Source organism: Prevotella sp. TF12-30, from assembly GCF_003436715.1.
In the GTDB taxonomy this organism is placed as follows: Bacteria; Bacteroidota; Bacteroidia; order Bacteroidales; family Bacteroidaceae; genus Prevotella; species Prevotella copri_A.
The window spans coordinates 1-56,652 of sequence record NZ_QSQJ01000006.1 but is presented as its reverse complement, the minus strand read 5'-3'; the positions used below and the strand labels follow the sequence as shown (position 1 = coordinate 56,652).

Here is a 56,652-nt window from a genome sequence, read left to right as displayed (position 1 = left end):
CGATTGCAGCACCGCCAAGGAAGCCAAAGATAATACACGCTATATTCACCATTGCAAGTTCTTTGCCAGTGAAAAGAGGAGACAGACCACCGACAGCAACGCTTCCGTACATCATTTTCGAGCAGTCGTACAGATACCCAGCCAAGAGTTTTCTTCTGTCCGTCTCCCTATCGTTTGTTGTTTTTTGACTAACCATACTTTTTCCTTTTGCAAAGTTACTAAATTATTTTTGTCCCACAATGGCAAGCAGCGTTTCAACTTGCTTTCGAAGAAAGGAATTTTCATTTTCGAGTCTTTCAACTTTTGCCATTAAAACCGATTCTAGTACAGTTGAAGGCTTTTGTTCTTCTGAAGGCTCAGGTTGCTCTAAAGGGAAGTTGGTGTCAATCCCTATCTCCTCTTTGTACTTTTGAATTACATCCTCAACCTTTTGGGCAAAATCAAGTTTGACACTTTTTGCTCCTAGCCTTCCGCTTAGATTTTGAGGGCTAGTCCCCAAAGCTGCGGCTATATAATTTAGAGGTATTCCGTATGATTTGATACGTCTTTTCAGTCCCTCACCAGTTACGCAATAATGCATCTTTTCATCAATCATTACTTGCTTTATTTTGCCAGGTATTGGAGGAGCACATTTTGAAACCGCATTTTTGACCCTTTCGACAAAATCGGCACTAACTCTTTCCTTTATCATCTTTGAACGAATATTTTGTGGACTGGTATCCAATTCCCTTGCTACATCGCTCATTGTAAGCCCAGAGTATTCAACATACCTTCTTAGCTCTAAACCAGTCATACGCTACCACTTATTTTTGTTGATAATTGCGCACGAAGGAACTTGATTTCCTCGTCCTTATCTGAAACCATCTTTCTAAGCAGTTCTAACTCCCTAGCCAAGGCATCGGTTGAGCTGATAGTCTGCGTGAACCCTTTACTATTCGAAGCATCAATGTTCGAGCCGATAATTCCTGCACCAACTTCGGATGGACTTGCAACCGTTGGAGAGAACATCGGTTCGATACCTTTTTCCAGCCAGTCAACCGAGACGTGCAGTGCACTGGCGATTTTGTAAATTACACGGTCGGAAAAACTTGCTTTTCCATTTATGGAGCGAGATAGATTTCCTGTGTCAATACCAGCCATTGTCGCCATTTTATTGATGGACATTCCACTTCTTTTGCGAAGAAGTTCAACTCGCTTTGCTATTTCCGTATTATTGTATTCTTTTGTAGTCATACATAATTATGTTTTAAATAATTGTAAACAACATTAAAAATACATTAAAACATTATGTATATCTTTGTATATTACAAAATGTTTTTGTATTTTTGCAACCGAATTACATAACGAGTTTAAAAACTCTTTGGCAAAGATAAACAAAATAATTTAAAATACAAAGGAAAATGGGAGAAAATTTCAATTATGATTTTCGAACACCGCTGCAGAAGCAGCAGGACGAACGAAAGAAGAACATCATTGCGATGTTTGCAGATTTCCGGGCAAAGGCACCTGCCGAGACTTCGGACAGCAGAATAATGCTTGCAGTATCGCAGCACGTAGGCTGCACCCAGCAGAACGTGCGTGTCTGTCTCATCAAGGCTGGAGTGATTACACCAAAGAAGAGACGTGCAGCCGTGCGCAAGTAAGTAGAACCATTTAAACATTCAGAGCGTATGAAGAAGTTTATCGAGTTTGTGACAAGTGACGAGTTCTTATCATTGGCATTTGCTGCCATAGTATCAATTTTAATCTTTTGGAGGGCATAATATGACGAACATAGAACCAAAGGTAGCGGATGCAGGCAGATACACAATGACAGAAACCTGCAAGGCATTGGGCATCCATCGCAACACCCTGCGCAGATGGTTGCAGGCTGGAAAGATGAAGGTCAAGTTCCGCAGAATCGACAACCGCAAGGTTATCGAGGGCGCAGAAATCAAGAGAGCGTGGAGGGTTGCCCTATGAGCAAGTTATCAATCAATATGCGCAGGATGATCGTGAAGTACAAAGACATCTGCTGGCTTATCACTAACTGGAAGGCGAACCGCAAGACCAGAAAGTGCTGCGAACTGAACAACAAGTGCTATCTGGAGGCAGAGCGAAGAATCCAGTACAGAGAGTTTCAAGGCAACCTATGCGTGGCACTGGATAACATACCGCTCATACCGCTGGACGGAACGGACAACGAGGTATTGAAGTCGTGCCGTGAGACCTTCCAAAGTTACATATTCAATCAGAGAGGAGGTAACGAATGAGGAAGATAATCGAGGAGTGCAGGAAGAAGATGTACGAAGCCATCTGGCTGGAGATAGACCGAGACCCACAGCGACCAGCGGTTGCAAGGGTGGACATCAAGACCAAGGCAGGAGGCATCTGCGTATGGTGCGACAGCGTGGGCAACATTGCTGTCGTGACGCACAAGAGCAACAATAACGACAGCGAGCGGCTGGAGGAAGCCATCGAGGGCTGCGTCAACTACAAGGACGTGATGGACGACTGGCTGGAGGAGAACAGCCAGCACGCAGACCAAGACCCGATGGACGCTTTCAGCGAAAGCAGGCTCGACAGCCTTATGGCTCAACTGGTTTAAGCTTTAAATTATTATAACAGTTATTTGACAATCCCAACAGCGGTTGGCAAAGGGCGCACGCAAAGATTCATATTGGTTAGAATGGTTAATGTTTTTTCGTTGTTAGTGTTTACTGCAAATATGCGGAAACTGACAGCGTGCGCCCTACAACGGAAGGGCATCCATCTGCAGCAGGCAAGGGTGGGGTAAGTTTTGGCAGTCAACTGGGGTTCGAATCCCCAGCCTTCCACTAGAGTTAATTAAAAAATTATGTTGAACTAGAAATTGAACGAATTATGGAAAATGAGATTATTCAAGTAAGCGGTGGCGAAATGCTGGAAGCCATCAACCGCTCGGAGATTGACGGACAGATTGCCACAGCGCACAAGTTCCCGAGAGACATTGCACAGTGCAAGCAGAATATGGTAGCACTGGCAGCGATGGACGATGATGTGGCATACAACTGCTTCTACCACCTGGAGCGCAAGGGCAAGGACGGACAGATTTCAATTATCGAGGGTCCGAGCGTGAGATTCACCGAGATTATATCAGCCTGCTGGAAGAACCTCCGCATCGCAGGTCGCATCATCGCCAACGATGGAAAGACCATCACGGCACAAGGCATCTGCCACGACCTCGAGAGCAATGTTGCCTACTCCTTGGAAGTGAAGCGCAGCATTCTGACCTCGAAGGGCTACACCTTCTCGCAGGATATGCAGGTGGTAGTCGGCAATGCTGCGGTTGCAATCGCCCAGCGTAACGCAATCTGCAAGGTCGTGCCGCAGGTATTGATTTCAAGCGTAGTCAAGGAGGTGCAGGCGAAGGCTCTCGAGCACATCAAGCAGACTGGCGTGCAGAGCCAGTGGAAGAGCTGCGTTGCCTGCTTCCAGGTGTACCAAGTGACTGACCTTATGCTGCTGGAATACCTGGGCAGGAAATCAGCCGAGGAAGTCACGGCAGAGGACATTCAGAAGCTGGGCGGTGTGTACAATGCCATCAAGGAAGGCACGACCACCGTAGAGGATACCTTCAAGAAGCCGAAGCAGCAGGAAGCAATCGCACAGCAGGCGCAGGCAGCAGCCGATGATGCCAAGAATAAGGCGCAGCAGGCAATGAGCCGCAGCCAGGGAAAGACTGGCAAGGCAGAGAAGAAATAAGCCATTTTATTAATAGCCCGAACCGCCACGGTTCAACCTATGGGGTGGGTTCCCATCACGAATAAGGGAAGCCGTGGCAACTTTTTAAACATTCAGTAAATCAAATGAAGAAACAGAACGAAACAGACAATCAGAGACGAGAGAGCACCATCGACAAGTACTTCGATAGAACCGCAGATGGTTACAAGGTATGGGTCGAGGGGAACGAGGAAGACAGAAACTTTTTGCAGATAGCTGCTGAGACAACTGGAGATACGGACGAAGAAGGAAACCAGGGTTACGATTTCCATATTGCTTACTCCGGCAAGAGCAGTGTCCTCGCAGATGGAATTTTCCAAGATATGAAAAGGGATGAATTCATTCGCTCGCTTATTCTTACGGCAGCTAGAAAATTCTTAATGGATAAATAAAAACATTCAGACAATGAAGCAGATTATAAAGTACAAGAACAGAGAGGAGTGGTTGCAGAACCGCTCGAACGGAATAGGTGCATCAGAGGCAGGCACGGTGCTGGGGCTGAATCCGTGGGAAACGCCATACCAGTTGTGGAGACGCAAGAAGGGCATCGACCCACCAAAGGTTGAGAACTTTGCGATGGTTGCAGGACACCTGCTGGAGGATGCAGTGGCGCAGTTCTTCCAGCGAGAGAGCCACTGCCACATCATCAAGGCGAGCACGGACGACTACACCATCACGAACACCGATGCGCCATATCTGAGAGTAAGCCCAGACCGCACATTCTGGAGAGCCGGGGCAACGCACAACGAAGCGAGCAAGAGCATCCTAGAGTGCAAGACCACGCAGATGCAGATAGATGCAGACGACCTTCCGAAACACTGGTTCTGCCAGTTACAAATGAACCTCGGAGTGGGAGAATACAAGGACGGAGCACTAGCTTGGCTTACGGCAGGCAGGGAGTTCGGCTACCGTGACATCGACTTCGACCCCGAGTTCTTCGGATGGATGAGGGATGAAATCACCAAGTTTTGGCTGGACTACATCGTGGGCAACCAAGAGCCACCAGCCTACAGCGCACAAGACGTTCTTCTGAAGTCCCCACTGCACAAGGCAGGAAAGGAGATTGAAGCCACAGCCGAAGTCGGGGATATGCTCATCGAGCTGAAAGACATCAAGGAGAAGGGCAAGGCACTGGAGAACCGACAGAAGGAAATCGAGGACAACTTGAAGCTGTTCTTCGGTGACGCAGAGAGCATCGTGGACGGAAACGGCAAGACGCTGGCAACGTGGAAAGCACCGAAGGCAAGTGAGAAGTTCGATGCCAAGGCTTTTCAGACAGACCATCCCGAGGAATGCGCTGCCTACATCAAGCAGGTGCAGGGAGCACGAAGATTACTCATCAAGTAAATTTTCAAGCTTATGATGCACCAAGTATCGACAACAGACATCAAGGCGATTGTGGGCTACCTGGAAGCCTACATCGCCAAGATGAAGACAGAGCCACGACTTCTCAGTACAAGGGAAGTCAACCAGACTCGCAGGGCTACCGTGCTCAAGCGGAAGCTTGAAAAGAAACTATCATTATCAGAATAAAATTATGAACGATTCATTTATCTTATACACATCATACTACGCTCTTATCGAGGGACTGACCGATGAACAACTCGGACAACTTACGAGAGCGATATTTCTCTACGCAAGGGATGGGGAGATTATCAGTCTCGAACCAGTCGTGCGTATGGCTTTCGCCTTTATCAAGGACAATATCGAGCGCAATCAAGACAAGTATCAAGCCAAGTGTGAGAAAAATAGACAGATTGCACTTGAAAGAGAAAGAAAAAAGCGAGAGGCAAGAGAAAAAGCAGGTAACACGAACGTGCACGAACGTTCACGAACGTGCGAAAATAACACGAACGTGCACGAACGTTCACCTTATGATAATGATAATGAATATGATAATGATAATGATGTTTCTAACGAAACAGATATATTAGAACCTTCTAAAGAAGCTTCTATGCAAAGTTTTTCCGAGAAAAACGTTTGCGCTGCAGAAGAGCCGCAAAAAAGTTCTGAGAAGAAGAAATCCAAGAAAGGCGAAATCGACTACGCAGCCATCAAGGACTACTGGAACGATCAGCACGACAAGACCAACAGCGCAATGCGAAGGCTTACGCTGATGACGGACAACCGCAAGGAGGCAATCAGAGGAAGGCTCAAGGACTGCAAGGGAGATATTTCCAAGATTTACCTAGCCATCGACAAGGCTATGGCTAGCGACTATCTGAACGCAGGGCATTCCTGGGCATCATACGACTGGGTAATGACAAGGAAGTATTTTCCGAAGGTGCTGGAGGGCAACTACGACAACACCAAGCCAGCCGCAAGCCAGCAGCCGCAATCGGCAGAAGCCAGGGCGCAGGATCCAGCGGCAACGGCAAGACCGAGCATCGGGGAACGCTACGAGCAAGCCAAGCACCGACAGCCAGCACCCCAGCAGAGCCAGGACGACAAGTTCCGATGGGTAATCCAGCAGAACCTTGCCGACTTGAAGAAGAACCCACGGAACAAGCCAGCCAAGGATTCACTGGCGAGATTCTACGAGAAGGGAGTTCTGCAGCGACTGGGCATCGACTGGAAGCCCGAAAAATAACGAATGAGGGCAAAATAAGCCGCTCTGAGCCGTTTTCTCGGTTCGGGCGGTAAATTATAAGGCAAACAGATTTTAAACGCTTAAAACGAAAGAATTATGGGAAAAGAAGTAATTGTAATTAATGAACCGAACGAAATAGCCAAGGATTTCGAGGAAGGTACGCTTCTGAATGTAGAAGGCAAGGTTCTCAAAGTTGAGAATGATACTTGTAATGAAAGTGGCTGCAATGTGTGTGCCCTTGATGCCGAGGAACTGGGCGAGTATTGTGCTTGCGCATTTTGCGGAGATTGTCACTTTATAGAGATTGAGCAATGAATGAGTTGTTTTTCCACGAATGCCGTGCCGCTGGGCTTGTGTTCAAGACCTCGGACGACTGGTTCAAGTGGTTGACCGATAACGGCTACGACATCAAGAAGCCGGTCGCAGAGCACGAAGGCTTCAAGTACACCATCAAGGATTTCTGCATCAATCCGCACGTAATCGAGTATTCCGTAGAGGGTGCAGATAACTGGGGATGGAAGGTAACGACCGCCAAGACGCAGTTCGGATGGATATGGGGGTTCAGTATTCAGAACGGAAAGACCGGGTATGAAAGCCATGTCGGCTACCCGAGCAGATATGATACCATCAGCATCTTCTATGGCAGTGAGGCAGAAGCGGTTCAGGATGCACTGACCTACATCATCGGCTACCTTTCGGAGAAGGCTGGAACCAAGAACGTCAGCCTTCTCATCTGGGCAGCAAAGAAGAAGCGGGCAGACATCGTTCATCCACAGATGGAACTTTTCGAATAGTTATCATATAAACCGTATTGGTTATGAACAGAGTTGAGAATATAATACTTGTCCGTGAGTGTGGTCTTCATCATCTGTCAGTTGACGACAGAGACATCTGGCTGGCAGATGATGAAATCAAGGCACTCGAATGTATCCTAAAGGATTACAATGCGGACACAGACAATTTTAAACGTAGTTGAAAATGAAGAAGATAGAAATCATCACGGACAGTCACCGTCATCACGTATACGTTGGCAACACCGATTTCTGGCTCGATACCATGGAGCTGATTGAACTGTACAAGAAACTGGGACGCACCAAGCTTTAACAGACAAAAGAAACAAGAGTAACAAACAATAAAAAACATTCAGATTATGGAACAGAAAGATTTTGATATTTACGAGATTTTGAAGGGTGTGCCTGTTGGCACTAAGTTATATACGCCAATGTGCGGAAATGTTGGATTCGCTTATCTTGCAACCAACAAGGAAGCAGGGGAAGCAATCTGGACTACGGACAAGAACGGAGAGTACACCTACAACAAGAACGGCAGATGGATGGAGGGAGGCGAAGTAATGCTTTTCCCATCCGATAGAATGAGAGACTGGAGCAAGTTTGCCTGGAAGAAGGGAGACGTGCTTATTACCGAAGATGGTAATGCGCATATTATCTTCGAGAAGTTTACGGATGATACTTACACAATTTTTGCTGGTAAGTATTATTATTGCAAAAATGGCAAGAAAGGATATACTTACCTCAGAGAATGCGATAACGCCATAACAGAAGAATTCACTCTAGAAACCGAGGATGCAGCCAAGACCTACATCGGATTCATCGAGAAGCGATTGGGCGGAAAGCTGAACCGTGAGACCCTGGAGATTGAGAAGCCAGCGTTCGAAATCGGAAAACTCTACGTTTTCAATGAACAAGACGAGGACGGAGAGCTGACAATCATCGGCAAGCTCATCGGCAAGGACGAGAGCTATGACACGCTGACATTCGGCTACCAGTACGAAATCGAGAATGAGAAGTTCGTGACCGACCAGACCTTCGACCTGCGTATCAGCGTACACGAGGAACTGCGAGAAGCAACAGAGGGCGAAGCCATCACGTTCCAAGAGGCTTGTACCCTCTGGGAGAAGAGCAAGGAGCAGGGCAAGGAGCAGCCACCATTCAAGCCTTTCGACAAGGTGCTGGTGAGGATCGGAGGGAGATGCAAGTGGATACCAGCGTTCTTTGTCCGTGACCGTGGAGAGGACTTTGCGTGGAGATACAACGTATTGCCTTTACATGGAGGAAAGCAAGCAGACTTCGCCGCCTGCATCTCATACGAGGGCAATGAGCACCTTGCCTTCACTGACTGCGACACCGAGAACCTATCATTCTAGGGAGTATGGCGAGCGAACTGTGCAAGGCTTGCGAGGATGGGCGGAACTGCATCAACGGCAGGTACTGCCCACCTCGCAGGCGATATGTTGAACACCAAGACATCAAGGAATGCAATGGGAAGAAAGAAGAAGTACACTGACGAGGAACTCAGAGAGCACAATCGTGAGAGAGCACGCAGATACTACGCCCTGCACCGTGACGAGATGATGAGGAGAAACCGGGAATGGAGAAGGGCGAACCCCGACAGAATCAGAGAGTACGGAAAAAGGCAGCGTAAAAGGCGCAACGTCTCTCAGTACAACTCGGAGTATTACCGCAAGAACCGACAGAGATTGATTGAGCTTGCGAGCGACTGGAGAAAGGCGAACCCCGAAAAGGTCAAGGGCTACAACGACAAGCAGAAGAAGCTGCGGAGAATTGAAGCCGAAAGAAAGAAGCTGGATAGGGCAAGCCTGGAAGCGCAGGCTTCCATTTTCCGTGATCCGCAGGCGGCAGAGCACTTCAAGTGGCTTGCAGAGCGTGTAAGGAGAAAGAAGAAGCAATCCTTGCTCCAAGCAGCAAGATAAGTACTTAACCAGCGAATGAATGCCGCAAACGGCAAACAACATAAAGTATAACACATTTGAGACTGTATCTTTGCGCTCAATGAAATCACTTAAATTATTAATCTGGCAACTCGGAAAGACGAGAGTCGTCCGGCATTCATTCCGATTAAAAAGAAAGCGAGGTGGAACACGAAGAAATGAAATAACAGAAGACAGATTGTAGTGCAGGAATCCCGAAACAAGGAACATCGGGAACTTCCTGCAACCCAAAGGGGGAGTGTTTGTAGGATAAACTCATTCGGTACGATATATTCTTTATTTTGCAAATCGCCAGGCACTCCCTCGATTTTTCCGTTTCAAGCCTGCAAGACGATGAAAGGAGAAGGGACTATAGGGTAGAGGATAGAAATAGTAGGGAGCTAGCGCACAAGCGCACACACGCACGTAGCATTCCGCAACCCGAACAACTACCCACAGACACAGAGATAGCGGCTTAGAACGAAAATTTCAAGAAAATAACAGAAAAAGAAAATCAAAAGTAAAACAAAAGAAAACGAAATGGAAAAAGGAACAGTTATAATCGGCATCGACCCCGACAACCAGGAAAGCGGTGTCGGAGCAGTATTTGACGACAAGAAGTTTCTCGCCTATAAAATGAACTTTCCAGCTTTGATAGATTACCTCAAGGCAATGAACGAGAGCTGCAAAAAGGTTAAGGTCGTCATTGAAGGCGGCTGGCTTAACAAGAGCAACTGGCACGTGCTAAACAGATTTATGACGGCAGTCAAGGCAGCAGCCATCGGACGCTCAACCGGGATGAACCATCAGACCGGAATCCTTATCGTAGAATGCTGCGAGCACTACAATATCCCCTACGAGATAATCAAGCCGCTGAAGAAGTGCTGGAAAGGCAAGGACGGAAAAATAACACAAGACGAAATCGCCTACTTCATCAGCTCAGACGGAAAGCTCCCGAGAATGAACCAAGACCAGAGAGACGCACTACTCCTCGCCTGGGTGTGTGCCGGATACCCGGTCAAGGTTAAGCCAAAGGCACAGACAACCCTGCAGAAGACCATCAGAGCCTTTGATGGATGGAATGTTGATAAAAGTTAAAAGTGCACGAAGAACGAACAACTAAAGCGAAAAAGTCGTATCTTTGCATCAATGTTTATCAAATAAGCAGTTTTTCGAACTTAAAACAAGAAGAAAATGAAAACAGAAGAAATCGCACTTTCGAGGGTCAGCGAGAACGAAGCGAACCCTAGAGAGATAAGCCAAGCGAACTTTCAGAAGCTTGTGCAGAGCATCATCGTATTCCCACGAATGCTGACCCTTCGCCCGATAGTCGTGGATGAGACCTTCCACGCACTGGGTGGCAATATGAGACTGAAAGCCTTGCAGCACATTGTCACGATGGACGAAGCAAGTATTCAGATGAAGCTTGATGCAGAGCAGCGTCTATCCGATGAGGAGCAATCCGCATTGATGGAGTACTGGCAGGGATGGCAGCAACAGCCTACAGTTACCGTGGTGAGTGCATCAGACTTGACGGAAGCACAGAAGCAGGAGTTTATGATTAAAGACAATCTATCCTTCGGTAACTGGGACTTCAACGACCTGGCGAACCGATGGGACAGCGCACAGCTTCAGAACTGGGGTATGCCAGTCTGGAACCCAGCACCAGCGGAAGCAAGCAGCACCAGCAAGTGCAAGAAGAAAGACAAGGACGACCAAGAGGGCGACCCATTCGCAGGGGAACTACCGCCAGAAATCGAAGGGCAGGACTTGACTCCTGACGACTTGCCAACGATAATGGGCGATGGCGTTCTGCCACGTGAGAACGTAATCATTCACTACAAGCCAGCCGATGAGCCATTCCTTGCCAAGTTGCTGGGAGTTGATCATATCGACCGCATAGTATGGAACTTTGACGAACTGAAACCGAGACAAGAAGAAGGAAAGGAGGAAGACCATGGAGAAGAATAGAATCGAGAACATCAACCTGCACGACCTGGTGGAGAACCAAGACAACCCACGCAGCATTGAGCCACAGCAGATGCAGAAACTCGTTGAGAGTATTCTGACGTTTCCGAAGATGTTGCAGATGAGACCAATCGTCTGCAATGAGAACCGAGTTATTCTCGGAGGTAATATGCGCTTCCGTGCCCTGCTCAACATCGAGCAGATGGAAGACGAAGCAATCAAGGGAGCGATTGAAGCCGTAGCCGTGAAACTGACCGATGGAGAGAAGCAGCAGCTTTGCATACACTGGAAGGAGTGGAAGGCAGAACCGCAAGTCGAGGTCGTTATGGCTGACAGCCTATCCGATGAAGAGACGGACGAGTTCATCATCAAGGATAACGTCTATTTTGGCAGCTGGGATGAAGAGAAGCTAAAGGGAGCGTTTGACGTGGACGATATGCAGCGATGGGGATTGAACCCCTGGGAAATCCAGCAGGAAACCACGACCTACGAGCCGGAAGAGGACGAAGAGCAGCGCATCATCATCGTATATCGAAGCGAGGACGCAAAAGCCGTGGCAGATATGCTGGGACTTGACGCAATCGAGAAGCGCAACTTTGACGTGGAAGAACTCAAAGAAAAACCCGAATAGTCGGAATTTTCGCGTTTAAGTCGGAGAAACGCTTGAAATGGATAAACTATCCGCTCGGAACAATTCAATCCGGCAGAGACGAAATTTAATAAAAATAACTCGAATATGAGAAAGACTTGTGTTTTCATAATCGGAACCAACGCCAGCGGAAAGAGCACCGTTGCCCGAAAGCTGATAGAAAGCTTTGGTGGCGTTGAAAGCTACAAGGACGGAATAAGCAGCACCAGGGATGGAGTTGCATTTGCAGGGCGATACGATGTTAAGTACGGAGGTGTTGACAATCTGAACGGTACGACCATACTTCGGGACATCGTGAAGAAGGCACTGGAAAGCACCGACTGCATCATTTGCGAAGGGATGAGACTTAAATGCTGGGGTCAGAACTTGACGCACGCAATGTTCAATGCGGACAGACAGATTGTAATCTTCTTATACGCACCACTGCAAGAAATCCAGAAAAGGCTCGCAGAACGTTCGAACGGAACGTTGAGCAAGGATATTATCCGGGGACAGCGAGAATCGGCACACTCGGCAAAGAAATGGCAAACTGCGGGGTGTGACGTTGTAGCGATAGACACCACGAAGCAGACACCCGACCAAATCGCAGACTTTATCATCAATAAAATAAATTTATGAGGATATGGCAGAACATTATTGCAACACGCCAAGAATAACATACGAGTTTCCCGATTGCTCAATGCCAATGGCTTTTGATACTTACAATAATTGCAGCTTTGGCTGTATGTATTGTTTTGCTCAGAACCAGCGAGGTATTGGCAGTAAGAAGAAGGAATACCTGCACAAGGAGGTTAAGGACGTGAGCGTTGAGCGCATCAAGCGAATGTTTATTGACCCCGACAAGCACGGTGGAGACTTTGCGCCATACATCAAGGCTCGCAAGGTTATGCAGTGGGGAAGTATGAGCGACCAGTTCGACAACTTCGAACGGAAGTACGGAACGACACTGGAGCTTTTGCGTTTCTTCAAGGATATAGACTATCCGCTTTGCTTCTCGACCAAGGGAGCGTGGTTCACCAAAGATGAGCGATATATGGACTTGATCAGAGGGCAGAAGAACTGGAACTTCAAGTTCTCAATCATCACCAGCGATGCAGAGAAGGCTAGAGTAATAGAGCGAGGGGTGGAAAGTCCACAAGCACGACTGGAAGCCATCGAGCGCATCGCCAATGCAGGGGCAGGAGGGGCAACGCTGAGACTGAGACCCTTCATCATCGGAGTGAGCACGCCAACGTACCTCGACCTTATCAAGGAAGCATTCAACAGAGGGGCTACAGCCTTGAGCACCGAGTTCTTTTGCCTGGAGACGAGAAGCCCGACACTGAGGGATTTGTTGCCTACCATCAGCAAGATGGCAGGTTTCGACATTCTCGCATTCTACAAGAAGTACAGCGTACAATCCGGCTATCTTAGACTTAACCGCAAGGTTAAAGAACCGTTCTTCAGGAATATGAAGGAACTGTGCGACCAGCTGGGAATGCGCTTTTATGTATCGGACGCACACTTCAAGGAACTTTGCCACAACGGAAGTTGCTGTGGATTGCCGCCAACGTGGAACTACAGCAGGGGGCAGATGTGCGAAGCACTGAACATTTGCAAGCGCAAGGGATACGTGAGGTGGAGCGACATCAAGCTTGATGCAGAGAACCTTTTGAGGGCGAGACTGGAGAAGGCGATGAACCTGGGAACACGTGAGAAATACTCGAAGTATTACACGATGAGCGCAGCCGACTATATGAAGTGGTGCTGGAACAATCCGCAGGCAGCGCACTCGCCATACAAGATGTTCGAAGGGGCAATGGTACCAGCTGACGAACGAGACAGCGAGGGGAACATCGTGTACAAGTACAATGGAGCGAAATTTTAAAATCAGAATCGTATGCCACAAGGTAATAACAACAAACATCGAGCGCAGAAAATCGACATCGAAAACCGCTTGCAGATTATCGCACCATTATACCGCAAGGGATGGACGGAGCGAGAAATCACGGCAGAGGTTAGGAAACGGCTCGACAGACCGAAATACAATCAAGCGCACTGCGACATTCAGCGGTTATTGAAGGAGTGGAGGGAAGAGAGACTGACCGACACAGACGAAAAGATAACCAGCGAGGTGGCAAGGTTGAAGCTGGTGATACGTGAAGCCTGGGATGCGTGGGAGAAATCCAAGGAAGACTACCACGGCAAGACACAGACGCAAGTCGGACTGCCAAGCGAGAATCCTGCAACTGGGCAGGTAACGATGGAGACCGTCAAGGCGATAATGTACGATGCTGAGAAGCGAGGACTCGGAGACCCAAGGTATCTTGACATCATCCTAAAAGCTGAGACGCAAATCTGCAAGCTGCTCGGACTGGATAAGGTCGTACTTGATTTGAACGCAGGATTCCAAGGCGGCATCGAGGTACGCTACATCAACTCGGGGCACGAGTGTGCTTCAAGCGAGCAGGAAGTAATCGAGCGTGAGGGATTGGATAAAGAATAATTTTTGTTTTAAGTTTTATTGTTTGTAAGAATGGCACTATTTGACGTTATTGGTGAACTGTATGCCCCGAATGCGGACGTGAAGCCAAGGTTTCTCGTGAACCAAGGAGGCACGTCCTCGGGGAAGACATACACCATTATGCAGCGTCTTATAGTGCTTTCTTTTGAGCATCCGATGGCAATTATCACGGTGTGCGGTCAAGACCTCCCGAACTTGAAGGTGGGAGCCATGCGAGACCTAGACACCATCCTGCACACAAGGGCAGAGCTTCTTGACTGGTTCAAGAACAACAAGAGCGACAGCAGCTACAGAGGGAAAAACGGCTCAATCATCGAGTTCAAGAGTTACCAGGATGCGCAGGATGCCAAGAACGGTAAGCGAGACTACCTGTTCGTGAACGAGGCGAACGGTGTGCCCTACGAAGTGTTTTGGCAGCTTGCAATCCGAACCCGAAAGCAGGTGTTCATCGATTACAATCCAAGCGCAAGGTTCTGGGTGCACAACAACATCATCGGAAGGGATGACTGCCGTTTGATACTGAGCGACCACCGAAACAACCGATTTCTGACTGAGCAGGAGCACAAAAAAATTGAAGAGATTGACGACCCCGAACTGTGGAGAGTGTACGCTAGAGGATTGACTGGAAAGATAACCGGGCTTATATTCACCAACTGGGGCATCGTTGACAAGCTGCCACCAAGGGAGGAGTGGAAGATGGGGTGCAGGGGTATGGACTTCGGATTCACCAACGACCCGACAGCACTGGAGCACCTTATATTGGCGCACGGAGAGTTATGGGTGGACGAGGAAATCTACCAGCCCGGACTGACGAACGAAGACATCGCAGACCGATGCAAGGAGCAAGGACTGACGAAACGAGACCTCATCATTGCGGATTCGGCAGAGCCTAAGAGCATTCAGGAGATACACAACCAAGGTCTGTGGATAATAGGAAGCACCAAGGGAGCGGACAGTATCAACAACGGCATCGACATCTTGAAGCGTTTCCGCATCAACATAACCAGACGAAGCCACGGCATCATCGAGAATATGCAGCAATACAAGTGGAAGAAGTCAAGGGATGGAGAGACCACGAACCAGCCTATAGACGCATTCAACCACGGCATAGACGCAATACGATACGTAGCCTTGAAGAAGCTATCCGTAGCAAGCCACGGAACGGCTAGGGCGCACGTATTGAGACAATAACTACGACAAAATTATAAAGCGTATGGATAAGAACACTACATTCAAGTACTGGCTGGCAGTGGCAAGGCACACAAGCTATAAAATCGGCAAGCAGCCACGACCAGCTTTTGTCGGGGAGAAACAAGTTCCCGACAACCTCAACCAGCTATCCATCGGGCAGCTGATTGACCTTTCCCAGCTATCAGACAGCGAGGAAAGTCTGTATCAGATAGTGACAACCGTCCTCGGTCTGAGCCACAAGGAAGTGGAGCAGGCTAGGGCGGTTGATGTCGTTATGCTCATCGGATGGGTAACAGCAGAGGTTGAGCGCATCAACAAGCTCTTCGAGAGCACCGACACAGCGAAGCCAACTAGATTGGAGAAGGAGGCAGGCATCGACACCCTGCGCTTCGGACTGTTCGGTATGCTGGACTGGTATGCAGTGAGGATGGGTATCAGCGACCACGACCAGGTATTGAAGACACCGTGGCTCCGCATCTACAAGTGTATGGAGATGGACAACAAGAGAAGCGTGTACGAGCGGAACCTGCAGAAGTTGCAGGCGGAGGAAATGAAACGTAAATCCAGATAATTATGGCAACAATAAGAGAAACATTGAAGCAGCTGGCAGCAGACACGCTACCAGACTACACCTACCTTTTCGAGGACTGGGACACAGCGGACACCAAGCTGGAGAAGCTGAGCTACCCGGCAATCGTGTGCATCATACCAGCAAGCGGCACGACAGAGATACGCAACGGCAGGGTTTACGACACCGTGAACGTTGCCCTGGCTTATCTAGACACCGTACCGAGGGGAGCGGAAGGAGAAGACAACGGAGAGTGCATCGACCGAATGAAGGTGGCAGGGGCAAGGATGATACGAGCCATCAACCAGTCGCACAAGTTCGTGCCGCTGGAGGGGCAGCAGTACTACGAGACCATCATCGAGCGGCTGAGCACGATCGTGTCGGGCGTGATGTACTCCCTGCAACTGACACAGAGCATAGGAGGGTGTGTGGTATGAGCAAGGGAGGAATACAATTCGACCCCAAGGCGGCATCGCTGATAATGAGGGAGGAAGTGGAGAGAGCACGGCAGCTTATCATCAACCACATCAGAATCAACGGACAGAACGCATCGGGGCGCACCATAGCGAGCCTAAAGGTGGAGCAGCCCAGCGAGGATGAGACCATCCTATGGGGACACAAGCCATTCGGTGTGCTGGAGACTGGACGAAGGGCAGGAAAGATACCATACGGCTTCCGTGGCATCATCCGTCAGTGGATGAAGGACAAGGGACTGCACGGCACACCTATCCCCTACAAGACCCAGCGACCGCACAAGTACACACCGCAAGAGCGTGGCGATATGAGTATGGCAGGGGCAATCGCCCACACCATCGCCAACAAGGGTTCTAGGCTGCACCGCACTGGCGGCAGGGCTGACGTGTACAGCAACGTTGTGCCCGACACGATGAAACGGCTGGGGCAGCGACTTATTTTCTTAATCCACCAGTCGGTGGGGAGTATCAAACTAAACAATGAGACGGTATGAGACAGACAACGAAAAACGGCATCACGATTAAGTATGCGGACGCTGTAGGCTTCGCATTCCTTCCCTGCATCATCAAGGCAAGCGGCTCGGGCGTTGCGAGCATCGAGACAACCATCAGCAGGGAGACCAGGGCGCACACGTACAGCGTGGAAGCGTTTGCAGAGAACTGCATCATGGACTACCGGGAATATGTGCAGGCACTCTTCGATGGCATCAGCTTCGGGAACCTTGACTACACAAAGGAGATTCTGCAGAGCAACCTCGGGGCAGCGTTCAATATTTCCGTGAAGGTCAAGGACAGCGAGGGGAGCGACCTTGCTACATTCAGCTACACGACCTTCTACGTGTGGGGAGCGATGAGGGCAGGCGAGACGTGGAACGGATTCAAGAGGCTCACTTGGTTCACGCATTTCCCATTCTCCTTTGGCTTTTATCTCAATGCGGCTTCCCAGATACTTGTCGGCTACGAGGGAGCACCAAACAAGTTAGTCAAGCCCGGCATCGCTGGCATCGTGGACATCAATGACAGTGTTCTGCCAAGCAAGGCGAGGTACTGGAATATCTACGACTATGATGGAAAGATAGAGCAGGGAACGTTCACGGACGTTTTCGACCTTACCTTTGCGATGGCGGTCGGCGGCAAGCAGTCTCTCCTTGCAAGGATAGAAAGGAATGACACAGAGAAGGGCATTTATCTTCGGTGGGTTGACCGACACGGCTTTTACCGTTACTGGCTATTCACGCAAGGCGATGAGAGCAGGGCGATAAGCAGCGACACCAGCTTCATTCGCAACAACCTCGGAGAATTTGACGATACGATATTCGGCTACCTCGGAGCGAACGGAAGAAGGCAGGGTTACAGCAGGGAGGACACCATACCGCTTTGCGCACCGCTTGTGGACAGCGAGACGTTCGATTTCCTGCAAGACCTAGCCAGCAGCCCGGTCGTTGATATGTACCTCGGGGACAACAACTGGCAGAGCGTGACAATCAAGGCAGGAACGTACACCAAGACAACGGCAGAGTTGCAGGATTTCGTCTGCAACCTGGTTATTAACAATACACAGATTCAGCAACTATGACAGACCAACAACTTTACATCGATGGCATCTTGATGGATATGAGCGAGGAAACGGCAATCACGCTTGACATCAAGAGCAACCTTTTCCGTGACATCACGAAAATGACCGCAAACACGACATACACCATCAACCTGCCCAAGACAGCGCACAATATGGCTGTGATGGAGTTTGCAGGGAAACCGAGCACAAGCAGCAAATACCCCTATATTTTCCACACAGCACGTTATTTCCGCAATGGGCTGGAGATTATCCGCAATGGAAGGGCAAGCGTCCTGAGCGTAAAGGAAACCATCGAAATTTCGATTTATTGGGGATTGTTCCAGGCATTGGCAACGCTGCAATCGTCCGATTTGAAGCTGAACGAGTTGAATTGCACGAAGTATCTGCGGTTCAACAGAAACAACAGCTCCTACACCTACGAGAAGGCGATTTCCGAGGGAGTTTTCTATGGAACCTATGACGCTGCAGCGGTCAAGACGTCAAGCGAGGAGTGGCAGGGCTATGACCGCAACGTTGGAGGGAACAGCAACACGACATATTCACTCGTTGACGGTAAGATAAGAACAGGAACAGAGGTCGGGAAGTACGTGTCGGGCGAGGTGTTGACCGATGAGACCTACCTTTGCGCAATCATACCTTTCGAGGCTGGAATGAGAGCGACCATCAACAAAGTGTTGGGAAAGGGAGACTATCGAACCTGGGCAATACTCGACACCAACAAGAACATCGTGAGCCTTGCTGCGGATGCAGGAACAACCGAGGCGGAAACCAATCCTACCATACCAGCACCCGACCCGATTTTGCCAGCAACAATAGGCGCAGGCATCCTTTGCGCCAGTGGAGACACGAAAACAGCTATGACGACAATCAGCATCCGATTTGCATTGATGGACGAAGCACCAGCAGGGCAGGTGGAATACGGAAGCTACGACCCTGCAACCGGGTTTACGGAAGCCTGGGGAGTGGAAGACATACCAGCAGACAAGGCTGGAACAGAAATCACGGTGAACATAACCAGGTATAAGCAGGCAGGAAGGCTCATCTACGTGAAGCCATCAAGGGATGGAATGCTCTACTGGATAGCAGGCGAAGGTTCGGAAAGCAACTACTACGTATCGGGCGGAACACAATACAAGACATCGAGATTCGCACCATACAGCGTGAAGTACACCAGCGAGAGTGAGCCAATCGATATAGACCTTCAAGCACCAGCCACGGCAGAGTGGCTTGTCATCAACGCAATCAAGGAGTACAGCACTGGAACGACCATTCAAGTTAAGAGCGAGACGGAGAACCGGGCGAAAGCCAGCAGCAGGGAAGTACAGACTTCTTCGGGCGGTGGCACGTTTGGTGGAGGTGGTTCATTTGGTGGAGGTGGCTCTTTTGGTTATGCCGACAAGGGGGCAATCCAGCCAAGCGTGACGGCACAATATATCCTAGACCTTATCACGGTACAGACCGGGGTTGCATTCGGATGGAGCAGCCAGGCGAAAGAAACCATCAAGGGGCTTGCGGTCCCATTAATTACGAGGAAGGCAGATGCACAGACGGTCGTAGGCAGCTTTGAGGGTACCTTCATCGCAACAACGAACCTCGGCATTCTCGGATTCCAGCCAACGAGCCTATCGGAGGTCTTCGATGGACTGGAACTTGCGACCAGATACAGCCAGCTGAAAGTAAAGATTGCCTGCACGATGATTTTCGATGTTCAGATGAACTGGTCGTGGGACGCATCGAATGCACGCCCGAATGGGCATATCGGAAACTCTTACGAAGGCTCTATCGAATGGAACGGAGTATATCAGTATGATCCTTGCTACGTTGAAATCAAGGTTGTTTCAAAGCATACGAGCGACCAGGAGGAAAGCGAGTACACCAAGACATACATCGCAGGCAAGGATATAGACGAAGATGACGCTTCTTCTAGAAGGTATATTACAGACTACGATTCGGACAAGGTAAACGGACGGTTCATACACCTTGCAGCAGGGCGAGGGGAGATTCAACTTGAAGAGGGCGACATCGTGACCTTCGAGTTCAAACACTACGGTAAGGGAGTCTTGAGAGGGCTTCGTGGGTACAACGGACGCATTTCTGCAAGCATCAGTCAGAGCGATGAAGTACCGTACGGAGGTAATTTCCCTATCGGCAAGAACCTGCCCGACATCAAGGTGACGGATTTTCTTAAATGTATCTGCATTCTGACATCAACGTTCCCAAGCCAGCGATTCACCGATGGCAGACTTGCGTTTGCGGACATCGTGAGCCTATGGGAAGCCAAGGCGCAAGCGGTGGACTGGACGAAGAAGCTCATTCCAAGCGAAGCCTGCAACCATCCAAGGCAGACCGATTTCAGCGTAGAGGACTACTGCCAGCATAACATCTACAAGTGGAAGGAAGACGACACCGTCTTTCAGAAGCACGATGCGGATATGGAGATAGACAACAAGACGCTGGAATATACGCAGGACGTTTGCACGCTGCCTTTCGCAGCCACGGACGGAAACCGCATACCGATATACGAGTGGGAGAGTACGCAACGCTACTTTGGTAGAACTACGTTAACAGTACAGACTGCCACCAAGTACAAGGCGTGCAAAGACCGAATCGTGAACCTTACAAAAACCGATGCCGGCTATGCGGCATTGGCTTTCAACATCGACCTGCAAGGTATCTTCGACGGCAAGCTGGAAAAGTTGAGAAAGACAGTGGCGAACCCGCACCAGATAACGGAGCGGTTCAACCTTTCGGATTTGGAGATACTGAACTTTGACGAAACGAAGCCAGTGTACCTTGCGCAGTACGGAGCGTATTTTGCGGTTCTCGAAATCAAGACAACAAACAGCGGATACTGCGAGGTTACAATGATAGAGTTGAACAACTAAAAGACAAAAAACTATGGTAAGTGAAGACAAACAGCAGATACTTGACATCAAGGTCAAGTACGAGGATGCAATCTATGGCATCATCAGATACAAGGAAAAGATAGACCAGCTAAAGCAATCCATCAAGGACTTGCAGCAGCAGGAAAAAGACAAGACCATCACGACCAACGAGATGAAGGTGCAGACGGAAGCCATCAACGCAACCATCAAGGAGTACCAGTACAACGTGCGTGCCTTGCAGAAGGAAATCCAGAACAACGTGCGCACAGAGAACGAGCAGGAGGGCAGTTTGAAGCAGCTTCGTGCCCAGCTTTCCAATGCCACCAAGCAATACGATGAGATGGCAAAGGCAGAGCGTGAGGGAGCGAAGGGGCAAGCACTAGCCAAGCACATAAACGAGATAACGGAAAAGCTGAAACTGGCAGAGGAGGAGACGCAACGATATTATCGCAACGTTGGCAATTACTACAACTCGATGATGCAAGCAGCAGATGACCTGCAGGGGACGGAGTTCTTTGGTATGGATATTGTCAATGATACCGAGGTTAGCAACATCATCAAGCTGGCGCAGAATATGGATGGACTGACAAACAAGCTGAAGGCGTTCGGTAAGACCGCAATCGGCTTGGTTATGAATCCATATTTTGCAGCACTCGCTGGCGTTGTCGGCGTTGGTATGACATTTAAATGGTGGTTTGATTACAACAAGGGATTGATGGAGGCAACCCGATTAACCCGAGAATTTACTGGCTACACTGGCGAAGCCTTGGAGACTATGCGTAATAGTATAATGGCTACAGCGGACACCATGGGAAAGGATTTCAATGACGTTCTCGCCACAGCTGACAACCTCATGTCGAACTACCACCTATCGGGCGAGGAAGCGATGAAGGTTATCAACGATGGATTTGCAAGCGGTGCAGACCTATCTGGCGATATGCTCAACAAGATACAGCAATATGCGCCTACCTTCCACGATGCAGGTATCTCGGCAGACCAGCTTGTGGCGATATTGCAGCAGACCAGAAGCGGCATTTTCAGCGACAAGGGTCTAGATATTATCACGATGGCTAGCAAGAAGATACGAGAGATGAGTACAGCAACATCCACAAGCCTTGACGCTATCGGCATTTCCGGCAAGCAGGTGCAGCAAGACCTAGCCAACGGAACGAAGAACACCTTCGACATCATCCAGCAGGTGGCTTCGAAGATGAAGGACTTTGGAGCGGACAGTCAGCAGGTGGGCGATATTCTGAAAAACGTCTTCGGTAAGCAGGGAGCGGCTGCTGGTATTCAGCTTATAGAACAGCTCGACACGATGACAACAGACATCGAAGAGGTGAAGAAGCAGACTGGAGAGTGGGGAGAGACCCAGTTGGAAAACATCAAGCTGCACAAGGAACTGAACAGCTACCTTTCGTCAATGTTCGATATGAGCCAGCACGGATTCGAGGAGATGATCGAGAAGGGCAAGATGTTCGGCACGAAGATTCTCGTTCAGATAATGAAGGGTTTGTTCAATACCATCAATTACTTCATCGACTGGTACAACGAGAGCCTTCTGTTGCGAGGGGTTATTCAGACACTTGGAGCTGCTTTTCGTGGAGTTTGGTCTGTAGTTAGAGGCGTGGCAAACCTTATCATCGATGCAATGAAACAAGTCGGCAGAAGCCTAAAGGGTGCGCTCGATATATTGGAGGGTATCGTAACTTTCGACCTTTCCAAGGCACAGCAGGGATTCAAGGAGATATTTGACCTTTCCAAGTTTATCAAGGAAGGATGGAATGATATTAAGCAGACTGGCGCAGACTTTGGAAACGCATTCGCTGACGGATACGAGAACGCAGTGAACGGAAGACTGAAGCATCTGAAACTTGCGAACCTAGACGGTGGAGCGACCAGCAGCGAACCAGTGAACGGAAACAAGGGAACGACACCAGCCAAGGGCAGCACCACCAAGACCAAGGCACAGAGAGCCAAGGAGAAAGCGGAAGCCAAGGCAGAGGCAGAGCGCAGAAAGAAGCAGGAAAAGGAATTGCAGGCACAGATTGCACTTATCCAGTACAAGTACAACGAGCAAGTAATGGACGCAAAGAAGCGATACCTCGCAGGTATGTACGACAACGAGCGAGACTACAGCAACGACCTCGAACAGCTTGAGAAGGATATGGTGGCAAGGAGCATTGACGCATACGTGGCGGCAGGGCAAATCGGAGCGGAAAAAGCGCAGGAAATGCAGGCAAAGCTTCTCGACATAATGATAAAGGCGAAAGAGGACATCAAGAACCAAGCCAAGGAGATTGTGGACGAAATCAACAAGGAGTTCGAGGAAGCAGAGAAGAAGCGCAGGGATGCGGACATTATGAACGGTGGCACTGGAGAGGAAGACGATGCAGCCAAGCTGGAGAGATACAAGGCTTTCCTGGAGCAGAAGCTAGCAATGACCCAAGAGAACACGGAAGCGCATAAACAGCTCGATCAATCTCTTGCAGATACATTGATTGAAATTCAAAAGAAGAAAAATCAAGATCTTATTGATGAGGAAGAAGCTAAAAAAGAAAAGTTCAAGGCAATTTACCAACAGATAGCGGACGGATTGGCATCTGCTATGGATGAGATGTTTGAAGCCGAAACAGCCAAGGGCAAGGCTTTCTTAAAATCAATGCTTATTACTGCACTGAACATTCTTGAACCTTTTATCCTTACGAAACTGAAAGTAACACAGATTGCCGAGAAAGGTTTATGGGGCATTGCAGAAGCTGCGGCATTGACGGCTATTGTTAAGGCAGCGTTTGCAGGAGCGAAATCGGTTATCAAGGGATTCTCCACTGGTGGCTACGTCCAAGGCTCGGGCACTGGAACGAGCGACAGCATCCCGGCAAGGCTATCCAATGGCGAGAGCGTAATGACCGCCAAGGCGACATCGATGTTCAGCCCGATATTATCCGCATTCAACCAGCTTGGAGGCGGTGTGCCTATCGTAGTTAACAACGGAGGCAGCAATATCGGTATGGATATGCTGGCGGCAGCTGTAGCAAGAGGGTATCAGATGGCTCCCCAGCCAGTAGTGAGCGTTGAAGAGATAAACCGCACCCAGCGGAGAGTGCAGACGATAGAGAATATCGGCAGGCTCTAATGGTGTTGTTATTTTATCAAAATTTGCGTTCTGAGCGGTTTTTGGTCGAATGTGGTAAAGTTATACGCCCAAGGCAATAAAATCCGCTTAGAGCGCAAATTTTCGGCTTGTTTAGGAAAATTAACTGTTTATGAGATAAACATATCGAAAATAATCGTATCTTTGCAGCGTTTTAAAACTTAAAAATAACGTTTCAATGGCTAAACTCAGAATATACAACGACATCGACAGCCAAGACAACAAGTTTTGGTATCAATGGTTTGGTGGTGACTGCGTATGCTTTCAAGATATAGATGCTTTTGCGGCAAGCATACCGAAGGATGATGATACCATCGATATGCGTATCTTCTGCAATGGCGGTTCTGTTGTCGAAGGCTGGGCGATTTACGACCGACTGAGACAGAGCGGCAAGAAGATAACCTGCACTATTGAGGGCAAGGCTGCTAGTATGGCAACAATCATTATGCTGGCAGCACCAAAGGAGAGCCGCAAGGCATACGAGAACGCTGCCTTTCTCCTGCACAATCCGTGGATTCCCGGCTGGTGTCTGGGCGACCAGCTGAACGCAAAGGACTTGAAGAACCAGGGCGAGGAAATGCAGATGTGGCAGGACAAGATGGTGGACGCATACGTAGAGCGGTGCGGGTGCGACCGGGAAGAGATTCAAGCCTTGATGGATAAGGACATCTTCATCAGCACCAGCGAGGCTTTGCGCCTAGGTCTTATAAGCAGCACGGTTGCGCCAATCAGCGCAAGCGCATCGAAGCGCAATATAGAGCAATTCATTAATTCAAAACAACAAAATCCAAAAGCAATGGAGAAGAAAACAGAAGTAAAGGCTTCTCTCCTTGACAAGATCCTCGCCAAGTTGGGCGTGAAGTCACTGGAGGAAGCAGAGCAGGCGGTGGCAGAGCCACAAGCCAAGGTAGAGCCACAAGCCAAGGTAGAGCCACAAGCCAAGGTAGAGCCAAAGGCTATGGAACTCAACACAGCGGACGGACAGACACTGACCGTAGAGCGTGAGGAGGGAGACCCGCAGGTTGGCGACAAGGCAAGTCCGGACGGAACGTTTGAAATGCCCGATGGCAAGACAATCGTTGTCGAGGATGGTGTAATCACCGACATTAAGACCGCAGACGACACCGACAATGAGGGTGGTGAAGGCGGTGAGGGCAGCAGCGCATCAAGCACCGACAACGACACCGTAGCCAAGTTGCAGCAGCAGGTTGCAGCACTTAATCAGCAGTTGAGTGACACCAAGGCACAGCTGGCAAGCGCACAGAAACTTGCGAAGAGCAAGGAGGATATGCGCATCTTGAATGCAGTGAAGATGGCTGGCGGTGCGGAGAAGGTGCTGGCAGGCTTCAGCAGCCACTACCAGCCAGCACAGCGACAGCCAAGCGGCAAGGGCGCAGGAGAGCAGGTGGACGTTAAGGCGGACGCAAAGACTATCAGCGAGAAGGTCAAGGCTTATCGTTTCAAGAAACGACCAAGCAAGGACTAAAACGTTGTAAGAAATCAAGTAAAAACAAATTAGATAGTTATAAATTATGAGTAATACTTTTGATGTAAAGCAGTTCGAGAACTTTGTCCTCGAACCCGAAAATCTGAAGACCATCAAGGATGCCGTTCAGGAGACGTTCTACAAGGATGAAAACATTGCGGATTTCGTCACCATCACTAAGGTCAAGGACGGAGACCCTATCGCCATCATTGGTGAGATGGAGATGGTCGGCAAGGCTGGCAGCGGTTGCGACCCAACGTATGACGAGAAGGGCATCGCCAACAACTTGGAGCGCTGGAAGCTTGGCGACTGGCAAGTACCAATCAAGATTTGCTATGATTCGCTGAAAGGCTCAATCGCAGAGTACAGCTTGAAGACCGGCACAGACATTGGAGACCTCACCAGCACCGACTTCATGGTAATCTACACCGATGCACTTGAGCGTGCTATGAAGCAGATGGTTTGGCGATTCGGCTGGTTTGGTGCTGAGGATGCGCAGACTGTTTCCGAGGGCGGCAAGCTGACCGATGGATTGAAGAAGGAGTACTTTACCACTTGCGATGGTCTCTTCAAGAAAATTTTCGCAGCTACAGCCACAAAGAACCGCACCGAGATTGCAGCCAACAAGGAAACCACGATGGCGGAGCAGATTGCGGCAATCCGCAAGCAGGGTGTGGCAACCGACCTTGTAGACAATATGCTTATGAACGTGGACTCACGCATCATCGATGATCCGAACGCTGTGCTTCTTATGACACGCTCGCTGGCTGACGCATTGACTTACGACATCAAGAAGACGTACCACGACATTATGCCTTGGGAGAAGGTCTTCGATGGCTTCCAAACATCGACCTACAACGGCATTAAAATTGCCAGTGTCAGCATTTGGGACAGAATGATTAAGGGCTATGAGAAAGGCGCTACAGCGTACAACCTTCCTCATCGTATGGTCTTCTGTAACCCTAAGCAGCTGATGGTCGGCACACCGCAGGATTCGCTCATTAGTGAGCTGGATGCTTGGTTCGACCACAAGGAGCGTAGAAACTATATCTATTCAACTGGTAAGATTGGCACGGCTCTCCTCGAAGAGAATATGATCCACGCGGCTTACTAATCGCTCCATATCTTCATCAAGTATTAAGTTTCAAATCCTCAACACCCACAAAACGGTGTTGGGGATATAACAATTTTAAAACGAATTAATATGGCAAAAACTTGCGAGAGCCTTATCGCCCAGGACATCATCATCCCTTGCGAAGACCAGGTAACAAAGGGATTGGAGGGCGATGGACTTATCATCAACCGAGACGACATTGACTTTGCCAAGTCCGTTGTCGTGGGTAATATAATTAGCACATTGGTCTTGAAGACTGGCAAGAAAGCATACGCTATCCGGCAGGAAGGCAGCAAGCCATACACTGGAACCAAGACCGAGCTAATCGTTGGCACGTATCGCAACAGCTGGAAGAATACCGTAGCAGTCGTGGTATTGGCAAACACACCTGACGTTTGCGCAAATATCATTGACGGACTGGCGAACGGAAAGTTCGTTATCATCCTGCGCAACCTTTCGAAGGGAGCGGACGGAAAGGCAGAGTACCAGGTATTTGGATATGCGCAGGCACTGAAGGCAAGTGCTGGAGAAAACGACAAGTACTCAGACGACACCGAGGGCGGCTGGCTTATCACGCTGGAAGAGGAGAGCGTACCGAAGGCAGCTTATTTCTTCTTTGATACAGACAGCGAGACAACGGCAGCCAAGTACGCCAGTCTGACAACAGAAGCCGTAGGAGGTTAAGCTATGACCTACGAGGAAGCGACAGCCAAGGTCGGAGAGTTGAAGGAACGGTTTGACAGTCCCTTTGACGCATCCGACAAGGCAGTTATTGAATCTCTATATTTCGAGGTAACACGGAAGCGGTTTGTTCCGACAACCTGCCAGCAGTGTTACCACGATGCTTTAATCGAAATTTATTCAAAACTCAAAAAAGAAAAGGCTATGCCAAAGCAATGTAATTACGCAATGAAGGCAGGTTTTATCATTTCCTGCCCGGATTTTTACCATGGTAAGATTTTCACTAATGAGAACCTGACCGACAAGGTAGCGCACGAATATCTGACGAAGTACCCACAGATGGAGAAATACTTCCAGAAGATACCCAGCGAGGAACTCATCGAGAACAAACAGCAGCCAGCAGGCAGCGACAAGAAGAAAGACCTCGACCAAGCCGAAAAAGCAGGCAAGGAAGAGTAATAAAACAACAGGTAAAACGACACAAGCAAGATGAACGTAAAGACAGTTAAGAAGCCGAAGCGAAGAATTGATATTGGCTACGTGAGCCGATTCAAGATGCAGGCATACGGATATGATAATCTATATCCGCAGAACCTCGCACGCATCACGGAAGCCAGCGGAACGGCAATGCTCTGCCTTAATCGCTACGCCCGATTCATTGAGGGCTACGGCTTCGATAGCGACATTCTAGCAGCGTTGGCGATGAACCAGCAGGGGGATACGGCAGACGATTTGCTTCGGAACGTATCGGGCGACCTCGCTAGGTTTGGAGGCTTCGCCCTTCACGTGAACTACAACGTTCTCGGGCAGGTGTCGAGCGTGAGCCACGTACCATTTGAGAATTGCCGACTGGAAGAGACGGACGACAAGGGGAACGTGGCGCACGTCTTGCTGCACCCAGACTGGGAGCAGAAGAAAACGAGGAACGGAAAGCGGTTGATGGTGAACGAGAAGACCATCGAGCGCATCAATACCTTCAATCCCGACCCCGACATCGTTCTTGAACAGATTGAGAACGCTGGCGGTATCGACAGCTACAATGGGCAGATTCTGTGGCAGAGCCTAGACGGAAAGTTCATCTATCCGACAGCCAGCTACGATTCTGCCATCACGGAGATTTCGACCGATGAGGGACTGGGCAACGTGAAGATGCGAAACGTGAGAAACAACTTCCTCGTATCGTGTATGCTCGTAACCAAGAAGGGCGTGCCTAAGTTCAACGAGAAAGGCGAAGAGGTGGAGAGCGGACAGATGATTTCCGATGAAGACCTTTTGCAGTTCCAGGGGGACGAGAACACAGCGAAGATTCTAGCTGTCGAGGTGGAGAACGAAGAAGACGAACCGAAGGTTGTCGCCTTCCCGACAAAAAACTTCGACAAGGAGTTTTCCGTGACCGACAGCAGCGTTATCGAGCGCATCTATGCACAGTTCCACCAAGAACTTTTCTATGCCATCCGTATGGGAAAGCTTGGCTTCAGCGGACAAGTTATGCAGGACGCTTACGAGTACTATGCAGGCGAAGTGACGACCGAGCAGCGTTTCATCGAGCGAGCCTTCAAGAAGATTTTCAAGAGCTGGCACGATCCAGCCATTCAGAACCTAGACCCCAAGCTACAGCCGTTGAAGTATATCAGCAGCGAGGCGGCAGGGAATAACACGATAGATTAATTGATTGAGCCTATGGGAGAACAGACAAGAAAGCAACTTATCACGGTTGAACAGTTCCGGGAACTGGCACGACCGACCAGCGCACACCTAGATGAGGATGAAGTGAACGCATACATTCGTGAATGCGAGGACACGAACATCATACCAGCCATCGGGTGGGAACGTTTCAAGGCAGCGACCGAGCAGGGAGAGTGGGGCGATTCAGTCTTGCCCGATTTCCAGCCTGCGGTCTTCCTGGACGGTGGAGAATACACCAAGAAGGAGGGCTATTGCAGCCAAGACGAAACCAAGGTGCAGAAGTACACAAGCGGAATACGCAAGGCACTCGCTTATTTCACGTATGCGAGACTTTTTCGTTCCGATGGAACAATTATAAGCCGTGCGGGCGGTATGCGTCACAGAGACGAATATTCCGACCATGTGCAGGACATAACCAACAACAAGCAATACAACGACATTATGGGATTGGCAGAAGGATATTTATCAGATGCACTCGAATACCTCAAGGCATTCACCCCGAAAGGGGAAGTGAAGGAACAGCGAGGAACGAGGGCACACATTCACGTAATAGGAGATTAATATATGGCAACAATAAACGAAATTAAACAGCAGGCGGCAGCGGTCAAGAACGCTACGCAGGTGGGCGAGAACACAGCCGAGAGGGTAGGCGGTGCTCTCGCTGGTCTTGCGGATATTGCCAAGCAGCAGGACACCGAGCTTGGCAAGAAGGCAAATACTGCTGATGTTGATACAAAATTTACAGAAGAGAAGAAGCGTGTTGATGCCGAACTTGGCAAGAAGTTCGACAAGGAGAGTGTTGACCAAGAGGCTGGAGATTCCGAGGAACTTGTTATGTCTCAAAAAGCTGTGAGTGATCAACTCAGCGACTTGGGATTGAAAATTCCAGTTGTATCACTATTTGGAAATGATAATGTTGCTATCGGTAAATCAATAAATCCTTCAAATGGTGCTATTTCAGATGTTATTAGAAACTACAAACTGGTTAAGCTGCATCTTTTAGCAGGCAAGTACTGGATATATAGCGCTTGTGGTTCTAATACACAAGCCACGTTGTGGAAGTATTCGGATAACGGCTATGCTTCTCCAGAAAAAGAGATTGTTGGTCCTACGGGAACAACCCCATATAACAAGATATTAACTCTAGAGGAAGGCTACTATGCTTTCTGCTGGAATGATAATAACGGTAATGGTTTTTCGCTTGGAAATGCTTTTATAACTGACAGTATGTCCATTTCGGCATTGATAGATGATAAGGTGGAAAATGGCACAAAAGGTATTAAAAACTCATTGACAAATGTAGAAAATATGTTATTTAAGCCATCTATTGTATCAGTATTTGATAAAAGTGATATTATAGTGGAAAAATATCTCAATCCTACAAATAAAACCATATCAGATGCTACCAAAGCCTATAAGTTAGTTAAATTGCATTTGTCAGCTAAAAAATATTGGTTGTATATAAAGAATGAAGGTGGTACACAAGGCATATTTTGGAAGTTCACTGATGAATCGTTTTCTTCTGTAGAAAGTGAGATAATTGGGGCTGCACCTTTTAGCACTATTAGTAAGATATTAACTTTAGAAGAAGGTTACTATGCTTTCTGCTGGAATGATAATAGCAATTCCATTAATATTGGAAAAGCTTTTATAACTGATTCTCTTTCTACGCAAATGTTAATTGATGATAGCACCAAAGATATTAGAGAGTCTTTAAAGGTTATAGAAAACACTCCTATTCCTACTGTTATGTCATTATTCAGCAAGAATGATATTTCTTTAGGAAAATATATCAAAGGAAACGAAGGTACTATCAGCGCCGCTATCAAGAACTATAAGTTAGTTAAACTTCACTTGAAGCCTGGTAAGTACTGGCTATATATAAAGAATGAAGGTGGTTCGCAGGATATTTTATGGAAATATTCTAACGAAACGTATGAAGAGCCAGAACAAAAAATAATAGGTTCTGCTCCTTCTTCAATAATTAATAAAGTCGTAACCTTAGAGGAAGGCTACTATGCTTTCTGCTGGAATGATGGTAGCCCAGATTCCATATTGCCAAATAGGGCTTTTTTCACAGATAACATATCAACACAGATGTTGATTGACTATGCAAGGGATGAGTTAAAGCAAGAAATTAACAGTTCTGCAAAATCTTATGGCAATTTGATTTCTGATTTCTCAGATTTTGATATACAGAACAATTCCTTTTCCATATCGGAAGATAAAGCTAGTGCTCAAAGTCTTCTGACTGGCTACGAAAATAGATTACAGTACAATACCAGTCTATACGAAGATAAATTTATCCTATCATCAACATTGAAGATTATTGATACGGATTCTCTTGGTTATTTTGAGTTCTGTATTGGTTTTTGGTATCAGTTGGCTGGCACAATGTTTGGTATAGGAAAGGATGAAAACGGAAGTTACATATCTGTTTATATCGTAGGACAGACTTTGCCACCAAAGCAGACACACAAATATTATATTTCAGAACTTGCGTTTGCTAAGGGAAAAGAATACACCATGTCTGTTGAAAAGAAAACAGAGAAAAACTCATATTTCAATATATCTGTGACAGCGCAGGATGGAATCAGTGCATCAAAAGAAGGAATCGGTAATGGTGAAGTCATTAGCGGTGATACTGCCAATGAAGGTAACGGAAGCATTAACGGATATGCTTGGGGTAAGTTGTCTTTCTATACACTGATTGGCAAAATGAAAGTGTCAGATGTTAACTTTGGTTACCCAATAGATATCAATGACGTAAAACTTGTTGTAGTAGGTCATTCATTTATAGAAGGTAATTCGATTCCTAGTGATAAGGATAAGAGATTTGCATCATTGCTATGTAGTTCCATTGGCGATAGGAAGACTATTATACTTGGTCAGGGAGGAGCAAGTGTAAGCTCTATAAAACCCCACATAGACAAGGAAATGAAATGGCTGAAAGATGCAAAATATGTATTATTTTGCATAGGTACAAATGACGTTGACAGCCAGGCAACTTGCACTGGGTTACAATACATTGATGATGCAGCAACCAAAAATGGCATAAAAACAATTTGGTTGACAGTTCCACCTAAATATGGTACTGGAGATAATCATCCTGTTATAAATGATTATATAAGGTCACATTTTTGTTATGTAGAAATCAAAGATGTATTTTATAATAATGATGGGGTTTTAGATAAAAATATGTTTCTGTCTGATAATGTACACCCATCAATAGAAGGGCATAAGAGGATTTACAATCTTATTAGGGCAAGATGTTCGTTTTTAAAAACAATTTAGCTAAATAGTTAAGTAGCTGACTTTGGAAATTTAAAAATTAGACAATATGAAGAAGAAACAATTACGTGAAGCACTGGCAGTGCTTCTTACCAAACTTTCATCGGCAAGGGACAATCCCTTGCTGATGGATAACTACGTGGTGAAAGCCTTGCGCACGGTTCTTTTGGATTTCAAGGAATCGGGCGAACTTCACGAAGCATACAAGGAGCAGATACAATCCACTTTGAAGAGTGACAACCCTTGGATAACTATGACGATGAAGTCAATGGGCGCAGATTCTTCTATTAAGAAGGATATGACCGATGAAGTTATTGACGGAATGATTGATTCTATGTTAGGGAACGATTAAAACATTTTTATATATGAATGACAAGGAAAAAGAACTATGGAGAGTTATAGACAACGTAATCAAGTGTTGTGCTATTGAACTTCAGAACGGAGAGCTGAGCATTACGAGAGAAGACGTTCTCGGAAAGTCGAGAGCCGAAAATCTCGTGATGACACGATGTATGGTCGTTGAGCAGATGATACACGCAGGATTCAGCATAACGACCATTGCGACCGTATTAAACCGCACCGTTCCAGCAGTGAGACATCTTTGCAAGATGGCTTACACTTATCTCGGCACGTCTCGAGTTTATCGACTTGCCACGGCACAAGCGACCTTGCTAAACAAGGACGTTGAGCCGATTTGTGTTTAATCAAGAAACAAAAAGAAAGTAACCAAAAGCGTTCTTTGACAATAATTCGATAAATACCCCTGCACTAACTTTTTGGAGCGAGCCAAAAATCAGAGTATCTTTGCAGCGGATTCCAATATTTGGCTTCCACGACATAATTAACTCAAAATTTTATGGCAGACACAATCGAGAAAGTTTATTGCACTGGGGACGGTGGCAATGACAACCTGGCGGCAGCTTTGCTCGCTAGAGGTAGAGACAACGATCCAGCAACGATGCTGGCAGCAATGAACGGTGGTATGGGCAACTGGATGAATAACCCGTTTGCCTATATGATGATGATGGCTTGGATGCGAGACTGGAATAACCGTGGCGGCAATTTGCAGGACACGGAATTGCAGAATCAGATTGCGAGCCTTCGCACACAGATGCAGGACGGCAATAATACGGCTCTCCTGATGGACGCAGTGAAGGGCAACAATGTTGCTCTTGGTCAGCTGGCGCAGAATCTTAACTGCGATATGAACCAGCTGCAGAATGCAGTCTGTGGCGTGCAGGCAGCAATCCAAGATGTAGGCGGCAAGGTTGGTTTCAGCGCAGAGCGAGTAATCAACGCAGCGAACCTCGGAAACCTCAACATCATCCAGCAGTTGAAGGACTGTTGCTGCCAGACCCAGCAGAACATCATCAAGATGGGCTACGACAACCAGCTCGGGCAGAAGGATATCGAGAACTCAATGCAGCGAGGATTCGATTTCAACAACCGCAGCATAGAGCGAGGCTTCTCGGCTCTAGGCTATCAGATGCAGCAGGACAAGTGCGACATCATCCGCTCGAACCAAGACAACACCCAGCGAGTTATTGACGTGCTGAACAATCACTGGCAGCAGGATTTGCAGCAGCGGTACAACGATGCACGCCTGGAGTTGAGCCAGCAGCGACAGAACGCTGAACTTATTGCAGCGTTGAAGACCACCACGACCACCACTGGAGCGTAGGAGGTCTAAACAAAATCTATCAAGGGGCAACTCGCTGTTTTATCAGTGAGACCCCTTTTTGTCTATTTATCGAATTATCTAAAAAGAGCGCATTATGGAATTTAAGAATATACAAAGAAATCACCCGGTCTATCTGCTAGACAAGCAGACGGTGGAAGTTAAGGAAGGCAAGGTCGTAGACAACCAGCCGCACATCAACACTGGCATCGCAACCATTTCCAGCAACGGACAGCCAATGCGAGACGTAACAATCGAGGTGGAGGGAAAGCAGACCATCTACACTATACCAGAACACCTGGGAGTAACCTTTGCTGGCGAAATCGTACTGGCAACCGACAAGGCAGACCTTTTGCCCGAAGTTGGGAAATTGGTAAATGAAGCCGATGAGATAATCAAGGCATACGAGCCAAGCAAAGAGCGGAAAGCCAAGGGCGAAGAACTTCTTGCAGCTTTGAACCCGGCAATCAAGGAGAAGCAGGAAACCGAAAAGCGTTTCAAGGCACTTGAGGGCGATATAAGCGGCATTCGTGGTATGGTCAAGCAATTACTCGATAAACTAGGATAGGAGGGCGCACAATGAAGAAAATCATCGTTTTGCGCCATTCTTGCGATAGCGAGGAAGAGCGACACCAGCACCAAGAGAGCGACATCATCCACAGCTTACCATACGAGAAGGCAGCAAAGGCTTTGATGGGAGCCAGCGGGTACGTGGCATACGTTGCCAAGCACGGCTACCACTTCACGAAGCAGCTAGCAATCAAGGCGAGCGAGCAGATGAAGAACGTAGATGGAACGAGCCACCGATGGACTGTTGACGAAATCCGGTTGGCGACAAACAACGAGATAATCTCCAAGGGCACGACCATCGGGGATATTCTCTATTTGGCTAATATGGCTTATGCGGACTTCTATCCGAAGGTAATCAAGACCGAGAGCGACTGCGTACAGTATGCCATTGCCGTAGCCAGTGATCCAGACGGATACGAGGGTATGGCATTCTGCAGGTGGACGGCAGACATCATCGGGAAGGGTGTGACCATTGACTGGGAAAAATTGGAATAACCAAAAAAATAAATTGATATGAGCGAAGTATTTCACGATTTTCAGGTGCACCATCTATATCTGTGCGCCCTAGTAATTTTTATCTGTTTCGCTACGATTCTGATAGCGATGACAATTGACTTGATAGCAGGCATACAGAAGGCGAAGGAACTGCATATTGCAAGAACGTCAACTGGACTAAAGAAGACGTGCGACAAGGCGAAGAAGTATTTTCCGACATTCGGTATAGCTTCGCTTATGGACGTTGCTACGTGTATTATCTCTCCCTTCCCTATGTTCTCCATCGCCTGGACGGTGTATCTGCTTTTGTGCGAGTTCAAGAGCATCCGGGAGAAGGCATACGAGAAGGCAGAGATACGCAAGCAGGACCGCACGATGCAGGTGATCCTCGAGAACAAGGATGAAATTGCGAAGGCAGTTGTCGAGATAATGAAAGAAGAGCGGAAGAAAGGAGGAGATAATGAGGATAACTAGAGCGCAACTTTTAAAGGTAATGCCGAATGCAGGCAGCAAGGCAGACACCTACCTTCCAATCATAAACGGATGGGCGGAGCATTTCCGCATCAATACTCCTTTGCGAATGGCGCACTACCTCGCACAGATTGCCCACGAAAGCGGAGAGTTGAGATACACCAAGGAGCTTGCAAGCGGCAGAGCCTACGAGGGCAGGAAAGACCTCGGCAACACCCAGCAGGGCGATGGCGTGAAGTACAAGGGCAGAGGATTGATACAGATTACCGGGCGAGCCAACTATAGGAAGTTTTCCAATTATTGCGGCTTCGATGTTGTTGGGACACCAGAGCTTCTGGAACGACCATCCGGTGCAACGGAATCCTCGATGTGGGTATTCGACACCTTCGGCTGTAATGAGCTGGCAGACCAAGACAACTTGAAGGCTATCCGTAGGAAGATAAACGGAGGGTACAACGGACTGGCAGCCTGCGAGAAGTATTTGAAGCGAGCCAAGGAAGCCTTGGAAATTAAGGTGCTTACACAATAAACACATCAATCTAACGTTTATAGAGTATGGAAAATTCAAGAAAAGGGCGAAATTTGCGTTCTGTGGCGTTATTTCTCGCCGTGCTTATAATTACCCCACTTTTGATTTTGGGCTGTTCCTGCGCAAAAACAGCCGCAAATAACACAGTTTATCGCGATAGCGCACACACCAGTGTAAGACGTGACAGCGTGAGCCAGCGACAGATCCACTGGAAGGACACCCGGCAGCACGACAGCGTATTCAAGCAGGACAGCGTACTGGTGTACATCAAGGGCGACACCGTAATCAAGGAGCGGTGGCACAACCTTACGACCACCAGGTGGAAGACAACGACCAAGACGGACACCATCGTTGGGGACACCTACGTTTTCGTGACCGACACCGTGAAAGTCAAGCATTACGTGAACCGATATAAGACCAAGGAGGTAGAGAAGCCAGCGAGCACCTGGCAAAAGGTAAGGCTATTCACTGGCGATTGCGTGATTCTGTTTCTGTTCCTTCTTTTGGCAAACTGGATAAAGGAGCGCATCAAGAAGAGAGTTCAATAGGTTCAATCATAATATCATTTGTTAGAAAGGGCAGGAAGCGCAGGAGAGCGTTTTCCTGCCCATTTTTGTGCGAAGAACACTTTTCATTGAGAGAAAAGGGGTAGGGGATATGAGAGTTAGATTATATATTCATTCAAACTAAGGCGTGCAGGTTATTATTATATAGAGTGTTGAAAACTAAGGCAACCGATTGATAGCCATTGATGTACGGAAGAAAAATGTGCAGAAATCGACCAAAAATAGCAGTGTTTACGCCATAAACAGCTAATAAAAGTTAAAATATTAATATCTTTCGGGAAAAGTTTTGGTGGAACGGAAAAATATTAATATCTTTGCATCGTGTTTAGGAGATAAGCACAATAAACATTCAGTAATTTAAGCCCTAGGCAACACGGTTAAGCCAAAGAAAATGAAAAAGTCAAATTCAAACGTTTTAGAGTTCACAACAAAGTTCATCAACTCAAACTTCCGCATCAAGGTATTCGGACGCACAGAGGATGGCAAGAAGATAAACACTCTCGTAGGTGTAAGCGGTATCTTGAAGCTCATCGGTGCAGAACTCTTCAACAAGTTCATCAAGCGAGCATTGAAGGCAGGTCTGGACGCTTGCCGCTGCGCACTCAGAAGAGGATTGGTTGTAACGTTGTATGCTAAGTAATCAAGGGAGGGTGAAACTATGAAGAAGTATTTTGTAAACGGAAAACAGATTTCCGAGACAGAAGCAATCTTGATTGATATGGAGAATAAGAGATTGCAGCAGAGCAACAACATTGCAGACTGGGCAGGTATTCAATTTATAATTCAAAGATAGGAGGCAAGACAATGGCAAGAGCAAAATATTATATCAAGAGACAGATGGAAGGAAAGGAAATCGAGGAGGTGGCAGACTTTACACGCAAGGACAAGGCAGAGCGTTTCTTGAACAGCTTGTTCAAGGGACTAAATAAAGCCGATAGACATTATCCACACTGGGTACGACAAGGTTATTTCAAGTCTGAATTTGCAGGCTTATGCGTGAATTTTACAACAGAGTATTGGATAGAAAAGTATTAACCAGCAGGGCGCAAGCCCTGCACAATATATCAAGATATGAAACAATACATTTTGAATGCTAAAAACAGCCTTGGGGAAGTTGACAGCCACATCGAAGACTACAGAACAGAGGAGAGAATGGAGCAGAGGTTCTCTCGTATCAAGGAAGTCTTTAGAAGCATTCCGCAAACGGAAGTGCTGGAAGAAGGCGACCGATACTTCAAGGTTAAGACAGGTAGAGTGGTATTCGAGTATTACATCACTGAACGAGAAATTTAAAATTGGCAAGATATGAAAGAAATTAAAACAATACCAGCGCAAGCGTTGGTTGAAGTCAAGACAGAGTTCGGCAAGTATTGCCTTTGGGAAATTAAGGGGTTAAAAGAAGGCGTGGTCCTAGAGGGAAGATACAATCCGGTAAACAAGGCTTTCGATTTCTCCTTCAACGGTCAAGAAGCTATGTTGTGGATTGGTCAGAACGGAAGGCTTGTAAGCCTTGGAGAAGGACAGAGGCATAAGTATATGATGCTTGGTCGTATGCTATCCGATTGCGAGTACTTCCTTCGCAACCCATACGAGCGGCACCTCTATTTCCCGAGCATCGCCAGACATTGCAAGGAAATGCGCCAGTACTGGCTGTCGTTGAATATCAAGCCGGAGTGGTTATCTTATAAGCAGATTGGCAAGCTGGAGCACAAGATGAACCGAATGAAAACGAAGTTAGATAGACAATTTAAAAAAGACAGATATGGAGAATAGAAGAAACATCAAGAGAACGAAGAAGGGCGCAGGCGCAACGGTCAAGCTAGTTGGCATACAGATAGACAACGACCTGCTGCCTTTCCTCAACGCATTGCCCAACAAGTCACGATTCATCAATGATTTGTTGAGAAAGAAATTTTTCGGAAAATAATTTGGTGGTATCAAAGGAAAATCGTACCTTTGCATCACTGAATGTTTAAAGTGGTTTCCACTTATTACCCCAGCGACTCGACTTTTTCACCGCTGGGGTATTTTTTTTTTGCCCATTTTAAGCCGTAAATGTAAAATAACATTAAAATAACAATAAAATAAAAAGAAAATCGTTTAAAAATTTGGTGGAACGGAAAAATATTAATATCTTTGCATCGTGTTTAAGAGATAAGCACTTTGAAACATTCAGTAATTTAAGCCCTACGCAGCACGGTTAAGCGGAAAATTATGAAGAAGTTAAGCAAGGCAGAAGCTATCAAGAAGTTTGGCGAGGATATCGTTAACAAGGCTATGGAAACAAACGCAGAGCCTACTAGCAGAGTTATGTATCCAGCATTCGAGGATCCTTCGCATATTGGCAAGGCTGAGTATGCAGGTGACTCGGTAAAGGTTGACGGTTGGAGTCTGACAGCGTACTACTATCTTTCTCCTGAGGACGAAGAGAATACTGATTCCTTCGACTGGGATGACAACGTAGAGTTTGAAGCAGAAGAAATTTGGTAAACATATAAGCCCTCGACATCACGGTTAAGTCTTAAATTATGAAGAAATATCAGATATATTACAATAATACGGTTGAGATAAACAATGTTGCAGAGTTTGATACATTGGATGAAGCAAAGCAATATTGCACCGAAAACACGAAAGGGTATGATAAGGTATGCGACAATGATAACTGCTGGGAAGGTCGCAGCAATAACTTTCATTATGAAGTCTATGATGGAGTTAAGGAAATCCTAGATGAGGATGGTGACGTTGTTGATTTCAAAGACCCAGTTTATATGACGAAACAATACTATTTATAAATTATATAAAAGGGGACTGACGAAAGCCAGTCCCTTTTTTTGTTCCACAAGCAGCCCGACCACCTGCATTCTATCTATGTTTTTGTGCTCTTTCTTTCGATTTGCCCCGAAATTTGCGTTCTAAGCCATTTACGTAGTAAACACGTAAAACTATCCCCAAAAACAATTTGAGCCGTTTCTGCGCCAAATTCGCAAGAAATAAGGGCTATTTCTTGTTGTATAGCACGTAATCAATAACCCTGCGGTTTGCGTCATCTACTCTCGATAGGTCCGCATTGATGTAGGTATCAGTTACCCGGACACCGAACGAGTGACCCAGCGCAAGCGATACAACGTCCTTTGGTATTCCCAGGTTGAAGGCGATTGATGCCCACGTATGGCGAGCGTAGTACGTAGTAAGCCCTTGGCGCACCTTTCCTAACTTCTTATTAATCATTACCGTTGCAGAATCAACGTTTTTGAAATGCTCCGAGAAACGAAGCAGCTTCTTTTCCCCTTTGTACTTCTCGATGATTCGGAGAGCTTCTGGACGAAGAAGGATGGAGTAATGCCTGCCAGTCTTCGCCCGGTCGTATTCCAGCCTTCCACGGACGACATTCTCCTTTGTCAAGGCGAACAAGTCACGCACGTTGATACCAATGAGCAGGAACATCAGTAGGAACATATCGACCAGCTCATCACCACCAGCTTCGAAGATAGAGCGGATTTCCTCAACAGACAAGTCTCGCTTTTTTGTTGTCTCAATTCGGAGGCTATATCTGCGGAAAGGGTAGTTTCTTGTTTGCTCATTATCTATCGCCAAGTTGAAGACAGCAGCGACACAGAGCATCCTGCTGGTTCTGGTATTCCTAGACAAGCCCTCCTTTGCCATAAAAGCATCGAAGGCTTCAAGCCAAGAACGGTTAATCTCATCGTAGGTAAGGCGAGCCGCTTTTTCTTCTCCAAGGAAAGCTTCAATCTTTGCCCAAGTGTACTTGTATCTGTTGATCGTGTTCTTTTGGAGATTTCTCCCCTCGTAGGCGATGAAGCCATCACGAAGCAGGGCGACCTTTTCCCTGGCAGGCTCGGCTTCAAGGATGATTAAGTCACGAAGCTCCCTAGCCGTAATGTCGCCACGGTAAGTATCCCTGCATTGCGCCTTCATCATCATTCTATTGTAGAAATTCAGACGGTCAAGAAGGAAGTCGTTGATAGCATCACGATCCGGACGCTTGCGCACCTTACAAGACCTTTTGTCCCATTCATCTTTCTTGCAGTATTGATTAAGGGATATGAAGGCGGTCCCACCGTGATGGTTGACGGCAAGACGGATGGAGAACGTGCCATCCTGCCTTTTTACCCTCGTGTCTAGATATAATCTCAGTGTTGCCATATTTCCGTGCAGTATTTATTCAGTTTATTTACAGCAGTAAGAACCGCAATGGTGCAGAGTGGTGCAGGATTGCGGCACTTCTCAGTTTCCCCAGCATCAAAGAACCCCTTTATATACTGGGGAAAACAGTTAAGTTGTACTCAAAATCATAATCTTTTCCTTTCTTTTTATGTTATTATCAATATTAATTATAGATTAGACGATAAAAGATAGCAAAAGGTTGCAGGAAATCCAAAAATATTTGTTACTTTTGCATCGAAAGTTTAATATTTATAGGTTATATGAACAAGAGATTGATGTTTTCGGCAGCACTCGTGATGGCGCTGCTTTCGGCAAACGCTCAGAAAAGGGCGTTTACCATCGAGGATTTGTACAAGGTGAAGGGCGTATATTCTGTGAGCCTTTCGCCAGATGGTAAGACTATCTGCTATACCTCCAGTTCTTCCGACCTGAAGAACCAGAAGTCTAGTTCCGACATCTACATCATGAATGCAGATGGCTCTCATGCCAAGGCTTTCACCGAGGATGGCAAAAGCAGTTCTGCCGTGTGGAGTAAGGATGGAAAGAGTATCTTTTTCACTAATTATGAGAAGGGGACGGCTCAGGTCTATCGCATGAATCTGGCTACCTGCGAGGCGGAACAAGTAACTGATTATGAGTTGGGTATAGATAATCCGGTTATCTCACCTGATGAGCGGTACATCGCCTTTACAGCCGAGGTATATCCCGACCTGGGAGCTGATGCCAAGGCCAACATAGCCCGGATGGAGAAGAAGGACAAGGGACCTGTGCAGGCGCATATTGCCGACAAGTTGCTCTATCGTCATTGGACGAGCTATAGCGATGGCAGATGCAGTCATCTCATCCTTTTCGATACACAGACGAAGACTTACAGGGATCTGACTCCGGGTAATTATTCGCTGATATTCATGGCTGGTGGCGGAATCGCCTATGATTTTTCTCCAGACAGCAAGGAAATCTGTTTCGTCTCCAACCACGATGAGCATCAGGAGGCTAGCACCAATGCCGACCTTTGGACGGTTTCTGTGAATGGGGGAGAGCCAGTCTGCATCACGAAGGAAAACAAGGCATGGGATGGTACTCCAACCTATTCGCCCGACGGCAAGTATATCGCTTACCGTTTGCAGCAAGTACCTGGCTATGAGTCTGATCGTTTCCGTCTTGCCATCTACGACCGTGCTGCAAGGAAATCTACCATCCTGACAGAGAAGTTTGACAACTGGGTGGATGATTACAAATGGGCACCAGACGGCAAGAGTATTTTCTTCCTGGGGGAGGTGCAGGGCGCACAACCACTCTACAAACTCGACATTGCCAGAAAGACCATCTCGCCAGTAGTGACAGGCAAGGCTATCTCTGAGTTTGATTTCGACAATAAGGGCATGGTATATTATACTTACAGTACGACAGGAAAGCCATCGGCTCTCTATCGTCAGCAGATGAAGAAGTGGAATGGAACTCCTGTGGCTCTCGGCAAGGAACAGCAGATAACCTTCCTCAACCAGAAGTTGGAGGATGAGGTGGATATCCGTCCTTCTGAGAGCATCTGGGTGGAGGGCGCTGGCGGCGACAAGGTACAGGTGTTCATCGTGAAGCCACACAACTTTGATGCCAGCAAGAAGTATCCGCTTATCATCAATGTGCATGGCGGCCCGCAGATGCAGTGGATGAATTCCTTCCGTGGCGACTGGCAGGTTTATCCTGCTGCCGGTTATGTGGTGGCTTATCCTAATCCTCATGGTTCTACAGGATATGGCCAGGCCTTTACACGTGCCATTTCCGGCGACTGGGGCGGAAAGGTATTTGAGGATGTGATGAAGGTTACTGATAAATTGGCAACCCTGGAATATGTTGACTCCACCAGGATGGGAGCGATGGGATGGTCGTATGGCGGCTATATGATGAACTGGCTGCAGGGCCATACCAAGCGATTCAAGTGTCTGGCTTCCATGATGGGCGTATATGACTTGCGCTCTATGTGGGGCAGTACAGAGGAAGTATGGTTCCCTAACTTTGAGCTGGAGGGACAGCCTTACAATTCCGATCTCTACGAGAAGTGGTCGCCATCCTCATACATCAAGAACTTCTCTACGCCAACTCTCGTGATGACGGGCGAGTTGGACTATCGTGTACCTTATACACAGAGCTTGCAGTATTTCACGGCATTGCAGACCCTGAACATTCCTTCTCGACTGATTGTCTTGAAGTATGATGGTCATTGGCCAAGCAACCTGAAGTCGATGCCGCTCTATTACAATGCGCACCTCGACTGGTTCCATCGCTATCTCGGCGGTGCTCCTGCACCTTGGGACACAGAGAAAATGGTGAATAATGAGATAGAGTACTAAAATGCCTTATATATAATAAGGTGTAGAGAAACTGAAATAATAAAAGCTCCATTCGCATCTGAAATGGCGAATGGAGCTTTTTTTCTGAGAATTAAAAACTTACTTTGTTTCCTGTTCTTCCTGCATATCCAGATACTGGTTGTCCTTGTCGTAGAATTCATACTGGAGGAACGCCAGTTTCTGAGATGGAATTACATTGAAGCCGAAACCATACTTAAACTGCCATTTGCGCTTCAAGGAAATGAAGCCCTTGTTGATGAAGGCAGCTACGTAAGGATTCACATACAAAGTGAATTTCTTGACGCCAATCTTGTTGACTAGGCGGTCGATTTTTCTTTCCAACTGGTCGGTGAAAAGGATGCTCGATTTGATCTTGCCCGAACCGAAGCAGGTAGGGCAGGTCTCCTCTACGTTTACGTCCATGGCTGGGCGTACACGCTGGCGGGTAATCTGCATCAGTCCGAACTTGCTCAGAGGCAGGATGTTGTGCTTGGCACGGTCCTTCTGCATGTTCTTGCACATGCGCTCATAGAGCAGCTGTCGGTCTTCGGCAAGATTCATGTCGATGAAGTCCACCACAATGATTCCTCCCATATCACGGAGTCGCAATTGTCTGGCCAATTCATCGGCAGCGCCGAGGTTTACATCGAGAGCATTCGCTTCCTGACCTTTCTCACGAGTACGGTTGCCGCTGTTTACATCTACCACGTGCAGGGCTTCGGTATGCTCGATGATGAGATACGCACCGTGCTTGTAGTTGACAACTCTTCCAAAACCAGCCTTGATCTGCTTGGTGATGCTGAAGTTGTCGAAGATAGGCACCTTACCGGTGTAGAGCTTGACTATGCCCGCCTTTTCAGGGGCTATTAGAGAAACATAGTCCTTCACCTCGTTCATCACACCTTCATCGTTGACGAAGATGTTCTCGTAAGATGGGTTAAACAAGTCACGCAGGAGAGCGACGGCTCTTCCGGTCTCCTCGAAAGCGAGTTGCGGGCGCTGCTGGGTCTTCTGCACCTTGGCGATAGCATCCTCCCATCGCTTCACCAGGACTTTCAGCTCAGCATCGAGCTCAGCGACTCTCTTTCCCTCAGCCACAGTGCGGACAATTACACCGCAATTCTTTGGTTTTACGCTGTGAATGAGTTGTTTGAGTCGGGAGCGTTCTTCACCGCTTTTGATTTTCGACGAGACAGAAACTTTATCACCGAATGGCATGAGTACCAGGTATCGTCCTGCGAATGAGATTTCGCCCGTAAGACGAGGACCCTTGGTAGAGATTGGTTCCTTTACGATTTGTACCAGCACTTCCTGTCCCACTTTCAGGACATTCTGGATGCTGCCGTCCTTTTCCAGTTCAGGCAGTTTGCTGGCTTTAGAGAATGGGAAAAGTTTCTTTCTGTCGCTCTGTACTTGTTTAAGGTACTTCTGGTAGGAATTAAAATGACTTCCCAGGTCAAGATAATGAAGAAAGGCGTCGCGTTCATAACCTACATCTACGAAGCATGCGTTAAGTCCCGGCATGAGTTTCTTAACCTTTGCGATGTAGATGTTTCCCACAGAGAACGAAGCCTCACGGGGTTCATTCTGGTATTCCACCAGCTGCTTATCCTCCATGAGAGCGATAGAAATGTCCTTCTGCTGGACGTCAATTACAACTTCGCTTGTCATACTCTTCAATAATCTTTTTACTTAAAGTTACTAATAACACTTTACAAAAAGGGGCATGCCTATCCATGTTGATATGACACGCCCCCTCAGTCTGTGGAACCGACTGAGAGCATTTTCTGCTTCTAGAAAAGCTTACTTGCTCTTATGTCTGTTCTTACGTAATCTCTTTTTACGCTTGTGAGTAGCCATCTTGTGGCCCTTCTTTTTCTTTCCGTTTGGCATGATTTTAAAATTTTAAAATATTGTTATTATAAAAATGTTAATTCTCTTACTGAGCGTTCTGCATCTCCTCGATGAAGCTCTTAGATGGCTTGAAGCTTGGCAAATCGTGAGCTGGGATGGTGAGAGTGGTGTTCTTAGAGATGTTGCGAGCGGTCTTAGCTGCACGGTGCTTGATGTTGAAGCTACCGAAGCCACGCAGGTAAACATTCTCCTTGTTCTGGATGAGGCTCTTCTTCACCTCCTCCATGAACGACTCTACTACTATGCTAACTTCCTTCTTAGCCATACCAGTAGCGATTGCTACTTCATTTATGATATCTGCTTTGGTCATTTCTCTTCTTTTATTTATTTTTATACTTAATAATCTCAAATCGGTGTGCAAAGATACAAGTTTTTTGCGATATAACAAAATAGTTAAGGCTTTTTTTGCAAAAAAAATGCTCTAAGTATTTGCATATTAGGTTTTTATTCTGTATTTTTGCACTAAAATTGAGAATTTATGGCTTTTAAGAGACATTTTTTAGTGATGATATGGATGGCTTTCAGCGTCTTATCGCTGTCTGCCAAGAAGGAGTGGAATGCGGATAATGTGCCGATTCCCTTCCTCCAGGACTCCACGCAGTATGTTTCCGATCCCGATGGCTATGTGGATAGGGCGCTCAAGGATTCGGCTAATTTCTACCTGCAGAAGCTGAAGCTGGAGTGTGGTGTGCAGAATGTGCTCATCATCGTGGGCAGGGTGGCTAACCAGGATGCTTTCAGGATGGCGCAGGATGTGGGCAACAAGTATGGCATCGGCTACAAGAAGAGCCGAAGAGGTCTGGTCATCGTCATAGCCGTGGAAGACCACAAGTACTTCATCGCTCCCGGCAGTGGACTGGAGGGAGAGCTGACGGATGTGGACTGCGATGACATTGCACGTGCCTGCATCGTGAAATACATGCGCGAGGATGCCCCAGGCGAGGCTGTTGCCTCTGTGAGCCGTGCTATATATAATAAGGTGAAAAGCGGGCGCACCGGAATTGAGTCGGTAGATGAGGGGACGGTGAATGATGAAGAGGATTGGGCACTGGTCATTATCCTGTTCCTCCTCTTTTTCGGAATCCCGATCTATTACCTCGTCCGTTACATCCTGGAGCAGGTGGGTCTGGTAAAGCCAAGACCGAAGGGCAAGGGGAGAAACCAGTCGCGAAGAAGAAATGATGATGACGACTGGTTGCCGCCGTTCTTCATGGGCGGCGGAGGCTTCTCCGGTGGTGGAGGAGGCGGCTTCTCGGGCGGCTCCTTTGGCGGCGGAACATTCTCTGGCGGTGGCTCTGGCGGAAGCTGGTAGTTGCTGATAGCTAATAGTTTATAATTGGTAGATAATAATTAATCAATAATCATTAATCAATAATTGAAAAGTATGAAGAAAACAGGATGGATTATCTTAGGCGTCATCGTAGTGTTGGTGCTCTGGGTGTTCAGTGGTTATAATGGTATGGTAGGAGAGCAGGAGAAGGCTACTACCGAGTTGTCTAACATGCAGGCTCAGTATCAGCGTCGTGCCGATATGATGCCTCAGTTGGCTAAGATCGTAAAGGCTTATGCCAAGCACGAGAAGGAGACCTTCGAGGAGGTGACCAAGGCTCGTGCTTCTGTAGGACAGGTGAAGCTGGATGTGAATAATCTCACGGAGGCTAGTATGAAGCAGTATGCAGCTGCTCAGGGTGAGTTGGCAAATGCCTTCTCCAAGCTGATGCTGGTGGCTGAAAGATATCCTGAGTTGAAGGCAAGCGAGAATTTTAAGGCTCTCCAGGTTCAGGAGGAAGGCACTGAGAATCGAATCAGCGAGGCTCGCCGTAAGTATAATGAGGCTGTACAGTCTTATAACCAGACGGTTAGAAAGATGCCTAATGCCATCATCGCCGGCATCTTCAATTTCAATGTAATGCCTAAGTTTGAGGCAGCAGCTGGTGCCGAGAAGGCTCCAGACTTGGATATCTAGGAAAATAAATTCAGTCAAGAATGTCGCCCTGTAGTGGCAAAAGTATTGAACATGTGATGCTTTTGTCCTTGCAGGGCGTGTTTGGTTTTCTTTCAATCTGTTACAATCGCCATATTTTATATATATTTTGTATTTCAGATGATTCGTATTTCAGATTTTCTTTGTATCTTTGCACAAAATTTGAGAAAAGTGGCAGAAATGTCACGATAACATTGAAATTTCTATAAGGTAATTACAAATATGAAACAAACAAAGATTGTTGCTTCCATCAGCGATCGCAGATGCGATCAAGATTTTATCCGAAAACTGTTTTTTGCGGGCATGAACGTGGTTCGTATGAACACCGCACATGCTACAGAAGATGGAATCCGTACCATTGTCAAGAACGTTAGAGCTGTGTCTCCACATATTGGTATCATGATTGATACCAAGGGTCCGGAGGTGCGTACTACCGACGTAAAGGAGCCTATACATTATAATATAGGTGACGTGGTGAAAATCTTCGGTCGTCCTGATGTAGATTCTTCTCATGATACCGTGAACTTGAGCTATCCTGATATTGCTGCCGATTTGAAGGTGGGCGACGACATCTTGTTTGATGATGGCGAACTCGACATGAAGGTTGTTGATATTCAGGGTCCTATGCTCGTGGCTGAGGTGCAGAACGAGGGAATACTGGGGGCTCACAAGAGCGTGAACGTACCGGGCGAGCACATCGACCTGCCTGCGCTTACTGAGAAAGACCGCAGAAACATCGAGCTTGCCATCGAGCTGGATATTGATTTCATTGCTCACTCATTCGTGCGCAATGCAGCAGATGTAAAGGCCGTGCAGGATATTCTCGATGCTCACCACAGCGACATCAAGATCATCTCTAAGATCGAGAACCAGGAGGGTGTAGATAACATCGATGAGATCATCGATGCCTGCTATGGCATCATGATTGCCCGTGGTGACCTGGGTATTGAGGTGCCTATCGAGAGAATCCCTGGTATCCAGCGCCGCATCATTGCCAAGTGCGTGAAGGCTCAGAAGCCGGTAATCGTAGCTACACAGATGCTCCACACCATGATCAAAAATCCTCGTCCTACACGTGCCGAGGTTACAGATATTGCCAACGCTATCTTCTACCGTACAGATGCCCTGATGCTTTCGGGCGAAACAGCCAGCGGTAAGTATCCGGTAGAGGCTGTTCAGACCATGGCGCGCATTGCAGAGCAGGCAGAGAAGGACAAGTCGCCTCTCAACGACATTGATCCGATGGAGGACGGAAAGATCGACCAGAAGCTCTTCCTGGCTCATGCTGCCATCGAGGCAACCAAGAAGTTGGGCGTAGCCGGCATCATCACCGATGGTGAGACGGGTCAGACTGCCCGCTGCCTGGCTTCGTTCCGTGGTCCTAACCCTGTGCTTGCCATCTGTTACAAGGAGAAGCTTCAGCGCTGGTTGAACCTGAGCTATGGTATTATTCCAATCCATCAGAAGGATCAGGTTTCTACCAAGGCTATGTTTTCCGCGGCGGTACGTATGCTCCGCCAGAAGGGTTATCTGGGCGAGGAAGATAAGATAGCTTACCTGAGTGGTAGCTTCGGTGAGGGTGGAGGAACCACCTTCGTAGAAATCAACAAGGTGAAGAAGATCTTCGATAACAGCTATACCTTCAATTTGCCATCAAACGGCATTGAAGACTAGTAAAAAGGGCATTATTTTAAGAAAAATAATGTGATGGAGTAAATATTGGTGCAAAAATTTGCAGTATTCAAAAAAATGCTGTAATTTTGCACCAATATTTTATAACGAAATTTGTTGAGAATGAAAAAAATCATCTATTCTGCGCTTGTCGCTTTGACAATGGTCTTGATGCTTAGCAGTTGCGGAAGCACCAAGAATGTGGCTTATTTCCAAAATGCCGATTCTATCAGTTATGCAGCTTCTAAGATGCTTTACGAAGCAAAGATTATGCCTAAGGATGAGTTGACAATCACCGTAATAACTACTGATCCTAAAGCTGCAATTCCTTTTAACCTGGCTGTGTCTCAAACCATCGGTACGGGTGGACAGTTGAGTTCATCAGTTGGTTCCCTGCAGGGCTATCTTGTAGATAACAACGGTAATATCGAGTTCCCGGTAGTGGGTACGCTGCATGTAGGCGGCTTGACCAAAAATCAGGCAGAAAACCTCATCAAGAGTAAGGTAAAGCCTTACTTGGCTGAGCAGGAGAATCCTATCGTTACTGTTCGAATGGGTAGCTATCATGTATCTGTATTGGGTGAAGTTACCAAGCCTGGTGTCATCTATGCTCCTCAGGAAAAAATGAGCGTGCTTGAAGCTTTAGCACAGTGTGGCGACCTTACCATTTATGGTAAGCGTGATAACGTGTTGCTCATCCGTCAGGACGCAGAGGGAGAGAAGCATACCTATCGCTTGAACATGAATGATGCTAACATCATCAATTCTCCATATTATTATCTTCAGCAGAACGACATTATCTATGTAGAACCAAATAAGGTAAAGGCACAGAACTCTGCTATTGGTTCTTCTACAACATTGTGGTTCTCTGCTGTAAGTATCTTGACCTCCATCGCATCATTGGTTGTCAACATCCTGCGATAACAGCAAGGGATAAAAGGTCAGGAATAACAAACGGAAATACAACATAAATATAGATAAGTATGTGTGGCATAGTAGGATATTTAGGTAAGGGTGACGCTTATCCAGCCCTCATCAAGGGCTTGAAGCGTCTGGAGTACCGCGGATACGATTCTGCGGGAGTTGCCCTTATTAGCAATGACGGCTCTTTGAATGTATATAAGGCAAAGGGCAAGGTGGCAGATTTGGAAGCGTTCTGCGCTGACAAGGATATTTCAGGACATGTAGGTATTGCCCATACACGTTGGGCTACCCATGGAGAGCCTTCAGCTGTGAATGCTCATCCTCATTATTCTTCAAGCAAGAACCTTGCCATGATTCATAATGGTATTATCGAGAACTATGCCGACATCAAGAAGAACCTGATGGCAAAGGGTGTGGAGTTCAAGAGCGAGACCGATACTGAGGTGCTCGTACAGCTCATTGAATACATCCAGATGAAGAAGGATCTTGATTTGTTGACCGCCGTTCAGGTTGCGCTCCGTCAGGTGATTGGCGCTTACGCCATCGCTATTCTCGACAAGCGCAACCCTGACCAGATTATCGCTGCCCGTAAGCAGAGCCCGCTGGTAGTGGGTATTGGCGAGGACGGAGAGTTCTATCTCGGTTCGGATGCCAGCCCTATCATCGAATATACCGACAAGGTGGTTTACCTGGAGGATGGCAACATCGCCGTGATGCGCCTCGGACAGGAATTGCAGGTGGTGAACATCCAGAACGTAAAGCTCAACCCTGAGGTGCAGACCGTGGATATCGATCTCGGCCAGATTGAGAAGGGCGGTTTCCCTCACTTCATGCTGAAGGAAATTTTCGAGCAGCCTGAGTGTCTGCGCAACTGTATGCGTGGCCGTGTGGTGAGCCGCACCGTGGAAACCCGTGTGATGACCGACGGCGACGATACAACCTGCAAGACGGAGACAGAGATGGGCGTAGTGCTCAGCTCCATCACCGACCATCGCCAGCAGCTCCTCAATGCCAAGCGAATCATCATCGTGGCTTGTGGAACATCATGGCACGCCGGACTCATCGGCAAGCAGATGATTGAGAACTACTGCCGCATCCCAGTGGAAGTGGAATATGCATCAGAGTTCCGTTACCGCAACCCAGTGGTAACGAAGGATGATGTGGTCATCGCCATTTCCCAGAGTGGCGAAACCGCTGATACCCTGGCTGCCATCAAGCTTGCCAAGGAGAGCGGTGCGTTTATCTATGGTATCTGTAACTCCATCGGTTCTTCCATCGCACGAGAGACAGATACGGGTACCTATATTCATGTAGGTCCGGAGATCGGTGTTGCCTCTACCAAGGCGTTCACCGGTCAGGTTACCGTCCTTATCCTCCTGGCACTCGCCATAGGTAAGGAGAGGGGAACCATCAGCGAAAACGAATATCAGAAGATTACAGAGCAGCTTTGGAACATTCCTGCCAAGATGAAGGAAGTGTTGAAGCTCAACAATAAGATAGCTGACTTGAGCCGTACCTTTACGTATGCGCGCAATTTCATCTATCTGGGTCGTGGATTCCAGTATCCAGTAGCCCTGGAGGGTGCATTGAAGTTGAAGGAGATTAGCTACATCCATGCTGAGGGCTATCCTGCAGCAGAGATGAAGCATGGACCTATCGCGTTGATTGACAGTGATATGCCTGTAGTGGTCATTGCCACCCACAACTTCATGTACGAGAAGGTCTTGTCTAATATCCAGGAAATCAAGGCCCGTCAGGGTCGTGTCATTGCTATTGTCAGCAAGGGCGATGAAACCATTTCCAAGATTGCCGACGAAGTGATTGAACTCCCTGAGACCCTGGAGTGTCTGGAGCCATTATTGGCTACTATTCCTTTGCAGCTGCTGGCTTACCATGTAGCTGTATGTAAGGGTAAGAATGTTGACCAACCAAGAAACTTGGCCAAGTCGGTTACTGTAGAATAAAATAATAAAGGGAATCGTCGTTTCTTGACGTTTCCCTTTTTTTGGAGGGGTGTCCCTCGGATAGGAATATTCAGATTTAACTAAATAAGATAAAGGATAATAAAGAGTATGGAACCATTGAAACATGAGTGTGGCGTGGCAATGATCAGATTGCTCAAGCCACTGGAGTATTACCAGCAGAAGTACGGTACTTGGATGTACGCACTCAACAAACTCTATCTGATGATGGAGAAGCAGCACAACCGTGGACAGGAGGGTGCTGGTATGGCTTGTGTCAAACTGGGCGGAAAGCCAGGACATGAGTATATGTTTCGTGAGCGTGCGGAGGGTAAGAACGCCGTGACCGAAATCTTCGGCAAGGCAAACGCCAACTTCAAGAACTTGACTCCCGAGCAGCTTGCTGATGCAAAGTTTGCCCAAGAGGAACTGCCTTTCGCAGGCGAACTCTACATGGGACACCTGCGCTACAGTACCACCGGAAAGAGTGGCATCCAGTATGTGCACCCATTCCTGCGCCGCAACAACTGGAAGGCGAAGAACCTCTGTCTTTGCGGCAACTTCAACATGACCAACGTAGATGAAATCTTCGAGGAACTGACTAAGCAGGGCCAGAGTCCACGCATCTACAGCGACACCTACATCATGCTTGAACTGATGGGCCACCGACTTGACAGAGAGGTGGAGCGCAACTTCGTGGCTGCAAAGGCGATGGAGATGGAGAACACCGACATCACCAACTACATCGAGGACCACGTGAAGATGAGCAATGTGCTCAAGACCACGATGAAGGACTTCGACGGCGGTTATGTGGTCTGCGGAATCACCGGTTCGGGCGAGATGTTCTCCATGCGCGACCCTTGGGGCATCCGTCCTGCTTTCTACTACAAGAACGATGAAATCGTGGTAGTAGCCAGCGAGCGCCCTGTACTTCAGACCACCTTCGACCTGGAGGCAGAGGATGTGCAGGAGCTGATGCCGGGCACGGCGCTTCTCGTGAAGAAGAACGGCGAGTGCAGCATCGAGCGCATCATGGAGCAGAAGGGCGATTCAGCCTGCTCATTCGAGCGCATCTACTTCAGCCGTGGTTCCGACAAGGATATCTATCAGGAGCGTAAGCAGTTGGGCGAGCAGTTGACCCAGCCTATTCTGAAAGCTGTGGATTATGATGTGGATCACACCGTGTTCAGCTATATCCCGAACACAGCCGAGGTGGCATACTATGGTATGTTGAGCGGTTTCAAGAAGTATCTCAACGAAAGCAAGATTGAGCAGATTGCCAACCTCGACCATATTCCATCTAAGGAAGAATTATACGAAATTCTCGGTGACTTCGTCCGCTCAGAGAAGATAGCATGGAAGGATATCAAGCTCCGTACCTTCATCACCGAGGGCAACAGCCGCAACGACCTGGCGAGCCACGTGTATGATGTAACCTACGGAAGCATCGAGCCGAATGTGGATAATCTCGTTATCATCGACGACAGTATCGTGCGCGGTACAACCCTGAAGGAGAGCATCCTGCGCATCCTCGACCGTCTGCATCCTAAGAAGATTGTAGTCGTATCCAGTGCCCCTCAGATCCGCTATCCGGATTATTATGGCATCGATATGGCAAGACTGGAAGAGTTCTGCGTGTTCCGTGCTGCCATCCAGCTTTTGAAAGATCGCAAGATGGAAGACCTCATCGAGCAGACCTACGAGGCTTGCAAGGCAGAACTTGCCAAGCCAAAGGAGGAGCAGGTGAACCCGGTACGCGCCATCTACGAGCCATTCACTATCGAGGAAATCAACGAGAAGATAGTAGAGATGCTTCGCCCAGAGGGCATGACTACTCCTATCCAGCTCGTGTTCCAGAGCATCGAGGGCTTGCGCGAGGCAATTCCAAACCACAAGGGCGACTGGTATTTCACCGGTCATTATCCAACCCCAGGCGGCACGAAGCTCTGCAACCAGTCGTTTGTGAACTATATCGAAAACGTTTATCATAAATAAGTGAAGAGTGAAGAACGAAGAGTGAAGAATTCATTTGCTCTTATAAGTATGAAATAAAAGAATCAAATGTCAGATATGAAAAAAGTAACCTTAGTTTTGAGCGATGGAACCAAGTTCCATGGCAAATCTTTTGGATATGACGCTCCTGTAGCGGGCGAGGTTGTGTTCAACACAGCCATGATGGGATATCCAGAGAGTTTGACCGACCCTTCTTACGCCGGTCAGTTGATGACACTTACATTCCCTCTCGTGGGCAACTATGGTGTGCCACCATTTACTTTCGAGGAGAACGGTTTGCCAACCTTCATGGAGAGTGACAAGATTTATGCTTCTGCCATCATCGTGAATGATTACAGCGAGCAGTATAGCCACTGGAATGCAGTGGAGAGTCTTGCCGACTGGTTGAAGCGCGAAAAGGTGCCAGGAATCACAGGCATCGATACCCGTGAGTTGACTAAGGTGCTTCGTGAGCATGGTGTGATGATGGGTAAGATTCTCTTTGATGATGAACCAGACAACATCCCTGAAGCTAACTATGAGGGTATAAACTTCGTTGACCAGGTGAGCTGCAAGGAGATTATCCGTTACAACGAGGGTGCCGGCAAGAAGGTGGTACTCGTTGACTGCGGTGTGAAGGCAAACATCATCCGTTGCCTCATCAACAGAGGTGTTGAGGTGATCCGTGTACCTTGGAATTACGATTACACCGATATGGATTTCGACGGACTGTTCCTGGCCAATGGTCCTGGCGACCCAGACATGTGTGAGGATGCAGTAAACATTATTCGCAAGCAGATCAGCCAGAGCCGCAAGCCTATCTGCGGTATCTGTATGGGTAACCAGTTGCTTTCCAAGGCAGCCGGTGCTACCATCTACAAGTTGAAGTATGGTCACCGTTCACACAACCAGCCTGTGCGCATGGTAGGAACCAACAATTGCTACATCACCTCTCAGAACCACGGTTATGCCGTTGATGCCAAGACATTGGGCAACGACTGGGAGGAACTCTTTGTAAATATGAATGATGGCTCTAACGAGGGTATCCGCCACAAGGTGAACCCTTGGTTCTCAAGCCAGTTCCACCCAGAGGCTTGCTCAGGCCCTGTGGATACAGAGTTCATGTTTGATAAGTTTGTAGAAACACTTAAATAATTAGGAATAAAGATGAAAGACGAAAATATAAAGAAGGTGCTCCTCTTAGGTTCTGGAGCCTTGAAGATCGGTGAAGCAGGTGAGTTCGACTACTCAGGTTCGCAGGCCCTGAAGGCATTGCGCGAGGAAGGTATCGAGACTGTGCTCATCAACCCGAATATCGCAACCGTACAGACATCAGAAGGTGTTGCCGACCAGATTTACTTCCTGCCAGTGCAGCCATACTTCGTAGAGCGTGTCATCCAGAAGGAAAAGCCAGACGGAATCCTCCTCAGCTTCGGTGGTCAGACAGCCCTCAACTGTGGTGTGGAACTCTATCGCCAGGGCATCCTGGAGAAATATAATGTCAAGGTGTTGGGTACTCCTGTTCAGGCTATCATGGATACTGAGGACCGTGAGCTCTTCGTAGAGAAGCTGGATGAAATCAACGTGAAGACCATCAAGAGTGAGGCTTGCGAGAACATCGAGCAGACCCGCAAGGCTGCTGCCGAGCTCGGTTATCCTGTCATCATCCGTGCTGCTTATGCACTGGGTGGACTCGGTTCTGGTTTCGCTGACAACGAGGAGGAGCTGAACAAGCTCGCAGAGAAGGCCTTCTCATTCTCTCCACAGGTATTGGTAGAGAAGAGCTTGAAGGGCTGGAAGGAGATTGAGTATGAGGTGGTTCGCGACCGTTACGACAACTGTATTACAGTTTGTAACATGGAGAACTTCGACCCACTGGGAATCCATACCGGTGAGAGTATCGTCATCGCTCCATCCCAGACCCTGAGCAATGCTGAGTATCATAAGCTCCGTGCCCTCGCCATCAAGATTATCCGTCACATCGGAATCGTGGGTGAGTGTAACGTGCAGTATGCCTTCGACCCTAAGAGCGAGGACTATCGCGTTATTGAGGTGAATGCCCGCTTGAGCCGTTCATCTGCCTTGGCATCTAAGGCTACCGGTTATCCTCTTGCCTTCGTTGCAGCCAAGCTCGGTATGGGTTACGGTCTGTTCGAGTTGAAGAATTCTGTAACCAAGACTACATCAGCTTTCTTTGAGCCAGCATTGGACTACGTGGTTTGTAAGATTCCTCGTTGGGACTTGTCTAAGTTCCGTGGCGTAGATAAGGAGTTGGGTTCATCTATGAAGTCAGTAGGTGAGGTAATGGCCATCGGCCGCAACTTCGAGGAGGCTATCCAGAAGGGTCTTCGTATGATTGGTCAGGGCATGCACGGTTTCGTAGAGAACAAGGAGCTTGAAATCGATGATATCGATGCAGCTTTGCGCGAGCCAACAGATAAGCGTGTATTCGTGATTTCAAAGGCAATGCACAAGGGCTATACCGTAGATCAGATTCACGACTTGACCAAGATTGACAAGTGGTTCCTGGAGAAGTTGAAGCACATCATCGACATCGACGAGGAGATGAAGAAGTGCAACATCAATACCATCGGTCAGGATCTGCTCCGTTCTGCTAAGGTTTACGGTTTTACCGACTTCCAGGTTGCTCGTGCCGTGGGCTTGGAGCAGGAGTTGGGCAACATGCACAAGGCTGCCCTCCTGGTTCGCAACAAGCGCAAGAGCTATGGCATCCTGCCTGTAGTGAAGCAGATTGATACCTTGGCAGCAGAGTATCCTGCCCAGACCAACTACCTCTATGTAACCTACGCAGGCGTGAAGAGTGACATCACCTTCGAGAACGACCACCGTTCTATCATCGTACTCGGTTCTGGTGCTTACCGCATCGGTTCTTCCGTAGAGTTCGACTGGTGTGGCGTTCAGGCATTGAACACCATCCGCAAGGAAGGCTGGCGCTCAGTGATGATCAACTACAACCCAGAGACCGTATCTACCGACTACGATATGTGCGACCGTCTTTACTTCGACGAGTTGACCTTTGAGCGTGTGATGGATATCATCGAGATGGAGCAGCCTCATGG

At 47.7% G+C, this 56,652-nt stretch carries 66 protein-coding genes (1 of these 66 only partly in view); 60 read left to right on the top strand and 6 right to left on the bottom strand.

The features are described 5' to 3' along the window. The 3 genes in view from DXD25_RS04030 to DXD25_RS04020 are tightly spaced (at most 27 nt apart) and all read right to left on the bottom strand, a layout consistent with a single transcriptional unit that may run on beyond the window. Window positions 1–196: the 5' portion of a hypothetical protein gene (locus DXD25_RS04030; protein WP_117661907.1), read on the bottom strand. The gene continues 38 nt to the left of window position 1, outside the view; the window shows 196 of its 234 coding nt (coding positions 1–196); its start codon is at window positions 194–196; its stop codon lies off the left edge, out of view. A 27-nt stretch (window positions 197–223) separates the two neighbouring features. After that, a complete protein-coding gene (locus DXD25_RS04025; protein WP_117661906.1) occupies window positions 224–793 on the bottom strand; it encodes a MarR family transcriptional regulator in 570 nt (189 codons plus the stop codon). Beyond that, window positions 790–1,233 carry a helix-turn-helix domain-containing protein gene (locus tag DXD25_RS04020; RefSeq protein ID WP_117661905.1) on the bottom strand — a complete coding sequence of 148 codons (444 nt, stop codon included), beginning with the start codon at window positions 1,231–1,233 and terminating at the stop codon, window positions 790–792. The genes DXD25_RS04025 and DXD25_RS04020 overlap by 4 nt, the downstream gene beginning before the upstream one ends. 167 nt (window positions 1,234–1,400) lie before the next feature. Between DXD25_RS04020 and DXD25_RS04015 the strand changes: the two genes are divergently transcribed. The 51 genes from DXD25_RS04015 (at window position 1,401) to DXD25_RS03790 (ending at window position 39,385) form a co-directional block, all read left to right on the top strand. Continuing rightward, a complete protein-coding gene (locus DXD25_RS04015) occupies window positions 1,401–1,643 on the top strand; it encodes a hypothetical protein (protein WP_117661904.1) in 243 nt (80 codons plus the stop codon). Between the two features lie 121 nt (window positions 1,644–1,764). Then, complete coding sequence (locus DXD25_RS04010) at window positions 1,765–1,962, top strand: helix-turn-helix domain-containing protein (protein ID WP_117661903.1); 198 nt, start codon at window positions 1,765–1,767, stop codon at window positions 1,960–1,962. Continuing rightward, complete coding sequence (locus tag DXD25_RS04005; RefSeq protein ID WP_117661902.1) at window positions 1,959–2,252, top strand: hypothetical protein; 294 nt, start codon at window positions 1,959–1,961, stop codon at window positions 2,250–2,252. Before DXD25_RS04010 ends, DXD25_RS04005 begins: the two co-directional genes overlap by 4 nt. Next, window positions 2,249–2,587, top strand: a complete 339-nt coding sequence (locus DXD25_RS04000; RefSeq protein ID WP_117661901.1) for a hypothetical protein — start codon at window positions 2,249–2,251, stop codon at window positions 2,585–2,587. The genes DXD25_RS04005 and DXD25_RS04000 overlap by 4 nt, the downstream gene beginning before the upstream one ends. A 275-nt stretch (window positions 2,588–2,862) precedes the next feature. Then, window positions 2,863–3,723 carry a hypothetical protein gene (locus DXD25_RS03995; RefSeq protein ID WP_117661900.1) on the top strand — a complete coding sequence of 287 codons (861 nt, stop codon included), beginning with the start codon at window positions 2,863–2,865 and terminating at the stop codon, window positions 3,721–3,723. Between the two features lie 104 nt (window positions 3,724–3,827). Then, on the top strand, window positions 3,828–4,133 hold the full coding sequence (locus DXD25_RS03990) for a hypothetical protein (RefSeq protein WP_117661899.1): 306 nt from the start codon (window positions 3,828–3,830) through the stop codon (window positions 4,131–4,133). 13 nt (window positions 4,134–4,146) lie between these two features. Next, window positions 4,147–5,088: a YqaJ viral recombinase family protein gene (locus DXD25_RS03985; protein ID WP_117661898.1), complete on the top strand. Its 942-nt coding sequence runs from the start codon at window positions 4,147–4,149 to the stop codon at window positions 5,086–5,088. A 12-nt stretch (window positions 5,089–5,100) separates the two neighbouring features. Continuing rightward, window positions 5,101–5,274 carry a hypothetical protein gene (locus tag DXD25_RS16610; RefSeq protein ID WP_158556286.1) on the top strand — a complete coding sequence of 58 codons (174 nt, stop codon included), beginning with the start codon at window positions 5,101–5,103 and terminating at the stop codon, window positions 5,272–5,274. A 4-nt stretch (window positions 5,275–5,278) separates the two neighbouring features. Next, entirely contained in the window at window positions 5,279–6,331 is a 1,053-nt protein-coding gene (locus tag DXD25_RS03980; protein ID WP_147327844.1) for a DUF6291 domain-containing protein, read from the top strand. A gap of 96 nt (window positions 6,332–6,427) precedes the next feature. Beyond that, the gene (locus tag DXD25_RS03975) at window positions 6,428–6,646 is read left to right on the top strand and encodes a hypothetical protein (RefSeq protein WP_117661896.1); all 219 of its coding nucleotides are present in this window, start codon (window positions 6,428–6,430) and stop codon (window positions 6,644–6,646) included. After that, window positions 6,643–7,125 carry a hypothetical protein gene (locus DXD25_RS03970; RefSeq protein ID WP_117661895.1) on the top strand — a complete coding sequence of 161 codons (483 nt, stop codon included), beginning with the start codon at window positions 6,643–6,645 and terminating at the stop codon, window positions 7,123–7,125. Before DXD25_RS03975 ends, DXD25_RS03970 begins: the two co-directional genes overlap by 4 nt. Before the next feature lie 23 nt (window positions 7,126–7,148). Next, on the top strand, window positions 7,149–7,307 hold the full coding sequence (locus tag DXD25_RS16605; protein WP_158556285.1) for a hypothetical protein: 159 nt from the start codon (window positions 7,149–7,151) through the stop codon (window positions 7,305–7,307). 2 nt (window positions 7,308–7,309) lie between these two features. After that, window positions 7,310–7,435: a hypothetical protein gene (locus DXD25_RS17420; RefSeq protein ID WP_255415680.1), complete on the top strand. Its 126-nt coding sequence runs from the start codon at window positions 7,310–7,312 to the stop codon at window positions 7,433–7,435. A gap of 46 nt (window positions 7,436–7,481) precedes the next feature. Continuing rightward, entirely contained in the window at window positions 7,482–8,495 is a 1,014-nt protein-coding gene (locus DXD25_RS03965; protein ID WP_117661894.1) for a hypothetical protein, read from the top strand. Window positions 8,496–8,531: 36 nt separating this feature from the next. After that, a complete protein-coding gene (locus DXD25_RS03960) occupies window positions 8,532–9,062 on the top strand; it encodes a hypothetical protein (RefSeq protein WP_117661893.1) in 531 nt (176 codons plus the stop codon). 537 nt (window positions 9,063–9,599) lie between these two features. Continuing rightward, entirely contained in the window at window positions 9,600–10,157 is a 558-nt protein-coding gene (locus tag DXD25_RS03955) for a hypothetical protein (RefSeq protein WP_117661892.1), read from the top strand. A gap of 96 nt (window positions 10,158–10,253) precedes the next feature. Next, window positions 10,254–11,030: a hypothetical protein gene (locus DXD25_RS03950; RefSeq protein ID WP_117661891.1), complete on the top strand. Its 777-nt coding sequence runs from the start codon at window positions 10,254–10,256 to the stop codon at window positions 11,028–11,030. Continuing rightward, on the top strand, window positions 11,017–11,658 hold the full coding sequence (locus DXD25_RS03945; protein WP_117661890.1) for a ParB N-terminal domain-containing protein: 642 nt from the start codon (window positions 11,017–11,019) through the stop codon (window positions 11,656–11,658). The genes DXD25_RS03950 and DXD25_RS03945 overlap by 14 nt, the downstream gene beginning before the upstream one ends. 105 nt (window positions 11,659–11,763) lie before the next feature. Then, window positions 11,764–12,294, top strand: coding sequence for a shikimate kinase (locus DXD25_RS03940; RefSeq protein ID WP_117661889.1), 531 nt, complete (start codon window positions 11,764–11,766; stop codon window positions 12,292–12,294). Between the two features lie 4 nt (window positions 12,295–12,298). Then, window positions 12,299–13,543 (top strand): radical SAM protein, encoded by a 1,245-nt coding sequence (locus tag DXD25_RS03935; protein ID WP_147327843.1) that lies wholly within the window; start codon window positions 12,299–12,301, stop codon window positions 13,541–13,543. A gap of 12 nt (window positions 13,544–13,555) precedes the next feature. Beyond that, window positions 13,556–14,161, top strand: a complete 606-nt coding sequence (locus DXD25_RS03930) for a hypothetical protein (protein WP_117661887.1) — start codon at window positions 13,556–13,558, stop codon at window positions 14,159–14,161. A gap of 30 nt (window positions 14,162–14,191) precedes the next feature. Continuing rightward, the gene (locus tag DXD25_RS03925; protein ID WP_117661886.1) at window positions 14,192–15,370 is read left to right on the top strand and encodes a PBSX family phage terminase large subunit; all 1,179 of its coding nucleotides are present in this window, start codon (window positions 14,192–14,194) and stop codon (window positions 15,368–15,370) included. Between the two features lie 22 nt (window positions 15,371–15,392). After that, window positions 15,393–15,941, top strand: a complete 549-nt coding sequence (locus tag DXD25_RS03920) for a hypothetical protein (RefSeq protein ID WP_117661885.1) — start codon at window positions 15,393–15,395, stop codon at window positions 15,939–15,941. 2 nt (window positions 15,942–15,943) lie between these two features. Next, window positions 15,944–16,375, top strand: coding sequence for a hypothetical protein (locus tag DXD25_RS03915; protein ID WP_117661884.1), 432 nt, complete (start codon window positions 15,944–15,946; stop codon window positions 16,373–16,375). Beyond that, on the top strand, window positions 16,372–16,905 hold the full coding sequence (locus tag DXD25_RS03910; protein ID WP_117661883.1) for a hypothetical protein: 534 nt from the start codon (window positions 16,372–16,374) through the stop codon (window positions 16,903–16,905). The genes DXD25_RS03915 and DXD25_RS03910 overlap by 4 nt, the downstream gene beginning before the upstream one ends. Beyond that, window positions 16,902–17,987 (top strand): hypothetical protein, encoded by a 1,086-nt coding sequence (locus DXD25_RS03905; protein ID WP_117661882.1) that lies wholly within the window; start codon window positions 16,902–16,904, stop codon window positions 17,985–17,987. The genes DXD25_RS03910 and DXD25_RS03905 overlap by 4 nt, the downstream gene beginning before the upstream one ends. Further along, window positions 17,984–20,872, top strand: a complete 2,889-nt coding sequence (locus tag DXD25_RS03900; RefSeq protein WP_117661881.1) for a hypothetical protein — start codon at window positions 17,984–17,986, stop codon at window positions 20,870–20,872. Before DXD25_RS03905 ends, DXD25_RS03900 begins: the two co-directional genes overlap by 4 nt. A 13-nt stretch (window positions 20,873–20,885) precedes the next feature. Next, on the top strand, window positions 20,886–24,008 hold the full coding sequence (locus DXD25_RS03895) for a phage tail tape measure protein (RefSeq protein ID WP_117661880.1): 3,123 nt from the start codon (window positions 20,886–20,888) through the stop codon (window positions 24,006–24,008). Between the two features lie 196 nt (window positions 24,009–24,204). Continuing rightward, window positions 24,205–25,512: an ATP-dependent Clp protease proteolytic subunit gene (locus tag DXD25_RS03890; protein WP_117661879.1), complete on the top strand. Its 1,308-nt coding sequence runs from the start codon at window positions 24,205–24,207 to the stop codon at window positions 25,510–25,512. Window positions 25,513–25,558: 46 nt separating this feature from the next. Further along, window positions 25,559–26,626 carry a hypothetical protein gene (locus DXD25_RS03885; protein WP_117661878.1) on the top strand — a complete coding sequence of 356 codons (1,068 nt, stop codon included), beginning with the start codon at window positions 25,559–25,561 and terminating at the stop codon, window positions 26,624–26,626. A 90-nt stretch (window positions 26,627–26,716) separates the two neighbouring features. Further along, on the top strand, window positions 26,717–27,310 hold the full coding sequence (locus tag DXD25_RS03880; protein WP_117661877.1) for a hypothetical protein: 594 nt from the start codon (window positions 26,717–26,719) through the stop codon (window positions 27,308–27,310). Between the two features lie 3 nt (window positions 27,311–27,313). Then, entirely contained in the window at window positions 27,314–27,766 is a 453-nt protein-coding gene (locus DXD25_RS03875) for a hypothetical protein (protein WP_117661876.1), read from the top strand. A 30-nt stretch (window positions 27,767–27,796) separates the two neighbouring features. Then, window positions 27,797–28,975, top strand: a complete 1,179-nt coding sequence (locus tag DXD25_RS03870; protein WP_117661875.1) for a hypothetical protein — start codon at window positions 27,797–27,799, stop codon at window positions 28,973–28,975. A gap of 12 nt (window positions 28,976–28,987) precedes the next feature. After that, on the top strand, window positions 28,988–29,554 hold the full coding sequence (locus DXD25_RS03865; RefSeq protein ID WP_147327842.1) for a hypothetical protein: 567 nt from the start codon (window positions 28,988–28,990) through the stop codon (window positions 29,552–29,554). Between the two features lie 3 nt (window positions 29,555–29,557). After that, window positions 29,558–32,287: an SGNH/GDSL hydrolase family protein gene (locus tag DXD25_RS03860; RefSeq protein ID WP_117661873.1), complete on the top strand. Its 2,730-nt coding sequence runs from the start codon at window positions 29,558–29,560 to the stop codon at window positions 32,285–32,287. Window positions 32,288–32,333: 46 nt separating this feature from the next. Beyond that, window positions 32,334–32,636, top strand: coding sequence for a hypothetical protein (locus DXD25_RS03855; RefSeq protein ID WP_117661872.1), 303 nt, complete (start codon window positions 32,334–32,336; stop codon window positions 32,634–32,636). A 13-nt stretch (window positions 32,637–32,649) separates the two neighbouring features. Next, window positions 32,650–32,988, top strand: a complete 339-nt coding sequence (locus tag DXD25_RS03850) for a hypothetical protein (RefSeq protein WP_117661871.1) — start codon at window positions 32,650–32,652, stop codon at window positions 32,986–32,988. Between the two features lie 152 nt (window positions 32,989–33,140). Next, window positions 33,141–33,965 carry a hypothetical protein gene (locus tag DXD25_RS03845; protein ID WP_117661870.1) on the top strand — a complete coding sequence of 275 codons (825 nt, stop codon included), beginning with the start codon at window positions 33,141–33,143 and terminating at the stop codon, window positions 33,963–33,965. A gap of 94 nt (window positions 33,966–34,059) precedes the next feature. Further along, window positions 34,060–34,530: a hypothetical protein gene (locus DXD25_RS03840; protein ID WP_117661869.1), complete on the top strand. Its 471-nt coding sequence runs from the start codon at window positions 34,060–34,062 to the stop codon at window positions 34,528–34,530. Between the two features lie 11 nt (window positions 34,531–34,541). Then, a complete protein-coding gene (locus DXD25_RS03835) occupies window positions 34,542–35,027 on the top strand; it encodes a hypothetical protein (RefSeq protein ID WP_117661868.1) in 486 nt (161 codons plus the stop codon). Window positions 35,028–35,045: 18 nt separating this feature from the next. Continuing rightward, window positions 35,046–35,501, top strand: coding sequence for a hypothetical protein (locus DXD25_RS03830; protein ID WP_233522184.1), 456 nt, complete (start codon window positions 35,046–35,048; stop codon window positions 35,499–35,501). After that, the gene (locus DXD25_RS03825; protein ID WP_199540943.1) at window positions 35,488–36,027 is read left to right on the top strand and encodes a hypothetical protein; all 540 of its coding nucleotides are present in this window, start codon (window positions 35,488–35,490) and stop codon (window positions 36,025–36,027) included. The genes DXD25_RS03830 and DXD25_RS03825 overlap by 14 nt, the downstream gene beginning before the upstream one ends. 26 nt (window positions 36,028–36,053) lie before the next feature. Beyond that, on the top strand, window positions 36,054–36,575 hold the full coding sequence (locus tag DXD25_RS03820) for a hypothetical protein (protein ID WP_147327841.1): 522 nt from the start codon (window positions 36,054–36,056) through the stop codon (window positions 36,573–36,575). A gap of 409 nt (window positions 36,576–36,984) precedes the next feature. After that, window positions 36,985–37,233 carry a ribosomal large subunit pseudouridine synthase B gene (locus tag DXD25_RS03815; RefSeq protein WP_117661866.1) on the top strand — a complete coding sequence of 83 codons (249 nt, stop codon included), beginning with the start codon at window positions 36,985–36,987 and terminating at the stop codon, window positions 37,231–37,233. Window positions 37,234–37,251: 18 nt separating this feature from the next. Beyond that, a complete protein-coding gene (locus tag DXD25_RS17415; protein ID WP_255415679.1) occupies window positions 37,252–37,386 on the top strand; it encodes a hypothetical protein in 135 nt (44 codons plus the stop codon). 11 nt (window positions 37,387–37,397) lie between these two features. Further along, on the top strand, window positions 37,398–37,628 hold the full coding sequence (locus DXD25_RS03810) for a hypothetical protein (protein WP_117661865.1): 231 nt from the start codon (window positions 37,398–37,400) through the stop codon (window positions 37,626–37,628). Between the two features lie 36 nt (window positions 37,629–37,664). Beyond that, window positions 37,665–37,886, top strand: coding sequence for a hypothetical protein (locus DXD25_RS03805; RefSeq protein WP_117661864.1), 222 nt, complete (start codon window positions 37,665–37,667; stop codon window positions 37,884–37,886). Window positions 37,887–37,898: 12 nt separating this feature from the next. Next, window positions 37,899–38,366 (top strand): LPD11 domain-containing protein, encoded by a 468-nt coding sequence (locus DXD25_RS16600; RefSeq protein WP_158556284.1) that lies wholly within the window; start codon window positions 37,899–37,901, stop codon window positions 38,364–38,366. Next, entirely contained in the window at window positions 38,356–38,520 is a 165-nt protein-coding gene (locus tag DXD25_RS16595) for a hypothetical protein (protein WP_158556283.1), read from the top strand. Before DXD25_RS16600 ends, DXD25_RS16595 begins: the two co-directional genes overlap by 11 nt. A gap of 287 nt (window positions 38,521–38,807) precedes the next feature. After that, window positions 38,808–39,083 (top strand): hypothetical protein, encoded by a 276-nt coding sequence (locus DXD25_RS03795; protein WP_117661863.1) that lies wholly within the window; start codon window positions 38,808–38,810, stop codon window positions 39,081–39,083. A gap of 38 nt (window positions 39,084–39,121) precedes the next feature. Next, complete coding sequence (locus tag DXD25_RS03790; RefSeq protein WP_117661862.1) at window positions 39,122–39,385, top strand: hypothetical protein; 264 nt, start codon at window positions 39,122–39,124, stop codon at window positions 39,383–39,385. A gap of 205 nt (window positions 39,386–39,590) precedes the next feature. Here the strand turns inward: DXD25_RS03790 and DXD25_RS03785 are convergent, their stop codons facing one another. After that, a complete protein-coding gene (locus DXD25_RS03785; protein WP_117661861.1) occupies window positions 39,591–40,757 on the bottom strand; it encodes a site-specific integrase in 1,167 nt (388 codons plus the stop codon). Between the two features lie 281 nt (window positions 40,758–41,038). Here DXD25_RS03785 and DXD25_RS03780 point away from each other — a divergent pair, with 281 nt between their 5' ends. Beyond that, window positions 41,039–43,126 carry a S9 family peptidase gene (locus DXD25_RS03780; RefSeq protein ID WP_117661860.1) on the top strand — a complete coding sequence of 696 codons (2,088 nt, stop codon included), beginning with the start codon at window positions 41,039–41,041 and terminating at the stop codon, window positions 43,124–43,126. 99 nt (window positions 43,127–43,225) lie between these two features. Here DXD25_RS03780 and DXD25_RS03775 read toward each other — a convergent pair whose 3' ends face one another. Together DXD25_RS03775 and DXD25_RS03770 are read right to left on the bottom strand one after the other, a co-directional pair. Further along, a complete protein-coding gene (locus tag DXD25_RS03775) occupies window positions 43,226–44,797 on the bottom strand; it encodes an Rne/Rng family ribonuclease (RefSeq protein WP_117661859.1) in 1,572 nt (523 codons plus the stop codon). Window positions 44,798–45,065: 268 nt separating this feature from the next. Continuing rightward, window positions 45,066–45,350 carry an HU family DNA-binding protein gene (locus tag DXD25_RS03770; protein ID WP_089545246.1) on the bottom strand — a complete coding sequence of 95 codons (285 nt, stop codon included), beginning with the start codon at window positions 45,348–45,350 and terminating at the stop codon, window positions 45,066–45,068. Between the two features lie 168 nt (window positions 45,351–45,518). Here DXD25_RS03770 and DXD25_RS03765 point away from each other — a divergent pair, with 168 nt between their 5' ends. The 8 genes from DXD25_RS03765 to carB all read left to right on the top strand — a co-directional run. Then, window positions 45,519–46,352 carry a TPM domain-containing protein gene (locus DXD25_RS03765; protein WP_117661858.1) on the top strand — a complete coding sequence of 278 codons (834 nt, stop codon included), beginning with the start codon at window positions 45,519–45,521 and terminating at the stop codon, window positions 46,350–46,352. Window positions 46,353–46,424: 72 nt separating this feature from the next. Next, the gene (locus tag DXD25_RS03760; protein ID WP_089545244.1) at window positions 46,425–47,006 is read left to right on the top strand and encodes a LemA family protein; all 582 of its coding nucleotides are present in this window, start codon (window positions 46,425–46,427) and stop codon (window positions 47,004–47,006) included. Between the two features lie 240 nt (window positions 47,007–47,246). Continuing rightward, entirely contained in the window at window positions 47,247–48,698 is a 1,452-nt protein-coding gene (gene pyk / locus DXD25_RS03755; protein ID WP_117661857.1) for a pyruvate kinase, read from the top strand. Window positions 48,699–48,818: 120 nt separating this feature from the next. Then, window positions 48,819–49,619 carry a polysaccharide biosynthesis/export family protein gene (locus DXD25_RS03750; RefSeq protein WP_117661856.1) on the top strand — a complete coding sequence of 267 codons (801 nt, stop codon included), beginning with the start codon at window positions 48,819–48,821 and terminating at the stop codon, window positions 49,617–49,619. Between the two features lie 59 nt (window positions 49,620–49,678). Then, entirely contained in the window at window positions 49,679–51,583 is a 1,905-nt protein-coding gene (gene glmS / locus DXD25_RS03745; RefSeq protein WP_117661855.1) for a glutamine--fructose-6-phosphate transaminase (isomerizing), read from the top strand. A gap of 108 nt (window positions 51,584–51,691) precedes the next feature. Beyond that, window positions 51,692–53,575, top strand: coding sequence for an amidophosphoribosyltransferase (locus tag DXD25_RS03740; protein ID WP_117661854.1), 1,884 nt, complete (start codon window positions 51,692–51,694; stop codon window positions 53,573–53,575). A gap of 75 nt (window positions 53,576–53,650) precedes the next feature. Then, the gene (gene carA, locus DXD25_RS03735) at window positions 53,651–54,727 is read left to right on the top strand and encodes a glutamine-hydrolyzing carbamoyl-phosphate synthase small subunit (protein WP_117661937.1); all 1,077 of its coding nucleotides are present in this window, start codon (window positions 53,651–53,653) and stop codon (window positions 54,725–54,727) included. Between the two features lie 12 nt (window positions 54,728–54,739). Continuing rightward, a partial coding sequence (carB, locus tag DXD25_RS03730; RefSeq protein ID WP_117661853.1) for a carbamoyl-phosphate synthase (glutamine-hydrolyzing) large subunit occupies window positions 54,740–56,652 on the top strand: 1,913 nt, incomplete at its 3' end.

Bases quoted from the DNA above. Each gene is read 5' to 3' on its own strand.
- DXD25_RS04025 (WP_117661906.1), bottom strand. From the start codon at position 793: ATGACTGGTTTAGAGCTAAGAAGGTATGTTGAATACTCTGGGCTTACA.
- DXD25_RS04020 (WP_117661905.1), bottom strand. From the start codon at position 1,233: ATGACTACAAAAGAATACAATAATACGGAAATAGCAAAGCGAGTTGAA.
- DXD25_RS04015 (WP_117661904.1), top strand. From the start codon at position 1,401: ATGGGAGAAAATTTCAATTATGATTTTCGAACACCGCTGCAGAAGCAG.
- DXD25_RS04010 (WP_117661903.1), top strand. From the start codon at position 1,765: ATGACGAACATAGAACCAAAGGTAGCGGATGCAGGCAGATACACAATG.
- DXD25_RS04005 (WP_117661902.1), top strand. From the start codon at position 1,959: ATGAGCAAGTTATCAATCAATATGCGCAGGATGATCGTGAAGTACAAA.
- DXD25_RS04000 (WP_117661901.1), top strand. From the start codon at position 2,249: ATGAGGAAGATAATCGAGGAGTGCAGGAAGAAGATGTACGAAGCCATC.
- DXD25_RS03995 (WP_117661900.1), top strand. From the start codon at position 2,863: ATGGAAAATGAGATTATTCAAGTAAGCGGTGGCGAAATGCTGGAAGCC.
- DXD25_RS03990 (WP_117661899.1), top strand. From the start codon at position 3,828: ATGAAGAAACAGAACGAAACAGACAATCAGAGACGAGAGAGCACCATC.
- DXD25_RS03985 (WP_117661898.1), top strand. From the start codon at position 4,147: ATGAAGCAGATTATAAAGTACAAGAACAGAGAGGAGTGGTTGCAGAAC.
- DXD25_RS16610 (WP_158556286.1), top strand. From the start codon at position 5,101: ATGATGCACCAAGTATCGACAACAGACATCAAGGCGATTGTGGGCTAC.
- DXD25_RS03980 (WP_147327844.1), top strand. From the start codon at position 5,279: ATGAACGATTCATTTATCTTATACACATCATACTACGCTCTTATCGAG.
- DXD25_RS03975 (WP_117661896.1), top strand. From the start codon at position 6,428: ATGGGAAAAGAAGTAATTGTAATTAATGAACCGAACGAAATAGCCAAG.
- DXD25_RS03970 (WP_117661895.1), top strand. From the start codon at position 6,643: ATGAATGAGTTGTTTTTCCACGAATGCCGTGCCGCTGGGCTTGTGTTC.
- DXD25_RS16605 (WP_158556285.1), top strand. From the start codon at position 7,149: ATGAACAGAGTTGAGAATATAATACTTGTCCGTGAGTGTGGTCTTCAT.
- DXD25_RS17420 (WP_255415680.1), top strand. From the start codon at position 7,310: ATGAAGAAGATAGAAATCATCACGGACAGTCACCGTCATCACGTATAC.
- DXD25_RS03965 (WP_117661894.1), top strand. From the start codon at position 7,482: ATGGAACAGAAAGATTTTGATATTTACGAGATTTTGAAGGGTGTGCCT.
- DXD25_RS03960 (WP_117661893.1), top strand. From the start codon at position 8,532: ATGGGCGGAACTGCATCAACGGCAGGTACTGCCCACCTCGCAGGCGAT.
- DXD25_RS03955 (WP_117661892.1), top strand. From the start codon at position 9,600: ATGGAAAAAGGAACAGTTATAATCGGCATCGACCCCGACAACCAGGAA.
- DXD25_RS03950 (WP_117661891.1), top strand. From the start codon at position 10,254: ATGAAAACAGAAGAAATCGCACTTTCGAGGGTCAGCGAGAACGAAGCG.
- DXD25_RS03945 (WP_117661890.1), top strand. From the start codon at position 11,017: ATGGAGAAGAATAGAATCGAGAACATCAACCTGCACGACCTGGTGGAG.
- DXD25_RS03940 (WP_117661889.1), top strand. From the start codon at position 11,764: ATGAGAAAGACTTGTGTTTTCATAATCGGAACCAACGCCAGCGGAAAG.
- DXD25_RS03935 (WP_147327843.1), top strand. From the start codon at position 12,299: ATGGCAGAACATTATTGCAACACGCCAAGAATAACATACGAGTTTCCC.
- DXD25_RS03930 (WP_117661887.1), top strand. From the start codon at position 13,556: ATGCCACAAGGTAATAACAACAAACATCGAGCGCAGAAAATCGACATC.
- DXD25_RS03925 (WP_117661886.1), top strand. From the start codon at position 14,192: ATGGCACTATTTGACGTTATTGGTGAACTGTATGCCCCGAATGCGGAC.
- DXD25_RS03920 (WP_117661885.1), top strand. From the start codon at position 15,393: ATGGATAAGAACACTACATTCAAGTACTGGCTGGCAGTGGCAAGGCAC.
- DXD25_RS03915 (WP_117661884.1), top strand. From the start codon at position 15,944: ATGGCAACAATAAGAGAAACATTGAAGCAGCTGGCAGCAGACACGCTA.
- DXD25_RS03910 (WP_117661883.1), top strand. From the start codon at position 16,372: ATGAGCAAGGGAGGAATACAATTCGACCCCAAGGCGGCATCGCTGATA.
- DXD25_RS03905 (WP_117661882.1), top strand. From the start codon at position 16,902: ATGAGACAGACAACGAAAAACGGCATCACGATTAAGTATGCGGACGCT.
- DXD25_RS03900 (WP_117661881.1), top strand. From the start codon at position 17,984: ATGACAGACCAACAACTTTACATCGATGGCATCTTGATGGATATGAGC.
- DXD25_RS03895 (WP_117661880.1), top strand. From the start codon at position 20,886: ATGGTAAGTGAAGACAAACAGCAGATACTTGACATCAAGGTCAAGTAC.
- DXD25_RS03890 (WP_117661879.1), top strand. From the start codon at position 24,205: ATGGCTAAACTCAGAATATACAACGACATCGACAGCCAAGACAACAAG.
- DXD25_RS03885 (WP_117661878.1), top strand. From the start codon at position 25,559: ATGAGTAATACTTTTGATGTAAAGCAGTTCGAGAACTTTGTCCTCGAA.
- DXD25_RS03880 (WP_117661877.1), top strand. From the start codon at position 26,717: ATGGCAAAAACTTGCGAGAGCCTTATCGCCCAGGACATCATCATCCCT.
- DXD25_RS03875 (WP_117661876.1), top strand. From the start codon at position 27,314: ATGACCTACGAGGAAGCGACAGCCAAGGTCGGAGAGTTGAAGGAACGG.
- DXD25_RS03870 (WP_117661875.1), top strand. From the start codon at position 27,797: ATGAACGTAAAGACAGTTAAGAAGCCGAAGCGAAGAATTGATATTGGC.
- DXD25_RS03865 (WP_147327842.1), top strand. From the start codon at position 28,988: ATGGGAGAACAGACAAGAAAGCAACTTATCACGGTTGAACAGTTCCGG.
- DXD25_RS03860 (WP_117661873.1), top strand. From the start codon at position 29,558: ATGGCAACAATAAACGAAATTAAACAGCAGGCGGCAGCGGTCAAGAAC.
- DXD25_RS03855 (WP_117661872.1), top strand. From the start codon at position 32,334: ATGAAGAAGAAACAATTACGTGAAGCACTGGCAGTGCTTCTTACCAAA.
- DXD25_RS03850 (WP_117661871.1), top strand. From the start codon at position 32,650: ATGAATGACAAGGAAAAAGAACTATGGAGAGTTATAGACAACGTAATC.
- DXD25_RS03845 (WP_117661870.1), top strand. From the start codon at position 33,141: ATGGCAGACACAATCGAGAAAGTTTATTGCACTGGGGACGGTGGCAAT.
- DXD25_RS03840 (WP_117661869.1), top strand. From the start codon at position 34,060: ATGGAATTTAAGAATATACAAAGAAATCACCCGGTCTATCTGCTAGAC.
- DXD25_RS03835 (WP_117661868.1), top strand. From the start codon at position 34,542: ATGAAGAAAATCATCGTTTTGCGCCATTCTTGCGATAGCGAGGAAGAG.
- DXD25_RS03830 (WP_233522184.1), top strand. From the start codon at position 35,046: ATGAGCGAAGTATTTCACGATTTTCAGGTGCACCATCTATATCTGTGC.
- DXD25_RS03825 (WP_199540943.1), top strand. From the start codon at position 35,488: ATGAGGATAACTAGAGCGCAACTTTTAAAGGTAATGCCGAATGCAGGC.
- DXD25_RS03820 (WP_147327841.1), top strand. From the start codon at position 36,054: ATGGAAAATTCAAGAAAAGGGCGAAATTTGCGTTCTGTGGCGTTATTT.
- DXD25_RS03815 (WP_117661866.1), top strand. From the start codon at position 36,985: ATGAAAAAGTCAAATTCAAACGTTTTAGAGTTCACAACAAAGTTCATC.
- DXD25_RS17415 (WP_255415679.1), top strand. From the start codon at position 37,252: ATGAAGAAGTATTTTGTAAACGGAAAACAGATTTCCGAGACAGAAGCA.
- DXD25_RS03810 (WP_117661865.1), top strand. From the start codon at position 37,398: ATGGCAAGAGCAAAATATTATATCAAGAGACAGATGGAAGGAAAGGAA.
- DXD25_RS03805 (WP_117661864.1), top strand. From the start codon at position 37,665: ATGAAACAATACATTTTGAATGCTAAAAACAGCCTTGGGGAAGTTGAC.
- DXD25_RS16600 (WP_158556284.1), top strand. From the start codon at position 37,899: ATGAAAGAAATTAAAACAATACCAGCGCAAGCGTTGGTTGAAGTCAAG.
- DXD25_RS16595 (WP_158556283.1), top strand. From the start codon at position 38,356: ATGGAGAATAGAAGAAACATCAAGAGAACGAAGAAGGGCGCAGGCGCA.
- DXD25_RS03795 (WP_117661863.1), top strand. From the start codon at position 38,808: ATGAAGAAGTTAAGCAAGGCAGAAGCTATCAAGAAGTTTGGCGAGGAT.
- DXD25_RS03790 (WP_117661862.1), top strand. From the start codon at position 39,122: ATGAAGAAATATCAGATATATTACAATAATACGGTTGAGATAAACAAT.
- DXD25_RS03785 (WP_117661861.1), bottom strand. From the start codon at position 40,757: ATGGCAACACTGAGATTATATCTAGACACGAGGGTAAAAAGGCAGGAT.
- DXD25_RS03780 (WP_117661860.1), top strand. From the start codon at position 41,039: ATGAACAAGAGATTGATGTTTTCGGCAGCACTCGTGATGGCGCTGCTT.
- DXD25_RS03775 (WP_117661859.1), bottom strand. From the start codon at position 44,797: ATGACAAGCGAAGTTGTAATTGACGTCCAGCAGAAGGACATTTCTATC.
- DXD25_RS03770 (WP_089545246.1), bottom strand. From the start codon at position 45,350: ATGACCAAAGCAGATATCATAAATGAAGTAGCAATCGCTACTGGTATG.
- DXD25_RS03765 (WP_117661858.1), top strand. From the start codon at position 45,519: ATGGCTTTTAAGAGACATTTTTTAGTGATGATATGGATGGCTTTCAGC.
- DXD25_RS03760 (WP_089545244.1), top strand. From the start codon at position 46,425: ATGAAGAAAACAGGATGGATTATCTTAGGCGTCATCGTAGTGTTGGTG.
- pyk (WP_117661857.1), top strand. From the start codon at position 47,247: ATGAAACAAACAAAGATTGTTGCTTCCATCAGCGATCGCAGATGCGAT.
- DXD25_RS03750 (WP_117661856.1), top strand. From the start codon at position 48,819: ATGAAAAAAATCATCTATTCTGCGCTTGTCGCTTTGACAATGGTCTTG.
- glmS (WP_117661855.1), top strand. From the start codon at position 49,679: ATGTGTGGCATAGTAGGATATTTAGGTAAGGGTGACGCTTATCCAGCC.
- DXD25_RS03740 (WP_117661854.1), top strand. From the start codon at position 51,692: ATGGAACCATTGAAACATGAGTGTGGCGTGGCAATGATCAGATTGCTC.
- carA (WP_117661937.1), top strand. From the start codon at position 53,651: ATGAAAAAAGTAACCTTAGTTTTGAGCGATGGAACCAAGTTCCATGGC.